At 71.8% G+C, this 55,243-nt stretch carries 57 protein-coding genes and 4 tRNA genes (1 of these 61 only partly in view); 32 read left to right on the top strand and 29 right to left on the bottom strand.

What is annotated here, in order from left to right:
• The first annotated feature begins 173 nt into the window (after positions 1-173).
• Positions 174-647 (top strand): cupin domain-containing protein, encoded by a 474-nt coding sequence (locus tag ACFWTC_RS17270; protein ID WP_383925571.1) that lies wholly within the window; start codon positions 174-176, stop codon positions 645-647.
• Here ACFWTC_RS17270 and opcA read toward each other — a convergent pair.
• Both opcA and ACFWTC_RS17280 read right to left on the bottom strand, forming a co-directional pair.
• Entirely contained in the window at positions 596-1,528 is a 933-nt protein-coding gene (opcA, locus tag ACFWTC_RS17275) for a glucose-6-phosphate dehydrogenase assembly protein OpcA (RefSeq protein WP_383925574.1), read from the bottom strand. The genes ACFWTC_RS17270 and opcA overlap by 52 nt on opposite strands.
• An 86-nt stretch (positions 1,529-1,614) precedes the next feature.
• The gene (locus tag ACFWTC_RS17280) at positions 1,615-3,231 is read right to left on the bottom strand and encodes a helicase HerA-like domain-containing protein (RefSeq protein ID WP_384027696.1); all 1,617 of its coding nucleotides are present in this window, start codon (positions 3,229-3,231) and stop codon (positions 1,615-1,617) included.
• 88 nt (positions 3,232-3,319) lie between these two features.
• Between ACFWTC_RS17280 and ACFWTC_RS17285 the strand changes: the two genes are divergently transcribed.
• On the top strand, positions 3,320-3,616 hold the full coding sequence (locus tag ACFWTC_RS17285; RefSeq protein ID WP_017240525.1) for a type II toxin-antitoxin system VapB family antitoxin: 297 nt from the start codon (positions 3,320-3,322) through the stop codon (positions 3,614-3,616).
• Positions 3,617-3,778: 162 nt separating this feature from the next.
• Positions 3,779-4,447 carry a LytR C-terminal domain-containing protein gene (locus tag ACFWTC_RS17290; protein ID WP_383925581.1) on the top strand — a complete coding sequence of 223 codons (669 nt, stop codon included), beginning with the start codon at positions 3,779-3,781 and terminating at the stop codon, positions 4,445-4,447.
• A gap of 94 nt (positions 4,448-4,541) precedes the next feature.
• On the opposite strand, the gene upp is transcribed toward ACFWTC_RS17290, so the two are convergent.
• A complete protein-coding gene (gene upp / locus ACFWTC_RS17295; protein WP_383925584.1) occupies positions 4,542-5,177 on the bottom strand; it encodes a uracil phosphoribosyltransferase in 636 nt (211 codons plus the stop codon).
• A gap of 179 nt (positions 5,178-5,356) precedes the next feature.
• Between upp and ACFWTC_RS17300 the strand changes: the two genes are divergently transcribed.
• The 10 genes from ACFWTC_RS17300 to ACFWTC_RS17345 all read left to right on the top strand — a co-directional run bounded on the left by ACFWTC_RS17300 (position 5,357) and on the right by ACFWTC_RS17345 (position 12,368).
• On the top strand, positions 5,357-6,313 hold the full coding sequence (locus ACFWTC_RS17300) for a universal stress protein (protein ID WP_384027698.1): 957 nt from the start codon (positions 5,357-5,359) through the stop codon (positions 6,311-6,313).
• Between the two features lie 106 nt (positions 6,314-6,419).
• Positions 6,420-6,614, top strand: a complete 195-nt coding sequence (locus ACFWTC_RS17305; protein ID WP_383925589.1) for a hypothetical protein — start codon at positions 6,420-6,422, stop codon at positions 6,612-6,614.
• A gap of 400 nt (positions 6,615-7,014) precedes the next feature.
• Entirely contained in the window at positions 7,015-7,566 is a 552-nt protein-coding gene (locus ACFWTC_RS17310) for a hypothetical protein (protein ID WP_383925592.1), read from the top strand.
• A gap of 62 nt (positions 7,567-7,628) precedes the next feature.
• Complete coding sequence (tadA, locus tag ACFWTC_RS17315) at positions 7,629-8,057, top strand: tRNA adenosine(34) deaminase TadA (protein WP_383925685.1); 429 nt, start codon at positions 7,629-7,631, stop codon at positions 8,055-8,057.
• Positions 8,058-8,105: 48 nt separating this feature from the next.
• Positions 8,106-8,192: transfer RNA gene (locus ACFWTC_RS17320), tRNA-Ser, on the top strand.
• A 172-nt stretch (positions 8,193-8,364) separates the two neighbouring features.
• A complete protein-coding gene (locus tag ACFWTC_RS17325; protein WP_383925595.1) occupies positions 8,365-8,652 on the top strand; it encodes a hypothetical protein in 288 nt (95 codons plus the stop codon).
• Between the two features lie 375 nt (positions 8,653-9,027).
• Complete coding sequence (locus tag ACFWTC_RS17330) at positions 9,028-9,189, top strand: hypothetical protein (protein ID WP_167347253.1); 162 nt, start codon at positions 9,028-9,030, stop codon at positions 9,187-9,189.
• A gap of 230 nt (positions 9,190-9,419) precedes the next feature.
• Positions 9,420-10,439 carry an RNA polymerase sigma factor SigF gene (locus tag ACFWTC_RS17335; protein ID WP_384027700.1) on the top strand — a complete coding sequence of 340 codons (1,020 nt, stop codon included), beginning with the start codon at positions 9,420-9,422 and terminating at the stop codon, positions 10,437-10,439.
• 230 nt (positions 10,440-10,669) lie between these two features.
• A complete protein-coding gene (locus tag ACFWTC_RS17340) occupies positions 10,670-11,509 on the top strand; it encodes an RNA polymerase sigma factor SigF (protein ID WP_383925601.1) in 840 nt (279 codons plus the stop codon).
• Between the two features lie 49 nt (positions 11,510-11,558).
• Positions 11,559-12,368, top strand: a complete 810-nt coding sequence (locus ACFWTC_RS17345; RefSeq protein ID WP_383925603.1) for a hypothetical protein — start codon at positions 11,559-11,561, stop codon at positions 12,366-12,368.
• Positions 12,369-12,574: 206 nt separating this feature from the next.
• On the opposite strand, the gene ACFWTC_RS17350 is transcribed toward ACFWTC_RS17345, so the two are convergent.
• Positions 12,575-12,811, bottom strand: a complete 237-nt coding sequence (locus ACFWTC_RS17350; protein ID WP_383925606.1) for a hypothetical protein — start codon at positions 12,809-12,811, stop codon at positions 12,575-12,577.
• Positions 12,812-12,914: 103 nt separating this feature from the next.
• On the opposite strand from ACFWTC_RS17350, the gene ACFWTC_RS17355 reads away from it, so the two are divergent.
• Complete coding sequence (locus tag ACFWTC_RS17355; protein WP_383925687.1) at positions 12,915-13,367, top strand: MarR family winged helix-turn-helix transcriptional regulator; 453 nt, start codon at positions 12,915-12,917, stop codon at positions 13,365-13,367.
• 15 nt (positions 13,368-13,382) lie between these two features.
• Positions 13,383-15,032 carry an MDR family MFS transporter gene (locus ACFWTC_RS17360; protein ID WP_384027702.1) on the top strand — a complete coding sequence of 550 codons (1,650 nt, stop codon included), beginning with the start codon at positions 13,383-13,385 and terminating at the stop codon, positions 15,030-15,032.
• 345 nt (positions 15,033-15,377) lie between these two features.
• Here ACFWTC_RS17360 and ACFWTC_RS17365 read toward each other — a convergent pair whose 3' ends face one another.
• The 8 genes from ACFWTC_RS17365 to ACFWTC_RS17400 form a co-directional block, all read right to left on the bottom strand.
• Entirely contained in the window at positions 15,378-17,591 is a 2,214-nt protein-coding gene (locus ACFWTC_RS17365; protein ID WP_384027704.1) for an ArnT family glycosyltransferase, read from the bottom strand.
• Positions 17,588-18,862: a glycosyltransferase gene (locus ACFWTC_RS17370; protein WP_384027706.1), complete on the bottom strand. Its 1,275-nt coding sequence runs from the start codon at positions 18,860-18,862 to the stop codon at positions 17,588-17,590. The genes ACFWTC_RS17365 and ACFWTC_RS17370 overlap by 4 nt, the downstream gene beginning before the upstream one ends.
• Positions 18,863-18,887: 25 nt before the next feature.
• Complete coding sequence (locus tag ACFWTC_RS17375; protein ID WP_383925617.1) at positions 18,888-20,357, bottom strand: sensor histidine kinase; 1,470 nt, start codon at positions 20,355-20,357, stop codon at positions 18,888-18,890.
• A 158-nt stretch (positions 20,358-20,515) separates the two neighbouring features.
• Positions 20,516-21,283, bottom strand: coding sequence for a response regulator transcription factor (locus ACFWTC_RS17380; protein WP_383925620.1), 768 nt, complete (start codon positions 21,281-21,283; stop codon positions 20,516-20,518).
• 139 nt (positions 21,284-21,422) lie between these two features.
• The gene (locus tag ACFWTC_RS17385) at positions 21,423-22,304 is read right to left on the bottom strand and encodes an amidohydrolase family protein (RefSeq protein WP_383925623.1); all 882 of its coding nucleotides are present in this window, start codon (positions 22,302-22,304) and stop codon (positions 21,423-21,425) included.
• Complete coding sequence (locus ACFWTC_RS17390) at positions 22,288-22,635, bottom strand: antibiotic biosynthesis monooxygenase family protein (RefSeq protein ID WP_383925626.1); 348 nt, start codon at positions 22,633-22,635, stop codon at positions 22,288-22,290. Before ACFWTC_RS17390 ends, ACFWTC_RS17385 begins: the two co-directional genes overlap by 17 nt.
• A gap of 125 nt (positions 22,636-22,760) precedes the next feature.
• Entirely contained in the window at positions 22,761-23,645 is an 885-nt protein-coding gene (locus ACFWTC_RS17395) for a DUF2797 domain-containing protein (RefSeq protein ID WP_383925629.1), read from the bottom strand.
• The gene (locus tag ACFWTC_RS17400) at positions 23,642-24,076 is read right to left on the bottom strand and encodes an Lrp/AsnC family transcriptional regulator (protein WP_383925632.1); all 435 of its coding nucleotides are present in this window, start codon (positions 24,074-24,076) and stop codon (positions 23,642-23,644) included. Before ACFWTC_RS17400 ends, ACFWTC_RS17395 begins: the two co-directional genes overlap by 4 nt.
• A gap of 107 nt (positions 24,077-24,183) precedes the next feature.
• Between ACFWTC_RS17400 and ACFWTC_RS17405 the strand changes: the two genes are divergently transcribed.
• Complete coding sequence (locus ACFWTC_RS17405) at positions 24,184-25,095, top strand: SMP-30/gluconolactonase/LRE family protein (RefSeq protein WP_383925633.1); 912 nt, start codon at positions 24,184-24,186, stop codon at positions 25,093-25,095.
• A gap of 28 nt (positions 25,096-25,123) precedes the next feature.
• On the opposite strand, the gene ACFWTC_RS17410 is transcribed toward ACFWTC_RS17405, so the two are convergent.
• The 3 genes from ACFWTC_RS17410 to ACFWTC_RS17420 all read right to left on the bottom strand — a co-directional run bounded on the left by ACFWTC_RS17410 (position 25,124) and on the right by ACFWTC_RS17420 (position 26,094).
• A complete protein-coding gene (locus ACFWTC_RS17410) occupies positions 25,124-25,489 on the bottom strand; it encodes a PH domain-containing protein (protein WP_267721587.1) in 366 nt (121 codons plus the stop codon).
• 215 nt (positions 25,490-25,704) lie between these two features.
• A tRNA-Arg gene (locus tag ACFWTC_RS17415) sits at positions 25,705-25,777 on the bottom strand.
• Positions 25,778-26,003: 226 nt separating this feature from the next.
• Positions 26,004-26,094, bottom strand: a tRNA-Ser gene (locus tag ACFWTC_RS17420).
• Positions 26,095-26,280: 186 nt separating this feature from the next.
• On the opposite strand from ACFWTC_RS17420, the gene ACFWTC_RS17425 reads away from it, so the two are divergent.
• From ACFWTC_RS17425 to ACFWTC_RS17435, 3 genes are all read left to right on the top strand, one after another.
• A complete protein-coding gene (locus ACFWTC_RS17425) occupies positions 26,281-26,709 on the top strand; it encodes an SSI family serine proteinase inhibitor (protein WP_384027708.1) in 429 nt (142 codons plus the stop codon).
• A 119-nt stretch (positions 26,710-26,828) separates the two neighbouring features.
• Positions 26,829-30,194: a PAS domain-containing protein gene (locus ACFWTC_RS17430; RefSeq protein ID WP_384027709.1), complete on the top strand. Its 3,366-nt coding sequence runs from the start codon at positions 26,829-26,831 to the stop codon at positions 30,192-30,194.
• Between the two features lie 13 nt (positions 30,195-30,207).
• Positions 30,208-30,783, top strand: coding sequence for an antibiotic biosynthesis monooxygenase (locus tag ACFWTC_RS17435; RefSeq protein WP_383925641.1), 576 nt, complete (start codon positions 30,208-30,210; stop codon positions 30,781-30,783).
• A 46-nt stretch (positions 30,784-30,829) separates the two neighbouring features.
• On the opposite strand, the gene ACFWTC_RS17440 is transcribed toward ACFWTC_RS17435, so the two are convergent.
• The 10 genes from ACFWTC_RS17440 to ACFWTC_RS17485 all read right to left on the bottom strand — a co-directional run bounded on the left by ACFWTC_RS17440 (position 30,830) and on the right by ACFWTC_RS17485 (position 40,980).
• Positions 30,830-32,479 (bottom strand): long-chain fatty acid--CoA ligase, encoded by a 1,650-nt coding sequence (locus ACFWTC_RS17440; protein ID WP_383925644.1) that lies wholly within the window; start codon positions 32,477-32,479, stop codon positions 30,830-30,832.
• Positions 32,480-32,699: 220 nt separating this feature from the next.
• On the bottom strand, positions 32,700-33,233 hold the full coding sequence (locus tag ACFWTC_RS17445; RefSeq protein ID WP_383925647.1) for a SigE family RNA polymerase sigma factor: 534 nt from the start codon (positions 33,231-33,233) through the stop codon (positions 32,700-32,702).
• Between the two features lie 134 nt (positions 33,234-33,367).
• Positions 33,368-34,534, bottom strand: coding sequence for a lipid-transfer protein (locus tag ACFWTC_RS17450; protein ID WP_384027711.1), 1,167 nt, complete (start codon positions 34,532-34,534; stop codon positions 33,368-33,370).
• On the bottom strand, positions 34,531-34,941 hold the full coding sequence (locus ACFWTC_RS17455; RefSeq protein ID WP_383925653.1) for a MaoC family dehydratase: 411 nt from the start codon (positions 34,939-34,941) through the stop codon (positions 34,531-34,533). Before ACFWTC_RS17455 ends, ACFWTC_RS17450 begins: the two co-directional genes overlap by 4 nt.
• Before the next feature lie 3 nt (positions 34,942-34,944).
• Entirely contained in the window at positions 34,945-35,970 is a 1,026-nt protein-coding gene (locus ACFWTC_RS17460) for an acyl-CoA dehydrogenase family protein (RefSeq protein WP_383925655.1), read from the bottom strand.
• On the bottom strand, positions 35,970-36,920 hold the full coding sequence (locus ACFWTC_RS17465; protein ID WP_384027713.1) for a bifunctional MaoC family dehydratase N-terminal/OB-fold nucleic acid binding domain-containing protein: 951 nt from the start codon (positions 36,918-36,920) through the stop codon (positions 35,970-35,972). Before ACFWTC_RS17465 ends, ACFWTC_RS17460 begins: the two co-directional genes overlap by 1 nt.
• 143 nt (positions 36,921-37,063) lie before the next feature.
• Complete coding sequence (locus tag ACFWTC_RS17470; protein WP_383925660.1) at positions 37,064-38,248, bottom strand: acyl-CoA dehydrogenase family protein; 1,185 nt, start codon at positions 38,246-38,248, stop codon at positions 37,064-37,066.
• Between the two features lie 197 nt (positions 38,249-38,445).
• Complete coding sequence (locus ACFWTC_RS17475; RefSeq protein ID WP_384027715.1) at positions 38,446-38,757, bottom strand: hypothetical protein; 312 nt, start codon at positions 38,755-38,757, stop codon at positions 38,446-38,448.
• Between the two features lie 722 nt (positions 38,758-39,479).
• On the bottom strand, positions 39,480-39,896 hold the full coding sequence (locus ACFWTC_RS17480; protein ID WP_383925666.1) for a DUF6344 domain-containing protein: 417 nt from the start codon (positions 39,894-39,896) through the stop codon (positions 39,480-39,482).
• A gap of 628 nt (positions 39,897-40,524) precedes the next feature.
• Positions 40,525-40,980 carry an NUDIX hydrolase gene (locus tag ACFWTC_RS17485; RefSeq protein WP_384027717.1) on the bottom strand — a complete coding sequence of 152 codons (456 nt, stop codon included), beginning with the start codon at positions 40,978-40,980 and terminating at the stop codon, positions 40,525-40,527.
• 29 nt (positions 40,981-41,009) lie between these two features.
• On the opposite strand from ACFWTC_RS17485, the gene ACFWTC_RS17490 reads away from it, so the two are divergent.
• The 13 genes from ACFWTC_RS17490 (at position 41,010) to ACFWTC_RS17550 (ending at position 51,847) form a co-directional block, all read left to right on the top strand.
• Positions 41,010-41,789 carry a GntR family transcriptional regulator gene (locus ACFWTC_RS17490; RefSeq protein ID WP_384027719.1) on the top strand — a complete coding sequence of 260 codons (780 nt, stop codon included), beginning with the start codon at positions 41,010-41,012 and terminating at the stop codon, positions 41,787-41,789.
• A 657-nt stretch (positions 41,790-42,446) separates the two neighbouring features.
• Entirely contained in the window at positions 42,447-42,713 is a 267-nt protein-coding gene (locus ACFWTC_RS17495; protein ID WP_384027721.1) for a DUF6284 family protein, read from the top strand.
• Positions 42,710-43,036 (top strand): DUF6303 family protein, encoded by a 327-nt coding sequence (locus ACFWTC_RS17500; protein WP_384027723.1) that lies wholly within the window; start codon positions 42,710-42,712, stop codon positions 43,034-43,036. The genes ACFWTC_RS17495 and ACFWTC_RS17500 overlap by 4 nt, the downstream gene beginning before the upstream one ends.
• Complete coding sequence (locus tag ACFWTC_RS17505; protein WP_384027725.1) at positions 43,033-43,866, top strand: DUF2637 domain-containing protein; 834 nt, start codon at positions 43,033-43,035, stop codon at positions 43,864-43,866. The genes ACFWTC_RS17500 and ACFWTC_RS17505 overlap by 4 nt, the downstream gene beginning before the upstream one ends.
• Complete coding sequence (locus ACFWTC_RS17510) at positions 43,863-44,234, top strand: RRQRL motif-containing zinc-binding protein (RefSeq protein WP_384027727.1); 372 nt, start codon at positions 43,863-43,865, stop codon at positions 44,232-44,234. The genes ACFWTC_RS17505 and ACFWTC_RS17510 overlap by 4 nt, the downstream gene beginning before the upstream one ends.
• A 2-nt stretch (positions 44,235-44,236) precedes the next feature.
• Positions 44,237-44,620, top strand: coding sequence for a DUF6251 family protein (locus tag ACFWTC_RS17515; RefSeq protein WP_384027728.1), 384 nt, complete (start codon positions 44,237-44,239; stop codon positions 44,618-44,620).
• Positions 44,621-44,699: 79 nt separating this feature from the next.
• Entirely contained in the window at positions 44,700-44,933 is a 234-nt protein-coding gene (locus tag ACFWTC_RS17520; protein ID WP_371593073.1) for a DUF6257 family protein, read from the top strand.
• Between the two features lie 92 nt (positions 44,934-45,025).
• Positions 45,026-47,152, top strand: a complete 2,127-nt coding sequence (locus ACFWTC_RS17525; protein WP_384027730.1) for an ATP-binding protein — start codon at positions 45,026-45,028, stop codon at positions 47,150-47,152.
• 295 nt (positions 47,153-47,447) lie between these two features.
• A complete protein-coding gene (locus ACFWTC_RS17530; protein WP_384027732.1) occupies positions 47,448-48,386 on the top strand; it encodes a bifunctional DNA primase/polymerase in 939 nt (312 codons plus the stop codon).
• Positions 48,383-48,700: a hypothetical protein gene (locus ACFWTC_RS17535; protein ID WP_384027734.1), complete on the top strand. Its 318-nt coding sequence runs from the start codon at positions 48,383-48,385 to the stop codon at positions 48,698-48,700. The genes ACFWTC_RS17530 and ACFWTC_RS17535 overlap by 4 nt, the downstream gene beginning before the upstream one ends.
• Positions 48,697-50,139 (top strand): phage/plasmid primase, P4 family, encoded by a 1,443-nt coding sequence (locus ACFWTC_RS17540; RefSeq protein ID WP_384027736.1) that lies wholly within the window; start codon positions 48,697-48,699, stop codon positions 50,137-50,139. The genes ACFWTC_RS17535 and ACFWTC_RS17540 overlap by 4 nt, the downstream gene beginning before the upstream one ends.
• Before the next feature lie 77 nt (positions 50,140-50,216).
• Positions 50,217-50,405, top strand: a complete 189-nt coding sequence (locus tag ACFWTC_RS17545) for a helix-turn-helix transcriptional regulator (RefSeq protein WP_384027738.1) — start codon at positions 50,217-50,219, stop codon at positions 50,403-50,405.
• Positions 50,406-50,461: 56 nt separating this feature from the next.
• Positions 50,462-51,847, top strand: coding sequence for a tyrosine-type recombinase/integrase (locus ACFWTC_RS17550; RefSeq protein ID WP_384027740.1), 1,386 nt, complete (start codon positions 50,462-50,464; stop codon positions 51,845-51,847).
• An 88-nt stretch (positions 51,848-51,935) separates the two neighbouring features.
• Here ACFWTC_RS17550 and ACFWTC_RS17555 read toward each other — a convergent pair whose 3' ends face one another.
• The 4 genes from ACFWTC_RS17555 to ACFWTC_RS17570 form a co-directional block, all read right to left on the bottom strand.
• Complete coding sequence (locus ACFWTC_RS17555) at positions 51,936-52,532, bottom strand: RICIN domain-containing protein (protein WP_384074239.1); 597 nt, start codon at positions 52,530-52,532, stop codon at positions 51,936-51,938.
• Positions 52,533-52,940: 408 nt separating this feature from the next.
• A tRNA-Ser gene (locus ACFWTC_RS17560) sits at positions 52,941-53,030 on the bottom strand.
• Positions 53,031-53,080: 50 nt separating this feature from the next.
• Entirely contained in the window at positions 53,081-54,055 is a 975-nt protein-coding gene (locus tag ACFWTC_RS17565; protein WP_383925669.1) for a peptidase, read from the bottom strand.
• A 185-nt stretch (positions 54,056-54,240) separates the two neighbouring features.
• Positions 54,241-55,243, bottom strand: the 3' portion of a protein-coding gene (locus tag ACFWTC_RS17570) for a YeiH family protein (protein ID WP_384027743.1). Its footprint extends 47 nt past the window's final position; 1,003 of the gene's 1,050 nt are visible here — the last part of the coding sequence; its start codon lies beyond the right edge, outside the window; the stop codon is at positions 54,241-54,243.

Genomic DNA, 55,243 nt, shown 5'->3' on the forward strand with positions numbered 1-55,243 from the left:
ACTCCGGGACTCCGGGACTCCGGGACTCCGGGACTCCGGGACTCCGGGACTCCGGGACTCCGGGACTCCGGGACTCCGGGACTCCGGGACTCCGGGACCCACGGAATTGACCGGTCTCACCGCCGCCCGATTGACCCCTGTGGCCGGTCTATCCGATCCGTAGATTGGGGGACATGACAGAGACCGCGGTCCGCGCCGCCACCGCCGAAGCCATCCAGGACGCCCCGGGCAGCCTCATCACGCTGCTGACGGACACCGCCGAGCTCACCTGCAACACGGCCGCCTTCGAGGAGGGCGCGACCGGCGCCCCGGTGCACTTCCACACCAGGGCGACCGAGTTCTTCCACGTCACCGCCGGACGGCTCGACGTGCTCGTCGGCGACGAGGTCCACACCCTCGGCGCCGGCGACTTCATCGCGGTCCCGCCCGGCGTCAAGCACGCCTTCGCGCCCGCCGCCGGCCACACGGCCTCCGTCTTCGTCGGCTTCACGCCCGGCATGGGCCGCTTCGACTACTACCGGCTCCTCGGCCGGGTCCACGCGGGCGAGGCCACCGTGCAGGACATCAAGGACAGTTCACCGACGTACGACAACCACTACGCGGAGAGCCCCGTCTGGAGCGGCCGCCGCCGCAGCGCGGCCCCGTAGACCTCGTCCGCGTCCAGGCGGCGCAGCTCCTCCGCCATCAGCTCGGCGCCCCCGCGGATCTTCAGGGCCACCTTGCGGTCAGGGCTCCCCGGCAGGGCCAGGGTCGCCAGCACGCCCCCGGGCCGGTCCACGCTGATCTCCCCCGCCCCGGTCTCCAGCACCACCCGGGTGATCACCGGGCCCTCGCTCGCCACGCGGACGGCGGGCACCCCGAGCCGGTCCTCCAGCCACCGCGCCAGCAACTCGGAGCTGGGGTTGTCGGGCTCGCTCTCCACCCGTGCGCCGGTCACCGGCAGCGGCTTCTGGTCCAGCGCGGCGGCCAGCAGGGCCCGCCACGGCGTCAGCCGGGTCCAGGCCAGGTCGGTGTCCCCGGGCTGGTACGCCGCGGCGCGCACGTCCAGTTCGGCGACCGGGTCGGCCGCGGCCTGGGCGTCGGTGATCCGGCGCTGCGCGAGGACCCCGAGGGAGTCCCGGGCCGGGTCGGCGGGGGCGTCGGCCGGCCACCACGCCACCACGGGCGCGTCCGGCAGGAGCAGGGGGAGCACCACCGAACCGGCCTGACCGGTCAGCTCGCCGTGCAGGCGCAGCATCACGATCTCGCCCGTTCCGGCGTCCGCCCCGACCTTCAGCTCGGCGTCCAGCCGGGTCGCCCGGAGCTTGTGCGGCCCCCGGGAGGTCCGTTTGATCACCGCGATGATGCGGCACGGGTGCTCGTGCGAGGCCTCCGAGGCCGCCCGTACGGCGTCGTAGGCGTTCTCCTCGTCGGTGACGACGACGAGCGTCAGCACCAGCCCCATGGTGGGGCTGCCTATCGCCCTGCGGGCTTCGAGCAGCGCCCGGTTGACCTTGCTGGACGTGGTGTCGGTGAGTTCGGTCCGCATGGGCGGAGTCTGTCAGCGACCGGTCCGGTCCCGGCACCAGGTTCGCTCGAATCCGCCCGGAGCGGGGCGCGGGCCCGCGGCCGGCGTCACCGGCGCTTGCGCGCCGTACCGAAGATCGACCGCGAGATCTCCCGGCCCAGCTGCGTCCCGACCGACCGGGCCAGTGAGCGGAACAGCCCGCTGCCCACCACCTGTTCGGCGAGCGAGGGGTCGGGCTTGGGGGCGCTGCGCGCCGCCTTCTCGGCCTCTTTGGCCTCCGCCTTCGCCTGCTTCTCGGCCTGCTCGGCGCTGATCTTCTCGTACGCGGACTCGCGGTCGACCGGCTCCGCGTAGCGCGAGTACAGCAGCGAGCCCTTCACCGCCGCGTCCAGGGCCGCCGCGGCGATCGGCCCCATGAGCGACTGCGGGGCGCGCAGCCGGGTCGCCGCGACGGGGGTGGGGGCGCCGTTCTCGCTGAGCACGGTGACGACCGCCTCGCCGGTGCCGAGTCCGGTGAGCAGCTCCTCCAGGTCGTACGCGGAGTGCGGGAAGGTCTTCACCGTCGCCTTGAGCGCCTTCGCGTCGTCGGGGGTGAAGGCGCGCAGCGCGTGCTGCACGCGGTTGCCGAGCTGCGCGAGCACGTCCGCCGGCACGTCCTTGGGGGTCTGCGTCACGAAGAAGACGCCGACGCCCTTGGAGCGGATCAGGCGCACGGTCTGGGTGATGGAGTCGAGGAAGGCCTTCGAGGCCCCGTTGAACAGCAGGTGGGCCTCGTCGAAGAAGAAGACGAGCTTGGGCTGCTCCAGGTCGCCGACCTCCGGCAGGTCGTTGAACAGGTCGGCCAGCAGCCACATCAGGAAGGTGGAGAAGAGCTGCGGCTTGTCCTGGACGGCCGGGAGCTCCAGTACGGAGACCACTCCGCGGCCGTCGGCGGCCGTGCGGAGGAACTCGCCGGTGTCGAACTCGGGCTCGCCGAAGAACTCGGAGGCGCCCTGCTGCTCGAAGGCGGTCAGCGCCCTCAGGATCACCCCGGCCGTCACCGTGGACAGTCCGCCGATGCCCTTGAGCTCAGGCTTCCCCTGGTCGGAGACGAGGAAGGCGGCGACCGCGCGCAGGTCCTTGAGGTCGACGAGCTCCAGGCCCTTGGAGTCGGCGTAGTGGAAGACCAGGCCGAGGGACTGCTCCTGCGTCCGGTTGAGCTGGAGCACCTTGGACATCAGTACCGGGCCGAAGCTGGTCACGGTGGAGCGGACCGGGATCCCGGGGCCGATGCCGCCGAGCGAGTAGAACTCGACGGGGAAGCCGGTGGCGTGCCACTCCTGGGCGACGTCCGCGGCGCGTTGCACGACCTTCTCGTGGGAGGTGCCGGGCGCCGAGATCCCGGAGACGTCGCCCTTGACGTCCGCGAGGAAGACGGGGACGCCGTGGGCGGAGAGCTGTTCCGCGATGAGCTGGAGGGTCTTGGTCTTGCCGGTGCCGGTGGCGCCCGCGACCAGCCCATGGCGGTTCAGCATCGACAGGGGGATGCGGATCTGGCGGTCCGGCAGGCAGGCGCCGTCCCAGAGCAGGGCCCCCAGGTCGAGGGCGGGGCCGGTGAAGGCGTAGCCGGCGGCGATCCGCGCGGCCGGTCCCGCCTCGTCGGCCTCCGCGCTCGCGGCCGGTCCCGCACCGTCCGCCGGGGCGCTCGCGGCCGTCGTGGCGTCTGAGTCGGTGCTCTCGCTCATGCATCACTCCCGAGTTGGTGCCGTTTGCCACTTTTGCACCAACCGCGCAAGGCTGCGCCCGCAGGCACCGGCCCGGTAGGCTTTCCGTGTGATCTTCAAGCGCATCGGTAACGGAAAGCCGTACCCCGACCACGGCCGGGAAAGCACCCGGCAGTGGGCGGACGTCGCGCCGCGCCCGGTCCGGCTCGACCAGCTGGTGACGACCAAGGGACAGCTCGACCTCGAAACGCTGCTCGCCGAGGACTCCACCTTCTACGGCGACCTCTTCGCGCACGTCGTCAAGTGGCGGGGCGACCTCTATCTGGAGGACGGACTGCACCGCGCCGTGCGCGCCGCCCTGCAGCAGCGCCAGGTCCTGCACGCCCGCGTCCTCGAAATGGACTGACGACCCGCCGGCGGCCCGCCCGGGGGCCCGTCGGCGGCCCCATGGCCGGGGCCCGGTGCGGAGCGTCGGCGCTTCGTACCGGATTGCGCCTTTCGGGTCGCCCTTTGCTTATCAGCACATCATCGAGTGGGCATCGCCGACGGGCGGCACTACGCTGCGCTCATGAGCATGCTCACTCCCCCCGGCATGGGCGGAAAGTACCGCGTCACGGGAGCGGCTTACCCCCGCATGAGCCGTAAGCGGAGCCTCCGCCGGATCGTCCTCACCGCACTCGGCGCGGTCCTCGCCCTCGCAGTGATCAGCTACGGGGCACTGCAGCTCATCGACGTGTTCCGGGGCGACAGCCCCAAACGGAACACGGCGGCCGGCGCCGGGGACTGTCCGACCGCGAAACCCGCGGCCGCCGTCAAGGGCGCCCCCGCGGCCGCTCCTTCGACCCCCGCCAAACCGGCCGTCGCGCTGCCCCAGCCCGGTCAGATCACGGTCAACGTCTTCAACGCTACCCCGCGCGCCGGACTGGCCAAGGCCGTCGGCGACGAGCTGAAGAAACGCGGCTTCGTCATCGGCAGCGTCGGCAACGCCCCGGCCGGCTTCGACAAGAAGGTTCCCGGCACCGGGATAATGCTGGGCTCCCCGGCCACCGACAAGGCGGCCTTCGCCGTGCTCGGCACCCAGCTGGCCGGCACCACGCAGCAGACCGACAGCCGCAAGGGCGCCGACATCGACCTGATCCTCGGCGACGCCTTCAAGGAGCTGAGCACGAAGGAGGACGCGGACAAGGCGCTGGCCCTGCTGGCCAACCCCGTGCCCGCGCCCGCCAAGAACTGCTGACGGCGAAGAGCCCCGGAGCCTGCGGGCTCCGGGGCTCTCCTCTGTGTCCGCCGTTCCGGCTCCCGCGGGTCGCGGCTGCTGCGACGGCAGCGTGCTACTCCGCGGAGCCGTACATCCGGTCGCCCGCGTCGCCCAGCCCCGGCACGATGTAGCCGTTCTCGTTGAGCCGCTCGTCCACCGCGGCGGTGACCACGGTCACCGGCGTGCCCGCGAGGTCGCGCTCCATGACCTCCACGCCCTCCGGGGCGGCCAGCAGCACCACGGCGGTGACGTCGTCGGCGCCGCGCTTGATGAGCTCGCGGATCGCCGCGACCAGCGTGCCGCCCGTGGCGAGCATCGGGTCGACGACGTAGACCTGACGGCCGGAGAGGTCCTCGGGCATGCGCGTCGCATACGTGGAGGCCTCCAGGGTCTCCTCGTTGCGGACCATGCCCAGGAAGCCCACCTCGGCGGTCGGCAGCAGCCGCACCATGCCGTCGAGCATGCCGAGACCGGCGCGCAGGATCGGCACGACCAGCGGGCGCGGGTGCGACAGCTTCACACCGGTGGTGGGCCCGACCGGGGTCTCGATGTCGGCCTGCTCGGTGCGCACGTCCCGGGTGGCCTCGTACGCGAGCAGGGTGACCAGCTCGTCGGCGAGGCGGCGGAAGGTGGCGGAGTCGGTGCGCCTGTCGCGCAGGGTGGTGAGTTTGTGCGCCACCAAGGGGTGATCGACGACCAGCAAACGCACAACATCCTCCAAGACTCGGAAACCCAGGGTTCTCGACCTGCGACCTGCAAAAACGGCCGCACGACGCGACCCGCACCCGAAAGGCTACGCGCTGCCGGGGGCGCTTCGCGTCTCAAGGCGCGGACGCACCGCCGCCGTCTGGAGATGCGGCCCGGGCGCACGCCCAGCACGCTGGACGGATGAGCAGCGCACCGGTGATCGCGGCCGTCGACGGATCCGACCACAGCCTCGGAGCCCTGGAGTGGGCACGGGCCGCCGCCCTGCGGCACCGTACCGGACTGCTCATCGCGCATGTGCTCCCCGACCACGCCCAGTTGTACGCCGGCCGGCGGGCCGCGCTCCACGACGCCTCGCAGCCCGACGAGTTCGCCGACCCGGTCCGCGACCGCATCCGGGCCCTCCTCGACAGCGGCCCGGAGCTGCCCGGCGAGGTGCGCTACGAGGCGCTGGAGGGCTCCGCGCCCGAGGCGCTGCGGGTCATCGGGGCGCAGGCCCTGATGCTGGTGATGGGCTCCCGGGGCCGCGGCGGCTTCGCCACCCTGCTCCTGGGCTCGAACAGCCGCGCCGTCTCCACCACGGCGCCGTGCCCGGTGGTGGTGGTCCCGCACGAGGAGCGCCGCGCCGGCGCCGCCCCGGAGGCGTCCGCCGGGCGGGTGGTCCTGGGGCTGCACGCCGCCGAGACGCCCGAGGACGTGCTGGACTTCGCGTTCGCGGAGGCGGCCGCACGGGGGACCACCGTCCAGGTGGTCTCCGCGTACCTGATCCCGCCCTCGCCGACCATGGTGGTGGACAGCCCCTTCGCGGTGATCCCGCCGGAGGGGCTCGCCGACGGCGGGGACGCCGTGCCGGCCGAGCGGGAGATGCTGCGTTCCCAGACGGCGCGGCTGGCGCCCTTGCGGGCCCGCTACCCGGACGTCCCCGTCGAGCAGGCCGCCGTCCCCGGGGATCCGGCGGGCCGCCTGGTCGACACCTCCCGCTCGGCGGCCCTGGTCGTGGTGGGCCGCCACCACCCGCGCCGCGGCGCGATGTCGCTCCTCATGGGCTCGGTCGCCAACGCGGTCCTCCAGCACGCGCACGGCCCGGTGGCCGTCGTACCGACCCTCACGGACGACCAGAACCGCCCGCGACCGGTCTGACCTGCGCCGGGGTGGCATCAATCGGGCCGACCGGGGGAAGGTGGTTGCGGGGGGTCTGCTTCGCGCCGGCGGAGGAGGACGACCGGACCAGCCGGGGTGGTGGCCGATGCCCGACACGCAGTCGAGCGACGAAACCGACGACTACGGAACGCCGGAGACGGCGGCGCAGCGCCGTGCGCGGCGCGCGCAGTTCCTGCGCGACCTGAACGAGGCGCGCGAGCTGCGCGAACGCGTCCAGCCCCGGCGCGCCCGCGCGGCGCGGATGCGCCAGCAGATGCGCATGCGCACGTTCCGCTGGTAGCCGGGCGCGCGCTTCGCCGGCAGCCCGGCGTGCGCGCCTCCGGCCCGGCCCGAGGCGTGCGCGCCTCCGGCCCGGAGCGGCCACCGGCGCCCCGGACCCCCGCCCCAGAGCGCGCCGCGCCCGCCGACACGGCCGGGCCGCGCCGGGCCGCGGGACCGCCGGAGCGGGCCCCGCCGAAGCCTCCGGACCCGTACGGCACCACCGTCCCAGGGCCCCCGTACGCGCCGCGCGGCGCACGGCACGGCGCGACGCAAGCGCGGAAGACCTCTCGCAAAGCCGCCGTTTCTGCCACGATGCCGATTGGGCGGGGCACGGGCGGCGAGCAGAACGGCCGTTCCACCCCATCCTCCGGCCGGGGGGACCTCCAACCGGCACGCCTAAGACCAGTGGGAGAGTCACGGTGTACTTCGCCGCACTGCTCGCGCGCACCGAAGACGGGTGGGAAGCGAGCGACATGGAACTCGACAACGTCGAGTCCCTCAGTGATCTGATCGATCTCGCCCGTTCCGCCGCTGTCGACGACGACACGGTGGTCGCCCTCATCGAGCAGGAGGACGCCTGGTTCGGCGTCGTCCGCGTGGACGGCGAGGAGGACCCGCGGTACTTCGTATCGAACGCCGCCGGGGCCGCCCGCAGCTCCTACGGCTCGATGCTGACCAAAGAGCTGCTGGGCAGCGATGAGGAGGACGACGACGAACTCGACGAGCTGGACCTGGACGGCACCGAGGACGGCGAGGAGGAACCCGTCGCCTCGTTCGCGGACGGGGACGACGACGCCGACGAACCGGGCGGGAGCGGCGCGGAGCCGGTACCGGCCGGACCGCTCGGCGACCCCGCGCTCCTGGACGACCTCGGCGTGACCAACAAGCAGCTGATGAACCTGGACGGGGACGCCCTCTCGGAGATCGCCGACTCGCTCGGCGCCACCGAGGTCCTGGAGGCCGTCCGCTAGTGACCGGCACGCACGACGCACACCCCGGTCCCGATCCCGTACGGGACCCCTGGCGGGACTCCATGCGCCTGGCGCTCGTGGAGGCCGCCCGGGCGGTGCCGGCCGGCGACGTGCCGGTCGGCGCCGTCGTGCTCGGCCCGGACGGCGGGCTCCTCGCCACCGGGCACAACGAGCGCGAGGCGACCGGCGACCCCACCGCGCACGCCGAGGTGGTGGCGCTGCGCCGGGCGGCCGCCGCGGTCGGGGAGTGGCGGCTCCCGGGGTGCACCCTGGTGGTGACCCTGGAGCCGTGCGTGATGTGCGCGGGCGCGCTCGTCCAGTCACGGGTGGCCCGGATCGTCTACGGCGCCGCGGACGAGAAGGCCGGCGCGGCCGGGTCGCTGTGGGACCTCGTACGGGACCGCAGGCTCAACCACCGGCCCGAAGTGGTCGGCGGGGTCCTGGCCGGGGAGTGCGCCCGGCAGCTCACGGACTTCTTCCGGAACCTGTGACGGATACGGATTTCAGAGCACGGCGCACCGTGGGCTAAGCTCTCTCTCGGTAGCGTGTCCGAGCGGCCGAAGGAGCACGCCTCGAAAGCGTGTGATGGTGCAAGCTATCCGTGGGTTCAAATCCCACCGCTACCGCTGTGACCGAGAGCCCCGACCCGCAAGGGTCGGGGCTCTCGGCGTTCCACGGGGTGCACGGGGGCCCCGCGGGCCCGCACCCGCCGGCGGGCGTGCGCGGCCAGTTCGCGGCCGTTCGCGCCCTCCGGAGGGCCTCCGCGTGACCGCCCGCCGCCTCGGCCGTTGTCACGGCATGACCAAGACCCAGCGCATCCTCGCCGCCTTCGCCCTCGCGGGGGCCGCCGCGGGCCTCGCCGCACCCGCCGCCTCGGCCGCCCCGATCGCCCCCCTGACCCTGCCGGACCTCCCGACGGCGGCTCCGGGCATGCCGGCCGGAGCCACGCCCGGCTCCGTCCAGGAGATCGGCGCGAAGCTCAACCAGCTGAACGAGCTCAACCAGCTGATGGAGGTCCCCAACCACCTGGCGCCCGTGATCGCCCCCGTGGAGCCCGTCGTGGGCCTCCTGGGCGGCGTCCAGTAGGCAGCCCGGACCCTCCCCCGGAAACGCGAAGAAGGCCCCGGCCTGAACCGGGACCTTCGACGCTTGGGACGGGGGAAGTGGCATCGGGGGGACAAGCCACTCCCCCCGACGAGGACGGAACCTGCCAGTCCGGGCCGCAGTCAGGGGGGAAGCTTGCGGCTCGGACCCCGCAGTGAGGTCCTGTCCCTCACCCACCGATTTCCTGCCAGAACCGGTGGGTTCACATCAATCCTGCGCCCGCGGCGCACGCCGACCCGACGGCAAAGGACCCGGACCGCCGGGTCATTGGTCCTTAAAGGGCTGGTGAGTGTCCAAACCCGACCGGTTAGACTCACCCGACTTTGGCAGGACCGGTTGGGGAGGCCGTCACCGCACATGGACACCAAGAAGCTCATCACGGGCGTCCTTACCGTGTTCGTCCTCTTCGTGATCATCACCCAGCCCAAACGGGCCGCCGAGATGGTCGGAATAGGCTTCCAGGGCATATCGGATGCCGCGTCCGGCATCGGCGAGTTCATGACCGAACTGGTGCGCTGAACCCGTACGCTGATGCGGTTTCCGGATTTCCCGGCCCCCCACTCCGACGGGTGGGGGTTTTTTGCGTACCCAAGACTGGGCATATTGCCACTATTTGCCCAACTTGCCCTCAACACGGCGTTATGCGGTGCTTGCACACAGTGCATATCTCTTGTGATGCTATGACCGCTTTTAACGGATGAGTTGACTGAAGGGGTGGCGTGACCGTGCCGGCCAGTACTGCGCCTCAGGTGCCACCCCAGCAGGACCCCCAGCAGGACCTCCCGCAGGTGTCGGCGCAGGCGCCCCCACAGGCATCGCCCCAGCCCGGCCGGCAGGCTCCGCCGCAGGCGTCCCCGTACGAGCCCCACCACGAATCCCAGGTGCCTCCCCAGCAAGAGCCCCGCCAGGAACCCCGGGAGGGAGCGCCGGAGGCGCAGCAGGAGGGTGGGCAGGGCGAGGCCGGGGCCGCCGCGCCGCCGGCCCCGGTCCCCCCGAGGCCGCCGAGCCGGGGGGCGGACACCCGGGCGCTCACCCAGGTGCTCTTCGGGCAGCTGAAGGACCTGGAGCCGGGCACCGACGAGCACACCAGGGTCCGCGGAGCCCTGATCGAGGCCAACCTCCCGCTCGTCCGGTACGCGGCCGCCCGCTTCCGCAGCCGCAACGAGCCGATGGAGGACGTGGTCCAGGTCGGCACCATCGGGCTGATCAACGCCATCGACCGGTTCGACCCGGAGCGCGGCGTACAGTTCCCGACCTTCGCGATGCCGACGGTCGTGGGCGAGATCAAGCGGTACTTCCGCGACAACGTCCGCACCGTCCACGTGCCGCGCCGCCTCCACGAGCTGTGGGTGCAGGTCAACGCCGCCACCGAGGACCTCACCACCCTCCACGGGCGCACCCCGACCACCCCCGAGATCGCCGAGCGGCTGCGCATCACCGAGGACGAGGTGCTGTCCTGCATCGAGGCCGGCCGCAGCTACCACGCGACCTCGCTGGAAGCCGCCCAGGAGGGCGACGGCATGCCCGGGCTGCTGGACCGCCTGGGGTACGAGGACCCGGAGCTGGCCGGGGTCGAGCACCGCGACCTCGTCCGCCACCTGCTCGTACAGCTGCCCGAACGCGAGCAGCGCATCCTGCTCCTGCGGTACTACAACAACCTGACGCAGTCCCAGATCAGCGCCGAGCTCGGCGTCTCCCAGATGCACGTCTCCCGGCTGCTCGCACGGAGCTTCGCCCGGCTCAGATCCGCAAACAGGATCGAGGCGTAATCAGAACGAGTGGAGATGATTCCCTCGATTCCCGGCGCAACGGCCTTATCCCCTTCTGACCTGGTCTGTCGCTGGAGATATATGTCGACTTGGCGCTACAGCGTGTTGCCGACATGTGACATTCTGCTGGAACCGCGTTTGCCGCAGCCCCGCCTCCGGTATTCAGGTGGAGGCTGCGTTCCTCTGACGGGCGCGCCGCACGCGACCGTCCGCGACCTCAAGGGGGTGGCATGTCCGTAGACCAGGGCAGCTCCAAGGTGCTCACGCTCGTCAAGAGCCCGACACCGGCAGTGTCCGACCGCTCGGAAGCCATCGACACCCGCACCCTCTCCCGCTCCCTCTTCCTGCGACTCGCCTCCCTGGACGCGGACAGCCCCGACCGGGCGTACGTACGCGACACCCTGATCGAGCTGAACCTGCCCCTGGTGCGGTACGCCGCAGCCCGGTTCCGCAGCCGCAACGAGCCGATGGAGGACATCGTCCAGGTCGGTACGATCGGCCTGATCAAGGCGATCGACCGGTTCGACTGCGAACGCGGCGTCGAGTTCCCGACGTTCGCGATGCCGACCGTCGTGGGCGAGATCAAACGATTCTTTAGGGACACCTCCTGGTCCGTCCGCGTCCCGCGGCGGCTCCAGGAGCTGCGCCTGGCGCTGACGAAGGCCAGCGACGAGCTCGCCCAGAAACTGGACCGCTCGCCGACCGTGCCCGAGCTCGCCGCCGTGCTGGGGGTGTCGGAGGAGGACGTCGTCGACGGCCTCGCCGTGGGCAACGCCTACACCGCGTCCTCGCTCGACTCGCCCTCCCCCGAGGACGAGGGCGGCGAGGGCTCGCTCGCGGACCGCCTCGGCTACGAGGACACCGCGCTGGAAGGCGTCGAGTACCGCGAGTCGCTCAAGCCGCTGCTCGCCAAACTCCCGCCCAGGGAACGGCAGATCATCATGCTGCGGTTCTTCGCGAACATGACCCAGTCGCAGATCGGCGAGGAGGTCGGCATCTCCCAGATGCACGTCTCCCGGCTGCTCACCCGCACCCTCGCGCAGCTGCGCGTCGGGCTGATCGGCGAGTAGCCCGTACCGTACGGTTCCCAATTGACGAAGCGTCAGTAAAACTGGCGCGATGCGAAAGGGATCTCGCGCGGCCGCTCTGCTCGCCCTGTGGTGCACGGCCGCCGCCGGCCTCACCGGCTGCGGCGGCCCGCCGCCGGACGGCTACGTCGCGGTGGGCGCCGCGGCCCCGGGCCCCGAACGGGGTGCGGGGGAGAACGTGGCGCCGCAGGGTGCGGTGGAGTTCCAGCAGCTCGGCGGCCCGTCCGCGGCGGGCGGCTCCGCCGAGTCCTCCGGTACGCCCACCGGCACCGCGGAGGGCCATCCCCAGGGCGGCTCCGCCCTGAGCAGAGCCCCGTCAGGCGCACCCGGCGGCCCGGCATCCGGCCCGGGCGCACCACCGGGCTCCGGACGCACGACCACCCCCGGCACCTCCGCCCCGCGGGACACCCCGGGCGGCTCCGGCACGTCCGGGGGCGGCACGTCCGGGGGCGCGGGCGGCCCCGGGACCCCGCCCACCGCGCCGACGACCCCGCCGGGTACCAGGCCCGGCACGACACCGCCGCCCCCGGCCACCCCGGCGCGGCTGGCGGTGTCGGCCCCGACCAGGGCGGCCGCGGCCGACCGCTGGTGCGAGCGGGTCACCGTCACGTTCACCAACAGCGGCACGACCGCGGCCCGTTCCGGCACGGTCAGCTTCGCGACGCACATCATCGGCGCCCTCGGCGTCGACTGGGCCACGATCACGACCACCCAGGCGCTGCCGGCGCCGATCGCGGGCGGCGCCGCGAAGACGCAGACCTACACCGTGTGCGTGGAGTCCTGGCGGGTCCCGCTGGGCATGCGCGTGGAGACCAGGAAGGTCACGGCGGCCTGGAGCTGAGTTGCGGCGCGCCCGCGGGGGCGGGCGGCGGGCCCGCGGGAGGACGTACCGGCTCCCGTCGGCGCCGGGCGTGCCGACTCCCGTCAGGGCAGGCGACACCGGCTCCACCAGGGCGAGCGACACCGGCCCCGTCGGCGCAGGCTCGCCGGCTCCCGTCCGCGCAGGACGGTCCGCGCGACGGCTCAGTGCAGGACGACCCGCACGGATCAGTGCAGGACGACCCACACGGCGGCGCCGATGACGAGCGCCAGCCCGAGGGCCACGCCGAGCCACTTGACCGTCTTCGAGCCGGCCTGCTGCTGCTCCGCGCGGCGCTGCTGACGGGCCCCGGGGCCCGCCTGCCGGGCCGGAGCGGCTTCGTCGACGAACGCCCGGAACATCTGAGTGCTGCCCGCGGGGTCGTAGTTGCCCTCGGGGCCCTGTGAGTTGTGGTTCGCAGCCATGGATCAGGACCCTAGCCGGTTTTCCGATTCCTTTACCGCCCGACCCTTCTGATTCATTTGCCTGTAGCAACCATCCGCTTATATGGTTGCTCTAAGCAACAAGATGAGGAGCTGCCCGGTGACCACTCCTACCGTTCCGAGCACATCCACCCGGTACCAGGAGCTGGCCCGCCAGCTGACGGGGATCGGCGCGGTCAAGCGCGACCTCGCCCGCATCCTGCCCCCGGACTGTCCGGCCGGGGCCGCCGCCGTCCTCGCCGTGCTCGACCGGCACGGCGAGATGCGGCTGAGCCGGCTCGCCGCGTTCATGGCGATCGACGTCTCGGTGACCAGCCGGCACGTGGCCCACGTGGCCGACCGCGGCTGGATCGCACGGGAGATCGACCCGGGGGACGGCCGCTGCCGGATCCTGCGGCTCACCCCGGCCGGGCGGGCGCTGCTCACCGAGCTCGGCGCCCGGTACACGGACGCGCTGGAGAGAGCCCTGGCCGACTGGTCCCCCCGGGACATCGACGAACTCAACACCCTGCTGGCCCGACTCCGATCGAGCTTCTAGTACGTAAGGAAACACATGGCTACGACCACACCCTCCGGTGTGCGGGGAGGCGGCGGCCAGTCGGGGACCACGTCCGACGGCACGTCCATGACCCACCCCCAGATCATGAAGGCGCTGTCCGGGCTCATGCTCGGCATGTTCGTGGCGATCCTCTCCTCCACGATCGTCTCCAACGCCCTGCCCGAGATCATCGGCGACCTCGGCGGCACCCAGTCCTCCTACACCTGGGTCGTCACCGCGGCCCTGCTCTCCATGACGGCGGCGACCCCGCTGTGGGGCAAGCTGTCCGACCTGTTCAGCAAGAAGCTGCTGGTCCAGATATCCCTGGTGATCTACGTCCTCGGGTCCGTGGTCGCGGGCCTGTCGCAGAACACCGAGATGCTCATCGCCTGCCGCGTGGTCCAGGGCATCGGCGTCGGCGGCCTGTCCGCCCTCGCCCAGATCGTCATGGCCGCGATGATCTCGCCGCGCGAGCGCGGCCGGTACAGCGGCTACCTCGGCGCGGTCTTCGCCGTCGCCACCGTCGGCGGCCCGCTGCTGGGCGGCGTCATCACCGACACCTCGTGGCTCGGCTGGCGCTGGTGCTTCTACGTCGGCGTCCCCTTCGCGATCATCGCGCTGGTCGTGCTCCAGAAGACCCTGAAGCTTCCGGTGGTCCGCCGCGACGTGAAGGTCGACTGGCTCGGCGCCCTGCTGATCAGCGGCTCCGTCTCGCTGCTGCTGATCTGGGTCACCCAGGCCGGCACCTCGTACGACTGGATCTCCTGGCAGACCTGGGCGATGACCGGCGGCGCCGTCGTGCTCGGCCTGCTCTTCGTCCTCGTCGAGTCCCGCGCGAGCGACCCGATCATCCCGTTGCGGCTGTTCCGCAACAAGACCATCACCATCGCCTCGGCCGCCTCGCTGTTCGTGGGCATCGCGGTGTTCTCGGGGACCGTGTTCTTCAGCCAGTTCTTCCAGCTGGCCCGCGGCGAGTCCCCCACGATGTCCGGAGTCCTCACGATTCCGATGATCGCCGGCCTCTTCGTCTCCTCCACCGTTTCCGGTCAGGTGATCACCAAGACCGGCCGGTGGAAGGCCTGGCTCGTCGGCGGCGGCGTGCTCCTGACGGCCGGACTCGGCCTGCTGGGCACCCTGCGGTACGACACCCCGTACTGGCACATCGCGATCTACATGGCGCTGACCGGCCTCGGCCTCGGCATGATGATGCAGAACCTGGTCCTCGCCACCCAGAACCAGGTGGCCCCCGAGGACCTGGGCGCGGCCAGCTCCGTCGTCACCTTCTTCCGCTCGCTCGGCGGCGCCATGGGCGTCTCCGCGCTGGGCGCGGTCATGGCCAACCGGGTCACCCACTACGTCCAGGACGGTCTCACCGCGCTCGGCCCCGAAGCCGCGGCCATGGGCCACGGCGGCACCGCCGGGGGCGGGATCCCGGACCTCGACAAGCTGCCGGCGCCGTTCCGCGAGGTCGTCGAGGCCGCGTACGGCCACGGCGTCGGCGACGTCTTCCTGTACGCCGCCCCGTTCGCGCTCCTCGGACTGGTCCTGGTGCTGTTCATCAAGGAGGTCGCGCTGAGCTCGAAGCCGGCCGCCCACGCCCCGGCCACCGGCTCCGGGACCGCGGCGGGCGCCGAGGCCCCGGCCACCGCGCAGGCCACGGTCTGAACTCCCCGCAGCACCCTGCGACGAGACGCCGCGCCATCCCGCGAGACCTGCGGCGGCTGTGGCACCCGCGGCGCCTGAAAGAAGGCCACCGCCCGAAGCCGGGACATCCGGGTTCGGGCGGTGGCCTCTGCTGTGGGGGCGGCGGGTCGGCGGCGAGCCGACACCGGGCGGTACGCCCCCACCCGGACAGCGGGACGGGCTCCGCCGGGGGCGGGTTCCCGCCGGGGACGGGCTCCGCCGGCCCGAGCGTGGCACGGACGGGCTCGGGGCAGGGCGGGCAACGCCCGAGCGGGCTCCGCGCCGTGTCGCCGCGCGGGGCCCGCCGGGGGTGGAACGGGGTGTGGGTCAGGGCGTGGTGGCCGGGGCCGTCAGGTCGTAGAACGTGGCCCCGCCGACGGTGGACGACGTGAACGTGGCCTTGACCCAGGTCTCGATGGCCGTGCCGGTGGCGCCGGACGGGCCACCGCCGCCACCGCGGGTGCGGCCCGCCGCACCGTCCTCGGCGCCGTCCCCGGCAGCGCTCTGGCCGATGAACCAGTGGATCTTCCCGGCCTTCACGTACTCCTGGAACCGCTCCAGGGTCGGCGACGGGTCGCTGCCGTTGAACCCGCCGATCGCCATCACCGGCTCGCCGGAGGCCAGCTGGTAGCTCGCCGCGTTCTGCGAGCCGATGGCGGCCGCCGCCCAGGTGTACTCGCCGGCGTCCGCGCGCAGGGCGGCCGTTGCCTGCGCCGCGACCCTGGTCCCGCCCAGCAGCCCGCCAGGACCACCCTGGCCGCCGCCACCGGCGCCGCCCCCGGGCCGCCCGAAGCCGCCGCCGGACCCGCCCTGGCCGCCCGGTACGCCTTGGCCGCCTTGGCCGCCCGGGCCGCCCGGGCCGTTCGGCGCCTGCCCGCCCGGACCGGCCTGCGGCGCGCCGCCGGGCGCGACACCGGCGGTCCCACCAGCGCGACCGGTACCACCGGCCACACCGGCACCGCCGGGACCCTGCTCCCCGCCGGGTGCGAACCGCATCCCGCCGCCCGGCCCGCCGCGGCCTCCCGCCACCGCCGGTCCGGCGGTCACGATGGAGCCCGTGTGCCCGGTCGTCACGGTGGTCAGGCAGTACGCGAGGGGCCCGGCCAGCGCCGCCGCCAGCCCCAGCGCCGCCACCGCCGGAAGGGCCCGGCGCCCCACCCGCGCGGCGAACGGCAGCGCGACCGCGGCGAGCAGCCCCGCCACCAGCACCGTCCAGCGCAGCCAAGGCAGGTACCCGGTGGCCCGGCCGAGCAGCACGTACGACCAGACCGCCGTCAGGGCGAGGACCCCCGAGAGCGTGAGCACGGCGACCGGGCTGCCGCGCTCCTCCCACAGCACGGCGACGCCCATGCCGACGAGCGCGGCCACGAACGGCGCCAGCGCCACCGTGTAGTACTCGTGGAAGATGCCCTGCATGTAGCTGAAGACGAGCACGGTGATCAGCAGCGAACCGCCCCAGGCCAGAAAGGCCGCCCGGGCCGTGCTCTCCAGCGAGTCGGTGGCCCGGCGGGCCCGCCAGGTCATCACCAGGCCGGCCACGAGCAGGGCCAGGGCGGCCGGCAGGAGCCAGGAGATCTGTCCGCCGATGTTGCCCGCGAACAGGCGGTCGACGCCGGTCTCGCCCCAGCCGCCGCCCCCACCCCCGCCGGGCCGCTCGCCGCCGCCCACGCTGCCGGTCTCGTTGCCGTTGATCCGGCCCAGCCCGTTGTAGCCGAGGGTCAGTTCCAGGAAGGAGTTGGTCTGCGAGCCGCCGATGTACGGGCGCGAGCCCGCCGGCCACAGCTCGACGGCCGCCACCCACCAACCGCCCGCCACGACCACGGCGGCTCCGGCGAGCAGCAGCTGGCCCAGGCGCCTGCGCAGCCGGGTGGGCGCGCAGGCGGCGTACAGGAGGGCGAGCGGCGGCAGGATGACGAAGGCCTGCAGGGTCTTGGTGAGGAAGGCGAAGCCGACCGCGACGCCGGCCCAGACCAGCCACCGGGTGCGCGCCCCGTCGAGGGCCCGCAGCACGCAGTACACGGTGACCGTCAGCAGCAGGGTCAGCAGCGCGTCGGGGTTGTTGAAGCGGAACATCAGCGCCGCGACGGGGGTCAGCGCGAAGGCCGCGCCGCTCAGCAGCGCCGCCCCCGGTCCGAACGAACGGCGGACGGCCGCGTACAGGACCGCCGTCGTCCCGACGCCCATCAGGGCCTGCGGGACGAGGATCTGCCACGCGCCGAGCCCGAACAGCCGGACCGACAGCATCATCGGCCACAGGGCGGCCGGGGGCTTGTCGACGGTGATGGAGTTCCCGGCGTCGGAGGAGCCGAAGAAGAAGGCCTTCCAGTTCTCGCTGCCCGCCTGGACGGCGGCGGAGTAGAAGGAGTTGGCGTACCCGGAGGAACCCAGGTCCCACAGCAGCAGGACGGCGGTCGCGATCAGCAGCCCGGCGAACGCGGGGCGCTCCCAGCGGGGCCGGTCGGTTCGGGCCCGTATCGCGGCGGGCGCGGCGGGCTCACCGGGCGCGTCGGGTGGGAGGAGTGGAAATGCGGCCGTGGTCATCGGCTGTCCTTGGGCGTAGGGATCGCGGAGCCGCGCCGCTCGGGGAAGACCCAGGCGCGGAAGAGCAGGAACCGCAGCACGGTGGCGGCGAGGTTGGCGGTGATCAGGACGGCCAGCTCCGTGCCGTGCGCCGGCCGGTCGGTGGCCGCCGCCAGGGCGGCGAGGGAGCCGCTGGTCAGGGCCAGCCCGATCGCGAACACCACCAGCCCCTGGGCCTGGTGGCGCACGGCCCGGTCCCGGCCGCGGATCCCGAAGGTGAGCCGGCGGTTCGCGGCGGTGTTGGCGACGGCGGAGAGCAGCAGGGCGGCGCCGTTGGCGGTCTGCGGGCCGGTGCCGGTGCGGATGGCGGAGTAGAGGACCAGGTAGAGCAGAGTGGACAGCGCGCCGACGGCGCAGAAGCCGAGGAGCTGGCGGGCCAGCCCACCGTCCACGCCGGGCAGGGCGCCCCGGTCGCGCGGATCGTCCCCGAAGGGGCGGGCGAGGCGGTCCAGCGGCGGGGCCCCGACGGCGAGCGCGCGGCCCACCCGCCAGACGCCCTTGAGGTCCTCGGCGGCGGTCCGGGCGATGTGGACGGTGGAGTCGGGGTCGTCGACCCAGTCCACCGGCACCTCGTGGATGCGCAGTCCGGCCCGTTCGGCGAGCACGAGCAGTTCGGTGTCGAAGAACCAGCCCGAGTCCTCCACCAGCGGCAGCAGCCGCTCGGCGACGTCGCGGCGGATGGCCTTGAACCCGCACTGGGCGTCACTGAACCCGGCGGCGAGGGAGGAGCGCAGGAGGAGGTTGTAGGCGCGGGAGACGAACTCCCGCTTCGCCCCGCGCACCACCCGCGAGGAGCGGGCGAGGCGGGTGCCGATGGCGAGGTCGGAGTGGCCGGAGATCAGCGGGGCCACCAGCGGCAGCAGGGCGTTCAGGTCGGTGGAGAGGTCCACGTCCATGTACGCGAGGATCGGCGCGTCCGAGCCGGTCCAGACCGTGCGCAGGGCCCTGCCCCGGCCCTTCTCCTCCAGCCGGGTGCTGCGCACGCCGTCCAGGGCGGTGACGAGCCCGGCCGCGACCTCGGGGGTCCGGTCGGTGCTGGCGTTGTCGGCGACCGTGATCCGGAACGGGTACGGGAAGGTGCGGGTGAGGTGGTCGTGCAGTCGGCGCACGCACCGGTCGAGGTCCTTCTCCTCGTTGAAGACCGGTATCACCACGTCGAGGACGGGCTCGCCGGGCAGGGGCGCGAGGTGGGCCCGTGCCGGAAGGGCCCCGGGAGAGGCGTCGGTTGACATGCGACGAGCCTCGTGGAGCGCCCTGTCACCGCTGTGTGGTGAGCCTGTGCCCCGTCTGTGAGTCCCCGGCCGTACCCGTCGGAGCCGGGGGCAGCAGGACCTCGAAACAGGTCCGTCCGGGCTCGCTCCGCACGTCGACCTGTCCGCCGTGGGCCGTCACCACGGCTTGGACGATGGCGAGGCCGAGCCCGGTGGATCCCGCACCCCGGGAGCGGGAGGCGTCGCCCCGGGCGAAGCGCTCGAAGACGTGGGGGAGCAGGTCGGGTGCGATCCCGGGCCCGTCGTCCTCGATCCGGAGCCGGACGGCGGATGTTTCACGTGAAACACGCGCCGTGACGGTGGTGCCGGGCGGGGTGTGGGTGCGGGCGTTGGCCAGCAGGTTGACCAAGACCTGCTGGATCCGGGCAGGGTCGGCGAGGATCGTCGCGGGCTCCTCCGGCAGGTGCAGGCGCCAGTGGTGTCCGGGCCCGGCGGCCCGCGCGTCGCTGACCGCGTCGATGACGAGGGGGGCCATGTCCGTCTCGGTGTCGCCGGTGGCGAGCGGGCGGCCGGCGTCGAGCCGGGCCAGCAGCAGCAGGTCCTCGACCAGGCCGGTCATCCGGGTGGCCTCGGACTCGATGCGGCCGAGGGCGTGCCGGGTGTCGGGGCCGGGCTCCTCCCGTCCCCGTCGGGTCAGCTCCGCGTAACCGCGGATCGACGCGAGCGGGGTGCGCAGCTCGTGGCTGGCGTCGGCGACGAACTGGCGGACCCGGGTCTCGCTCTGCTGGCGGGCGGTGAGGGCGGAGGAGACGTGGCCCAGCATCCGGTTGAGGGCCGCACCGACCTGGCCGACCTCCGTACGGGGGTCGGCCTCGGCGTCCGGCACCCGTTCGTCGAGCGCGGGTTCGCCGCTGTGGAGCGGCAGTTCGGAGACCCGGGTGGCGGTGGCGGCGACCCGTCGCAGCGGGCGCAGGGCGACCCCGACCAGGGCCTGACCGGCGAGGGAGGCGGCGATCAGCCCGGCCAGGGTGACGCAGACCTCGACCCCGATCAGGGTCTCCACGGTGGAGTCGAGCTCGTGCAGGGGGAAGCCCAGGACCAGGCTCCCGTCGGGGGCGGACAGCACGCGGTACGCACCGAGCCCCGGCAGGTGCAGGTCCACCGGCTCGGCGCGGCCCGGTTCGGCGGTGAGGGCGACCGCCTGGAGGGCGGCGGTCTGGGCGGGGGTGAGGAGCTCGCGGTTTCCGAGCTCGGGGTCCTCGACGCGGACGCTGCGCGCCGTTCCGGCCACCGTGCCGTCGGAGTCGAGCCGGACCCCGGTGGCGCCCAGGGGGGTGCCGGGGCCGAGGACGGAGCCCAGGCCCCCTTCCCGGGCGGCCTTTCCGCTGCCGGGGCCGCGGGTGCCCATGTCGACGGAGATCCGCAGCTGCTTGTCGAGCTGGTCGACCAGGTAGGAGCGCAGGGCGAGGGTGGTGACGGTGCCGATGGAGGCGCCGACCACGGCGATCAGCAGCACCGCCGAGACGACGAGCCGGGTCCTCAGCGACCAGGGCCGCCTGCGCGACCGGGCCGGACTGCGCCACCACGGCGCACGCTTCGACCGCGGGGGCCGCCCGGGCTCCGGCGGCCGGCCGGGACGCGGCGGACGTCCCGGCCGGGACGCGCGCAGGGCCACTACTCGGCCGGCTTGATCAGGTAGCCGGCGCCGCGCCGGGTGTGGATCATCGGCGCCAGCCCGGGGCCGCTCTCCAGCTTCCGGCGGAGGTAGGAGATGTACAGCTCGACCACGTTGGCCTGGCCGCCGAAGTCGTACGACCACACCCGGTCCAGGATCTGCGCCTTGCTCAGCACCCGGCGCGGGTTGCGCATCAGGTAGCGCAGCAGCTCGAACTCGGTCGCGGTCAGGTGGATCTCCAGGCCGCCGCGGACCACCTCGTGGCTGTCCTCGTCGAGGGTCAGGTCGCCGACGGCCAGGACGGACCCGCCGCGGGCGGCCTGCGCCGCACCCGAACGCCGGACCAGGCCGCGCAGCCGCGCCACGACCTCCTCCAGGCTGAACGGCTTGGTGACGTAGTCGTCCCCGCCCGCGGTGAGGCCCGCGATCCGGTCCTCGACGGAGTCCTTCGCCGTCAGGAACAGCACCGGGACCTGCGGGATCTCGCGACGCAGCCGTCCGAGGACGGCGAGCCCGTCCATGTCGGGGAGCATGACGTCGAGGACCACCACGTCCGGCCGGAACTCCCGCGCCGCACGCACCGCCGCCGCCCCGTCCCCGGCGCTGCGGACCTCGCAGCCCTCGTAGCGCAGCGCCATGGACAGCAGCTCGGAGAGCGAGGCCTCGTCGTCGACGACGAGCACCCGGCAGGGCCCGCCGTCGGGCCGCACCAGGGCCGTGGGATTGCTGGTGGACGGGGACGCGTGTGAGGTGGTCGTCGCAGTCATGCGACCACGCTGTACGGCGCCTCTGAGAGCGTTCTTGCGCGTACCTGTGAATTTCCTGAGAAACGACCGCACCTGCCGGAAGCGCGGACGGACGGGCCCGGATCCGCCCCGGGAGGCGCGGGAACGGACGGTCGACGGGTCAGCCGGGAAGACGGAACAGCCGGGCCCCGTTGTCGTGGCAGACCGCGCGCAGCCACGCGTCCCCCAGCCCGAGTCGTTCGAGGGCGAGGAGCTGTCCGTCGTACGGGTACGGGATGTTCGGGAAGTCGGTGCCGAGCAGGATGCGGTCGCCGAGGTCGGCGAGCCGCCCCAGCTCCGCGCGCGGGAAGGCGCTGAACTGCTCGGAGAAGTCGGTGAAGGCCATCGTGGTGTCCAGGCGGACCTCGGGGTGGCGGTCGGCGAGGTCGAGGAATTCGGCGTACTCGGGCATGCCCATGTGGGCGATGACCAGGGGCAGTCGCGGGTGGCGGGCCAGCAGCCGGGCGACCGGCTCGGGCCCGGTGTGCTTCCCGGGGACGGGCCCGGAGCCGCAGTGGATCACGATCGGCGTGCCGGCCTCGGCGAGGAGGCCCCAGACGGGGTCGAGCCGGTCGTCGTTCGGGTCGTAGCCGCCGACCTGGAGGTGTGCCTTAAAGACGCGCGCCCCCGCTTCAAGGGCCCGGCGGACGTACCCGGCGGCGCCGTCCTCCGGGAAGAAGGTCGCGGTGTGCAGGCAGTCGGGCGTCCGGGCGGCGAAGTCGGCGGACCAGGCGTTGAGCCAGGCGGCCATCTCCGGCTTGTGCGGGTAGAGCATAGCGGTGAAGGCCCGTACGCCGAACTCCCGCAGCAGCGCGACCCGCTGCTCCTCTTCGTACCGGTAGGTGATGGGCCACTCGACGCCGGTCAGCGGGCCGACCGCGTCGAAGTAGTCCCACACCTTCTCCAGCACCCGCTCGGGCATGAAGTGCGTGTGGACGTCGACCAGCCCGGGCAGCCCGAGCCGGGTGCGGAAGGCCCGGACCGCCTCAGCCGTGGTGGACAAAGCCGTGGCTCCGCTCGACGGTCGCGACGTGCAGGGTGTAGCTCTCGTACCAGTGGGCGCGCCCCTGCTCCATGGCCGCCTGGTGTTCCGCGTCCTGCCGCCACCGTGCGAGGGACGCGTGGTCGCGGAAGTAGGCGACGGTGATGCCGAGCCCGCCGGGGGTGCCCGCGGACTCCTGCCCGAGGAAGCCCGGGTTCGCGGCGACGATCTCGTTCATCCGGTCGAGGGTCTCGGCGTAACCGCTCTCGTCGGCGCCGCGGACGCTGCTGAACACCGCCATCAGGTAAGGCGGTTCGAAGGCCGGAAGGGGCCGAAGGGGCTGAAGAGTCATGGGCACCACCCTCGGCGGCGCCCTCCCGCATGTCCACCGGAATCAGCCCCTGAAGGCCAAAGGGATCCAAGTTTTGACCATGGCCGCCGACGTCGCCACCCCGGGCCGGGACCCGCGCGGCGTCCTCAGAACAGCCCGTCCTGCTCGGCCGGGGGACGGACGGCGACGGAGACCTCCGCCGAGGGCGCCGCCGTCCACGCCTCGCCTTCGGGGACGGCCAGCTCCCAGCCGGCCAGCAGCCGGCCGTCCACGACGAGCCCGTCCGCGAGGTGTAGATCGGGTCCGGCCGCGGCCGCCAGCACCCCCGTCACGGCCCCGCCGGCCACCATCTCGGTGACGACCCGGGTGGGGGCGGGCAGCCCCGCCAAGCCGAACGCCACGGCGTGGTCGACGACTTCGCACTCCACCCGCTCCAGCGAGTCCGGCCATCCCGGCAGGGCTGCGGCGCGCGCGTGCAGCTCGGCGACCTCCAGGGCCCGTTCGGGCACGGGCGGCAGCCCTGCCCGTACGGCGCGTTTACGGGCGTACGCGATCCGGTCCGGCACCCCGAGCGCGGCCCGCAGCAGCTCCTCGGTACGCCGGGCCGCCATCAGCGGCCCGCGCCCCAGCCAGGCCCAGGCCACCGCGCCCTGCTCCAGCAGCCGGACGGAACCGCGCTCCTCGGCGGTGATGCCGACCTTGACCAGACCGGGCCCGAACCAGGCCAGGTAGACCCGGTAGGTCCGCGGATCGGCGGCGTTGGTGTCGGCCGCCACCGAGAAGGACCGGTCCAGGCGCGCACACTCGGGGCACTGGGCGTTCCCCGTCCGGCCGGGCACGGCGGCGCCCGTGGGGCAGGGCGTCCGCTTCCCGGCCCGCCACACGCCCGGGCAGCGCCGCTCCCCGCGCGCGACGAAGGCCAGCCGCTGCCCGTACGCGAGCACGCTCTCCCGCGTCCCGCGCCCCTGCGCGTACCAGCCGACGGCGGGCAGGCCGCCGCTCCACCGGACGCCGGAACACCGCCAGGTCACAGCGGAAGGGGCCGCTCGAAGAAGGTGTCCAGCACGACGGTGGCGTGCGTCCCGATGACACCGTCGATGGCGTAGAGGCGGCGCAGCACGTCCTGCAACTGCCCGGTCGTGGCGGTGCGCACCTTGACCATGACCGAGGCGCTGCCCGCAATGATGTGCGCCTCCTGGATCTCGGGGATCGCGGCGAAGGCATCGCCGGACTCGCCCATCCACGCGTTGGAGTCGACCATCACGTAGGCCAGCACCCCGCTGCCCACGGCGGTCGGGTCGACGTCGACGGTGGTGCGGCGGATCACCCCGCGCTCGCGCAGTTTCCGTACGCGCTCGTGGGTGGCCCCGGCCGACAGCCCGACGGCCGTGCCGAGGGCGGCGTACGACTGGCCCGCGTCCTGCTGGAGGCGCTGGACGAGCGCCCGGTCGATGTCGTCCACGCGATCTTCCTCCCATGGGCCCGTCGGCCCTTGCGAAGACAGTACCTGATCCTGCAATCTCACCCTCAGGCCGAATTTCATTCGGCATTCTGACCTCAGGGGGAACTGTGTCTGCCATAGCCGACCTCGCCTTGTACGAGATTCTGGACGATCGCTTCCGGACCGGCCGCTGTGCCAACGGCGACCTGCGCCTGGAACGGCTCCACGACGACTGCCGCTGGGCGGAAGGCCCGCTCTATCTGCCCGCCTGGCGCCAGTTGGTGTGGAGCGACATCCCCAACGACCGGATCCTGCGGTGGGACGAGGCGACCGGCGCGGTCTCCGTCTTCCGCTCCCCGGCCGGCCACGCCAACGGCAACACCCTGGACCGCGAGGGCCGCCTGATCACCTGCGAACAGGGCAACCGCCGCGTCACCCGCACCGAACCGGACGGCAGCCTCACCGTCATCGCCGACCGCTTCGACGGCAAGCGGCTCAACAGCCCGAACGACGCGGTGGTCCGCTCGGACGGCTCCGTCTGGTTCTCGGACCCGGACTTCGGCATCACCAGCGACTACGAGGGCCGGCGCGCCCCCGGCGAGATCGGCGCCTGCAACCTCTACCGCGCCGATCCGGCCACCGGCGCGGTCCGCGTGGTCGCGGACGGCTTCCTGGGTCCGAACGGACTGGTCTTCTCCCCCGACGAGGCCGAGCTGTACGCCGCGGACACCCGGGCGGGCCACATCCGCGCCTTCAAGGTCACCGACGGCGGCGCCCTCACCGGCGACCGCGTGTTCACCGACTGCCCCTCGGCCGACAACATCCGCTTCGACGACGAGGGCAGGTTGTGGGCGGCCGCGATGGAGTCCGGCGTCCACTGCTACGCCCCGGACGGCACCCTGATCGGCCGCGTCCGCGTCCCCGAGCCCGTCTCGAACATCGCCTTCGGCGGCCCCCGGAACAACCGTCTCTTCATCACCGCCACCACCTCCCTCTACTCCCTGGTGATGTCCGTGACGGGGCTCCCCCGCGTCCTGTGACGCGAGGCATCCCCAAGGGCGGACACGGCTACCGGGCGACGAACTGCGTCAGGATCGCCTGCACCTCGTAGATGTCGACCCCCTTGGTGAAGGTCTTCTCGATCGGCGCCGGGGTCCCGGATATCCAGATCTTGAGCTCGGCGTCGAGATCGAAGTGGCCGGCGGTCTCCACAGAGAAGTGGGTGATGCTCCGGTAGGGGACGGAGTGGTACTCCACCTTCTTCCCCGTGAGCCCCTGCTTGTCGATGAGCACCAGCCGCCGGTCGGTGAACAGGATCGTGTCCCGGATCAGCAGGTACGCCGCGTGGACCTGTTCCCCCTGTCCCAGCAGCCGCGCGTAGTCCCGCTGCGCGGACACGGGGTCGACGGTGTGCGCGTTCCCGAACAGTCCCATGGGGTGCCCCCTTGTTCCGATTTCGAACGATCTTCTTCGAAGGATCTTCAAAACCGTACCGAGGCCGCGGGGTAACCCGCATCCCCCGCCAGAGCCATCCCGCCCCCCACTCCCTCCGGGGTGCCCCCTCCCCATCAAGGAGGAGACGGACCCGACGAGCCCCCGCCCGGGCAACGCAAGAGGCCCCCCGGCGAACCGGGGGGCCTCTCAGGCTGTGCACTCGGCAGGATTCGAACCTGCAACCTTCTGATCCGTAGTCAGATGCTCTATCCGTTAAGCTACGAGTGCTTGGCTTGCTGGGGTTTTGCGCCCCGTTGGCCTTGCGAGAACAACAATACATGGACCTCGCCGGGACGCGAAATCCATTAGGCAAACCATGCTTGATCTGCGGAAACACCCCTGAAGAAGATCATCCGGAGGAGTGCGGACGGGTCGCACACAGATCGGATCGGGCGGCGGCCGCGCCGGGAAACACCGAAGCCCCGGTCCACAGGGACCGGGGCTTCGTCAGGTGCGGAGGCGGAGGGATTTGAACCCTCGATGGGGGGTAAGCCCCAAACCGCATTAGCAGTGCGGCGCCATAGACCGGACTAGGCGACGCCTCCAGCACACCCCCGCGTACGAAGGTGCGTGCAGATGATGACACAGGCGCAGGGCCGGTCACCAATCCGCTCCCACGGTACTAGGACGCACGGCCGGAGGGCAAAGCCTTAAAGCCCTGCCGCACGCAACGTCCGCGCGCCCCCGTCGTTGGTCAGCCGTACGACGTACGGACGACCTGGAGTGCCCCCATGATGCGTCTCGCCGCCTTCGCCGTCACCTCCGCCCTGGCCACCGCCGTGGCCGGGCCACTACCGCCGCTGCCCCTGGGCGGGCTGCTGATGAAGGCCCCCGACCGCCTCTCCATCACCATGGCCGACACCGGAAACCGCCAGTTGGACCGCGAGTACCGACTCGAATGCGATCCCGCCGGCGGCGACCACCCCCAGAGGGAACAGGCATGCGCGCGACTGGACCAGCTCGCCGCGGAGGGCAGGGACCCGTTCGCCCCCGTCTCCAAGCGGCAGATCTGCACCATGCAGCACGGGGGCCCGGCCACCGCCCGCATCACCGGTACCTGGCGGGGGCAGAAGGTCGACGCGACCTTCCGCCGGACCGACGGATGCGAAATCAGCCGGTGGGACGAGTTGGAACCTCTGCTTCCGAGTGGGCGTTCCTGACCTGGGAGGATGCGCGGAATGGGCGCTATACACCGCACTTCGGCCACCCCGCCGCGGGGCTGTGGCCTTAGACTCCTCCCGTGACTTGCCGGTAGTTGTGGTCAGGGAGGAAGCTCGTCGTGAGCAGCAGGCCATCCCGAGGCGCTGCTCGCCTCGCAGCAATACTCGACGCTCTTCCGGACGCGCTGTTGCTCGTCAACGCCAACGGCACGGTCGTCAACGCCAATTCGATCGCCCTCGAGGTGATGGAGAGTCCGGGTACCGGGCTGGTCGGCCGCGGCCTGCTCGACCTGCTGCCCGAATTCGACTCCAAGCTGATCCCCGGCTCCATGCGCCGGCCCGGCGAGGACGAGGGCGGGCGCACCAAGCCCACCCGGATGACCGCGCGCCGTACCGACGGCAGCGAGTTCCCCGTCGAGGTCACCAGCGCCCACCTCGACGGCCGGGACGCCTACCGCGAGCCGCAACCCTCGTACACCGGCGACGAGCTGCTGATGCTCGTCGTACGGGACCTCTCTCAGACGGTGGACACCGAGGCCGAGCTGGCCCGCTCCCAGCGGCAGACCGAGATGATCCTGCGGGCCGCCGCCGAGGGCGTCGTGGGCACGGACACCGACGGCCGGGTGGTGCTGGTCAACCCCGCCGCCGCGCAGATCCTCGGCTACCGCGCCACCGACCTGGGCAACCGCGAACTGCACGGCCTGGTCCAGCACTCGCGCGCCGACGGCTCGCCGTTCCCCTTCGAGGAGTCCCCCCTCGCCGACACCCTGCGCAGCGGACGCAAGCACCGGGTGCGCGGGCAGGTGCTGTGGAACAAGGCCGGGCAGCCCGTCGCCGTGGACCTGACCACCTCTCCCGTACGGGACGGGGAGCAGCTCGTCGGCGCCGTCATGACCTTCACCGACCGCCGGCCCTACGACGCCCTGGCCGCGCGCCACGCCCAGCTGCTGGCCGTACTCGGCGAGTCGCTGCGCGGCCCGTTGGACGAGCTGCGCGGGGAGCTGGCGACGCTGGCCGCCGACGACGCGGGACAGCTGTGGCCCGAGGCCAACCAGCTGCTGCACCATCTGGCCGCCGGGTACTCGCGGATGACCACGCTCGTGGACAACGTGCTCGGCTTCCAGCGCCTGGACTCCGGCGGCGACCGGCTCCAGAAGAAGAAGGTCCTGATCAACGGCGTGGTCACGGCCGGGGTCGACGGCGCGGTCGAGCTGATCGGGCCGGGGCGCGCCCAGTTCGCCGTCCACGCGCCGACCATCGAGGCCGAGGTGGACGGCGACCGCATCGCGACCGCCCTCGCCCACCTGGTCGCGGATGTCGCCGGGGTGGACGCCACCGGCAAGACCGCCCAGGGCAGCGGGTACGGCGACTCGACGATCGTGGTGGCCGCCGCGCAGCGCGGAGACGTCGTACGGATCGAGGTGCGCGGGCCGTACGAGGGCGGGAGCCCGGTGCACGAGCCGATCGTGCGGGGCATCGTGGCCGCGCACGGCGGTGTGCTGCAGACGGTGGAGGTGCCGGGCGCGCCCGGCGGGGCCTACGTGCTGGAGCTGCCGCTCGGCGCGGGAGCCGGGACGGTGACCCTCCCGGAGCCGGAGGAGGAGCCCCCGGCCAAGGAGAGCGCGCCGACCGGGCCCACCGCGACCGCCACCGGTCCCGGCGGACGGCGGGCCCGGCGCGGAGTCGACGCGTTCCTCGACGACCCGGCCGGCGCCCCCGGTGCCTCGAAGCCCGCCGAGGGCGGCGGCGCCCTGGCGCTCGCCTCAGGGAGGCGCCGGGCGGACGAGACCGACGGCGGCGGTCCGGAGCTCGCGCAGTCCCCGGTGAACCCGGCGGGGCTCGGCACCGGGCGGCGCCGCGGGCGCGACGGCGACGGCAGTGGCGAAGGCGGGCAGGGCGGCCCCGGCCGGCCCGTCCCCCCGCAGGGCAACGCCATGCCCGCGCTGCCCCCCGCGCCCGCGATGGCGCCCGTGCCGCCGGTACCCGTGTTGCCGTCGGCGCCCCAGGTTCCCCCCGTTCCGGTGACCGAGCACCCCGCGGGGCGGCGCCGTGCGCTGGGCGCGGCCGGTCCGGCGCAGAACGGCGGCCCCGTGCCGGCGACCGGGCTCCGTCCGGCTCCCGCTCCGGGGCAGGCCCCCGTACGGCCGATCGCCCCCGAGGGCGGCTTCGCGCTGCCCGCGGGGCCGACCCCGGCTCCCCCCGCTCCGCAGAACCCGGCCGCGGCCGGACCCGGTTCCCCACCGGCCGCTTCGGCCGCCGCCGAGGCGGCCTCCGACGGCCCGGGCGCGCGGCGCGGGCGCCGGGTGCTCGGCGCCCCCGTGGCCGAGTCCGAAGCTCCCGTCCCGCAGGCCGCCGAGGGCGCGGAGGAACCCGTACAGCCGACCGGGCGGCGGCGTGCGCTCCAGACCGCCTCGTCCTGGCCGGTGCCGGCGGCGCGGACGGCTCCCGAGGACGGCGGGGCCTCCGGCCAGGCCGCGGTCCCCGGGGCCCGGCAGTCGCAGGACGCCCCCGCCGAGGGCCAGGCCGCGCAGCCGATCAGCGTGCGCGCCCTCGGCACGCTGGGCCAGGGGATCTCCGTGGACCCGAACGGAACGGGCTCCGGGCGGCGGCGGCGCCTTGCCGAGCCGGCGCCCCAGGGCCGGGCGTTCGCCATAGGAGCCCCCGAGGCGGGTTCCGACGAGGGCCCCGAGCCGCTGGACGGCCCGGGCGGCGCGGTGGAGGTGGTCAACCGGCCCGTGCCGCGGCCCGTGGACGACGAGCTTCCGCCGGAGCCGCTGGACAACCCCCGCCGCCTCCTGGTGTGGCCCGCACCCGACGTGCAGACCCAGCAGGCCCTCAGCGACCGCGGCTACCGCCCGGTGATCGTGCACTCCCGCGAGGAGGTGGACGCGCAGATCGCCGCGTTCCCCGCCGCCCTGTTCGTGGACCCGCTGACCGGGCCGATCACCCGGACCGCCCTCCAGTCGCTGCGCCAGGCCGCGGTGGCCGCCGAGGTGCCCGTCCTGGTCACGGCCGGTCTGGGGCACGCCACGCGGGAGGCCGCATACGGCGCCGACCCTGCGGTGCTGCTCAAGGCGCTCGCCCCGCGCGACAGCGAGCAGCACCCCTCGCGGGTGCTGCTGATCGAGGAGCACGACGAGATCGCGGCCGCCCTGACCACGGCCCTGGAACGGCGCGGCCTGCAGGTCGCCCGGGCGGGCGCCGACACGGACGCCGTGGAGCTGGCCACGCGGATGCGGCCCAACCTGGTGGTGATGGACCTGATGCAGGTGCGCCGCAGGCGGGCCGGCATCGTGGACTGGCTGCGCGCCAACGGGCAGCTGAACCGCACCCCGCTGGTCGTCTACACGGCCACCGGCATCGACGCGTCCGAACTGCCGCGGCTGGCCTCGGGGGAGAGCGTGCTCTTCCTGGCCGAGCGGGCGACGACCGACGATGTGCAGGGCCGCATCGTGGACCTGCTGGCCAAGATCGGAACCAACTAGTCATCCTGGCCCGATGGCCATCATCAACACGAGCGAGCAGACCGTCCCCGCCGACAGCGGGGAGGTGAACCTGCTGATCGCGCGACAGGTGGATCCGGGGCACGAGGAGACGTTCGAGGCCTGGGCCCACGGCATCCTGGAGACGGCCGCCGGCTTCCCCGACCATCTCGGATACGGGCTGTTCCGCCCCGCCGCGGAGGGCGGGCCGTGGTTCCTGGTCCACCGCTTCCGCAACCAGGCGGCGTTCCAGCGCTGGCAGGACTCCGCCGAACGGGCCGAGTGGTTCTCGAACTGTCTGGGCCACCACCACACGGAGATAGCCCGGCGCGAACTGCACGGCATGGAGACCTGGTTCGCCAAGCCGGGTACGACCCGGCCCGCGCCGCCGCGGTGGAAGATGGCGGTCAGCTCGGGGCTGGCCATCTTCCCGATCTCGCTGGTCGGCAACGCGGTGCTCGGGCCGTACCTGGTGGACCTGCACTTCGTCCTGCGGACGGCCGCGTTCGCCGTCGTCTTCAGCACCCTGATGACCTACGCCGCCATGCCTGCCGTCAGCAGGCTGCTGCGGCCGTGGCTCACCAGGGGCTGAGTAGGCCCGGCCCGGGTCCCGGGATCCCGGACGGGGCCGTCGGCCCTCAGTCCAGCTTGGTCACGTCCAGCTCGCCGTCGGCGTACTGCTTGCGGATCACCTTCTTGTCGAACTTGCCGACGCTGGTCTTCGGCACGGCCGCGATGACCGTCCAGCGCTCCGGCAGCTGCCACTTGGCGATCGTCTGGGCGAGGAACGCGCGCAGGTCCGCGTAGTCCGCGGTCGCGCCCTCCTTGAGGACGACGGTGGCCAGCGGACGCTCGCCCCACTTGTCGTCGGGGACGGCGACGACGGCCGCCTCGGCGACTTCGGGGTGGGCCATCAGCGCGTTCTCCAGCTCCACACTGGAGATCCACTCGCCGCCGGACTTGATGACGTCCTTGGCCCGGTCGGTGAGGGTGAGGAAGCCGTCCGGGCTGATCACGCCGACGTCGCCGGTCTTGAGCCAACCGTCGGCGCTGAACTTGTCCTCGGGGCGGACCGGTTCCCCGGTGGCGCCGCCGTAGTATGCGCCCGCGATCCAGGCACCGCGCACCTCCAGCTCGCCCGCGGCCTCGCCGTCCCAGGGCAGCCGGTCGCCGCCGGGGCCGACCAGACGGGCCTCGACGCCTGCCGGGAAACGGCCCTGGGTGATCCGGTAGGGCCACTCCTCCTCGGCGCTCAGGCCGGCCGGCGGGTGGGCCATGGTGCCCAGCGGGGACGTCTCGGTCATGCCCCAGGCGTGGCAGAGGCGGACCCCGAGCTTGTCGTAGGCCTCCATCAGGGAGGGCGGACACGCCGCGCCGCCGATCGTGACCTGCTTCATCGAGGTCAGGTCGCGCGGGTTGGCCGTGACCTCGGCCAGTAGTCCCTGCCAGATGGTGGGGACGGCCGCGGCGTGCGTGGGCTTCTCCCGCTCGATCATCTCGGCCAGGGGCGCGGGCTGCAGGAAGCGGTCCGGCATCAGCATGTTGATGCCGGTCATGAAGGTGGCGTGCGGCAGCCCCCAGGCGTTCACGTGGAACTGCGGGACGACGACCAGGGTGGTGTCCTTGTCGTTCAGCCCCATCGACTCGGCCATGTTGACCTGCATGGAGTGCAGGTAGATCGAGCGGTGCGAGTAGATGACGCCCTTGGGGTCCCCGGTGGTGCCGGAGGTGTAGCACATGGCGGCTGCCTGGCGCTCGTCCAGTTCGGGCCAGTCGTAGGTGTCCGGGCGGCCCGCGAGGAGGTCCTCGTACTCGTGGACGCGCACGTCCAGGCCGTCGAGTGCGGAGCGGTCGCCGATGCCGGACACCACGACGTGCTCGATGGTCGGCAGGTGCGGCAGCAGCGGGACGAGGAGGGGCAGCAGCGTGCCGTTGACCAGCACCACCCGGTCGGCGGCGTGGTTGACGATGAACACGAGCTGCTCGGGAGGGAGCCGGAGGTTCAGCGTGTGCAGGACCGCGCCCATGGAGGGGATCGCGAAATAGGCCTCGACGTGCTCGGAGTTGTTCCACATCAAGGTTGCGACCCGGTCGTCCTGGCGGACTCCGAGTTCGTCGCGCAGGGCATTGGCGAGGCGGGTGGCGCGGGCACCGATCTCGGCGAAGCTGCGGCGGTGCGGCTCGGCCTCCCCGGTCCAGGTCGTGACCTGGGACTTCCCGTGGATCGTCATCCCGTGCTGGAGTATGCGGGTGACGAGGAGCGGTACGTCCTGCATGGTGCTCAGCAAAGCGTCCTCCCAGTGAGCGCTGCGGCGCTGCGGCGGCTACGGATGCTGCCGATTCTGCGCACGTACCGGTCGGCATGTCACTACCCGAGAGTAGAAATCGACCCCGATGTTTCACGTGAAACGTCCGTGAGGGTCACGCCGCCGTGTCGTCCGGTCTCCCGTGTTTCACGTGAAACATCGAGGGAGGGGTCAGCACCACCGGCCCGTCCGAGCCCCTGCGTCAGCGCACCGGGGTGAGCTCGGGGTCGTCGCGGAGCTTGACGAGCGCACGCGATACGGCGCTCTTGACCGTGCCGACCGAAACCCCCAGCAGCTCGGCCGTCTGCGCCTCGCTCAGGTCCTCGTAGTAGCGCAGGACGACCATGGCCCGCTGCCGGTCGGGCAGCCGGGTCACCGCGCGCCACATGGCGTCGCGCAGTGCCTGCGCCTCCGCGGGGTCGGCGGTCGGCGCGACCTCGGTCTCGGGCAGCTCGTCGCACGCGAATTCATCGACCTTGCGCTTGCGCCACTGGGAGGTCCGGGTGTTGACCAGGGCCCGCCGGACGTAGCCGTCCAGTGCGCGGTGGTCCTCGATCCTGTCCCAGGCCACGTAGGTCTTCGTGAGGGCCGTCTGGAGCAGGTCCTCGGCGTCGCACGGGTTCGCGGTGAGGGAGCGCGCAGTGCGCATCAGGACCGTACCGCGGGTCCGGACGTACGCCGAGAACGACGGGTACGGCGTCGGATTCGAGGCGAGCGTGCACACTGGCGTGGTCATGTCTCCACGCTAGGAGCGCGCGCGCCCCCTGCAATCGGCCGCAGGTGCCGAAGGGGGGTCCACCTCAGGTTGTAGGGGCGGAGCGGCCCCCACCTCCTGAAGGTGGAGGCCACGGGGCCCCTGGGACCGGGATGTCACCCGTCGGCGCCGAGGATCAGCCCGGAGGTCGGCACCCCCGTACCGGCCGTGACCAGCACGTGCTCCGCCCCCTCGACCTGGTTGACCGAAGTGCCCCGCAGTTGGCGGACGGCCTCGGCGATGCCGTTCATGCCGTGGAGGTACGCCTCTCCCAGCTGACCGCCGTGGGTGTTGAGCGGCAGCGCGTCGGCGGCGACGAAATCGGCGGCCTCACCCGGCTTGCAGAAGCCGAACTCCTCCAGCTGCATGAGCACGAAGGGGGTGAAGTGGTCGTAGAGGATCCCGACGTCGATGTCCGCCGGGCGCAGCCCGCTGGTGCGCCACAGCTGGCGCGCCACGACGTCCATCTCCGGGAGCCCGGTGAGGTCATCGCGGTAGAACGAGGTCATGGCCTCCTGGCGACGCCCGGCACCCTGCGCGGCCGCGGTGATCACGGCGGGCGCCTGCTGCAGGTCCCGGGCCCGTTCGGCAGTGGTGACGACGAGGGCCTGGCCCCCGTCCGTCTCCTGACAGCAGTCGAGCAGCCGCAGCGGTTCCACGATCCAGCGCGAGGCCGCGTGGTCGGCGAGGGTGATGGGCTTGTTGTGGAAGTACGCGGCTGGGTTGTTCGCGGCGTGCCGGCGGTCGGTGACCGCGACGTGCCCGAAGGCCTCCGGGGTGAGGTTGTAGGCGTGCAGGTAGCGCTGGGCGGTCATGGCCACCCAGGAGGCGGGGGTCAGCAGCCCCCACGGCAGCGCCCAGCCGAGGGCGGCGCCCTCCGCCGAGGGCTCGCGCTGCTGCACGCCGGAGCCGAAGCGGCGGCCGGAGCGCTCGTTGAAGGCGCGGTAGCAGACCACGACCTCCGCGACCCCCGTGGCGACCGCGAGGGCAGCCTGCTGGACGGTGCCGCAGGCCGCGCCGCCGCCGTAGTGGATGCGGGAGAAGAAGGACAGGTCCCCGATGCCGGCCGCCTGGGCGACGGTGATCTCGGGGCTGGTGTCCATGGTGAAGGTGACCATGCCGTCGACGTCGGCGGGGGAGAGCCCGGCGTCGGCGAGGGCCGCGTGCACGGCCTCGACCGCGAGGGTGAGCTCGCTGCGGCCGGAGTCCTTGGAGAACTCCGTCGCCCCGATGCCGGCGATGGCGGCGCGGCCGCCGAGCCCGTCCCGGTTTCGGACGCTCATGCCGCACCCCCTCCGGTCAGGGTCACGGTGACCGTGCCGGTGACGTGGTGGCCGATGCCGTTGGCACCGAGGACGCGGATTTCGGCGGTGTCCCCGTCGAGGGCCGTGACGGTGCCGGTGAGGGTCATGGTGTCGCCCGGGTAGTTGGGGGCGCCGAGCCGGATGGCCACCTTGCGCAGGACGGCCCGCGGGCCGAGGTGGTCGGTGATGTAGCGGCCGACCAGTCCGTTCGTGGTGAGGATGTTCATGAAGATGTCCGGGGAGCCCTTCTCCCGCGCCAGTTCCGCGTCGTGGTGCACGTCCTGGTAGTCGCGGGAGGCGATCGCACCCGAGACGATCAGGGTCCGCGTGACGGGAACCACCAGGGGCGGCAGTTCTGCGCCGACCTGTATCGCGCCGACTCTCATGTCTCAGCCCTCCTGCGCCAGTACGGCGCCCAGTTCGGCCAGCAGTTCGCTGCCACAGCCCAGGTACGCGTCCAGCTGGCGCCCCCACAGGAAGTGCCGGTGGACGGGGTGCTCCAGGTCGGCGCCCATCCCGCCGTGCAGGTGCTGGCCGGCGTGCACGACCCGCTTGCCCGCCTCCGAGGCCCACCAGGCGGCCGTCAGGACGTGTTCGCGCGACGGCAGGCCCTGGTCGATGCGCCACGCCGCCTCGTAGGCGGTGACCCTGATCGCCTCGGTGTCCATGTACGCGTCGGCGGCGCGCAGCATGACCGCCTGGTTGGTGGAGAGCGGCCTGCCGAACTGCTCGCGGATCCCGGTGTACTCCACGGCGCGGGCGAGCGAGCCCGCGCAGACGCCCGCCTGGAGTCCGGCGAAGGCGGTGCGGGCGGCCGCGAGCACCTCCTCGTAGGCGCCCGCCGTGCCGATGCGCTCGGCCTCGGCTCCGGCCAGCGTCAGCCGGCCCGCCGACCAGGGGGCGGTGGTCTCCACCGGGGAGCTCCGTACGCCCGGTGCGTCGGTCCGTACGAGCCACAGGTCCCGGTCCGCGTCCGGGACCAGTACGTGCGTGGCCTCGCGTAGCCAGGGCACGGCGGGTGCGGTGCCGCAGAGGCGACCGCCGTCGGCGGTGATCCGGCCGCGGGCCGGTAAGGCGCCGGTGGCGACGGCCTCGCCGGTGGCCAGGGCGGGCAGCAGGCGGGCCCGCTGTCCGGCGGTGCCGTGCGCGGCGACCGGGAGCACGCCGTACGCGCACGTGGCGGCGTACGGAACCTGCGCGGTGGTGCGGCCCTGCTCCTCCAGCAGCAGGACCAGGCCGAGGAGGCCGACGTCCTCGACTGCCCCGATCAGGCCGGCCGCGGTGAGGGCCTTCCACAGCTCGGCGTCGCTGCCGCTGCCGGCGGCCGCGAGACGTTCGTGGGTGGCGAGGTCGCCGAAGATCCGGGCGGCGAGCCCGGCCGCCGCGGCCTGCTCCTCGGTGGGGTGGAAGTCCATCAGCCCTCGCTCCCGCGGAAGACGGGGAGTTCCAACTCGTCGTCGACGCGCAGGAACTCCAGCCGGACCGGCAGACCTATGCGGACCTTGTCGTAGGGGACGCCGGTGATGTTGGTGATCATGCGGACACCCTCGGCGAGCTCGACGAGGGCGACCGCGTACGGTCCGCCCGCGGCCGCGGGATCCTCGTGTGCGGTGAAGGCCGGGAAGGGCGGGTGGTGCATGACCACGTGGCTGAAGACGGTGCCCGCGCCGGAGGCCGCGACGGTGTCCCAGTCGAGCGAGGCGCAGGAGTTGCAGCCGGGGAGCCAAGGGAAGCGCAGGGTGGCGCAGGCGGTGCAGCGCTGGATCAGCAGCCGGTGCTCCCGTACCCCGTCCCAGAAGCCCTGGTTGTCGCGGTTGACCACCGGGCGGGGGCGCCGCGGGGCGGGCTTCACCGGCTCGGCGGGCCGCACGGCCGCGGGTGCCGGTGCGGGTGCCCGGGTGGCCGCCCGGGCGGGCGCGTACTTCAGGATGCGGAAGCGGTGCGTCCCGGCGAGCTCGCCGTCCGCCCGGACGTCCGTGCGCGTGGTCACGAAGTGCCCGGTTCCCAGCTTGGTCGTCTTGCGGGGCGATACGGACTCGATGACGGCATCGAAGGTGACCTCCTGTCCCGGCCGGAGGGGGCGCAGGTACTCCTGCTCGCAGTCGGTGGCCACCACGGAGGTGAAACCGCTTCCTTCCAGCAGTGCGAAGAGCTCGTCGTAGGCGGAGGGACGGTCGGGGTGCCCGGAGAGCCCGCCCATCGTCCAGGCCTGGAGCATGGTCGGCGGGGCGATGGCGTCCGGCCCGCGGTACGCCGGATGGGCGTCCCCCATCGCCTCGCACCAGTGGCGGATCATCGGTGCGTTGACGGTGTCCTTGCCGCAGCCCGCGGTGGCCGCCGGCTGCCCTTCGAAGGCGGCCAGCAATTGGTGGAACCGCTCTGTCGCCCCGGTCTCTGCACCGGCACCCGTACCGGCGGCACCGGGCGCCGCAGCGTCCTCCGTCCTTCCGGATCCGGGCTCCGCCGCTCCGGCCCTCCCGGCCACAGCCCGACCGGCCGCGTCTGCCGTCATCGCTTCCTCCCCTTCATGCCGAGCCGCATCATGGCGACGATCTCCCGCTGGACCTCGCTGACCCCGCCGCCGAAGGTGTTGATCTGCGCGGCCCTGTTCATCCGCTCCAGCTCGCCGCCCTGGAACGACTCGCTCCCCGGCCCCCGGATCAGCCCCTTCTCGCCCACCACCTCCTGGCACATCCGGTACACCTCGACGGTGGACTCGGTACCGAGGAACTTCACGCCGCTCGCGTCTCCGGGCGCCAGGTCGCCGCCGCCGACGTCCTGGACCAGCCGCCAGTTGAGAAGGCGCACGGCGGCCAGCCGCGCGTGCGCCTCGGCGAGCCGGGACCGCACCCACGGCAGATCGGCGGGCCGCTCCCCGGTGACGGGGTCGGGGAGGCGGGCGTGGGCGAGGGCGGACGCGTAGAAGTCCTCCGCCTGCATGCCGATGGCGGCGAGGGCCACGCGCTCGTGGTTGAGCTGGTTGGTGATCAGCCCCCATCCACCGTGCTCGGGCCCGACGAGGTTGCCGCCGGGCACGCGGACGGAGTCGTAGTACGTGGCCGTGGTGGTGAGCCCGCCGACCGTCTCGATGGGGGTCCAGGCGAAGCCGGGGGCCTGCGTGGGCACCAGGATGATCGATATGCCCTTGTGCTTGGGGGCCTGCGGCTCGGTGCGGCAGGCCAGCCAGATCCAGTCCGCGTTCTGGGCGTTCGAGGTGAAGATCTTCTGCCCGTCGACCACCCAGTCCGCGACCCCGTCAGGCCTGCCGTCGGGACGTTCGTCGCGGACGGCACGCGTACGGAGGGAGGCGAGGTCGGTGCCCGCCTCCGGCTCCGAGTAGCCGATGGCGAAGACGATCTCCCCCGCGAGGATGCGGGGCAGGAAGTAGTCCTTCTGCTCCGGCGTCCCGTACTTCATCAGGGTCGGCCCGACGGTGTTGAGCGTGACCATGGAGACGGGGGCGCCGGCCCGGTAGGCCTCGTCGAAGAAGACGAACTGCTCTTCGGGGCCCCGCCCTTGTCCGCCGCACTCGACGGGCCAGCCGAGGCCCAGCAGCCCGTCGGAGCCGATGCGGCGCAGCAGTTCGCGCTGAAGCCCGGGGTCTTCGGGCACCCCGTCGGGCAACAGGTCCTTGAAGTACTTCCGCAGTTCGGCACGGAGCCGCAACTGGCCTTCGGTCGGGGCGAGGTGCACGGCGCTGGCCTCCCGGCATCACATCATCGAGTAAACCTGACTGTCCGTCAGATTTACCCGTGGTGTCAAGGTCGGAAGGGCGGCGAGGAGTCGGAAGCAGGGGGCGGGCGGCCACGCGCGAGGGCGCCCGCACTACCGGACCCCAGCCGGTCCGGTCGCACGGGCGCCCTCAACAGTCGGAGCGGCTCAGGCCGCGGTCACCACCAGGGATGGAAGTTGACCGCTACGTTCGAGTTGCTCTGATGGATCGCGGTGAAGGCCGAGCCGTCGACCTGCGCGGTGTTGTTCTGGTTGGACGCGCCGGAACCGGTGGCCACCTGCTGCGAGGTGGAGGAGTTGCCGTGGTTGTTGCCGCCCACGCCGCTGCCGATGATGCTTGCGACGCTCGCATTCGATCCGTCGTTCGCGAAAGAGCCGTTGTCGGCCGAGGCCACTCCGCCGAAGAGGGCGACGGCGAGGGGCAGAGCAGCGGCAGTGGCGATGACGCGGGCGGTACGGATGCTTGCCATGTCTGAATCCTCCAGAAAACCGAAGTGGGACTTGCCCCAAAGCAGTTGGCCTGCTGCCCCGGTCGTTCGTGTGGGACGACGTCGTGGGACCAGAGTTGCCCACCGAATCCCCGGCGAACCACCCCGGAGTCCCCGATTCCCCCGCAAGTATGACCAACATCGGATAAACCTCATTCACGCCCTCGATGCCCCAGGCCAACGTCCTGGAACCCGGTGAAACCCTTGCCGCACAGGGGATGAAGCGTTCCGCCAGATCGGAGTGTCCCGGACATGCCGAAAAGGGCCGCGCCGTCCGGGAACCCACCGTCTCCCGGGCATGCGGCCCTGCGATACCAAGCTTCGCGCCCCCTGCACGCCCCCGGCGCCCGCCGGGGTGATCCATCCGTGCCCCAGTCCTGGGGCACCTCGGCGCGATCCACGGCCACGAATGACCGGGCTCCAGCGCCTGTTGCCAGACCCGCTACCTGCTTCTGCTGGTCCTGTCGGTGCTGCTGCTCCTGCTCACGTACGTCCTCGCGCGCCGGATTCGGCGCGTACTCCTGCTGTCTGCCTGCCGGCCTGCTACCTGCTACCTGCTACCTGCTACCTGCTACCTGCTGATACTCGGTCCTTCTCAGGCTCGCACTCGTACGGTCGCTCGCGCTCCTGCTCGGTGGCGGCGCGTACGCCCGAGCCACCGGATTCACGGCCGGCCAATGTCGGCCAGTGTCGGCCACGGGGAACTACGCGGCGAGCGCGAGCGCTTCCCGGGCGGCGCCGGTGCGGGATCCGGCTGCGGCCGGAACTCCGGCAAGGGACCCGGCCGGGTTCTGGACTGCGGCGGACGTTCCCGATCCGGCACCCATGGCATCGGCGGTGGTGGAGCGGCGGACGGACGGGGTCTTGCCGTGCGCCTCGGCGCGGATCCGCTGCTTGATGGTGGGCGGGAGCGAACCGCCCCGCATCATCGCCCGCCAGGTCCGCCGGGCCGTGACGGCCGTCCGGCGGGCGGCGGCGGCCGTGGGGGCCGGCACGGCCGGGGCGGAGACGTCGGCGACCGCCGGGGCCGCCTTCCCGCCGAAGCCGAGGGAGGCGAGGAGTGCCACGAGTGCGGCGAGGACGGCGGTCCAGATCGAGGTGACGGTGCTGCGGTGAGCCATGACGGGTGCCTCATTTCGCGATGTTCTGACGGGCGGATCTGAATACATTCGTCATGATGTGGCCGCAACCGCACGGCCCCCACGACGCGCGCCGATCTTCCGACAAACACCACCCAAAAGGCCCAAAGGGACTCTCAAGGCCCTCCGGCCAGGGCGCCCGTCGGCCCGTCCGCCGACTCGCGGGCGCGGTGGAGCCGGGGTCTACTCCGACCCGACGGGCGATCCCGGGGACTCCGGTCGGGAGCGTCCGGAGCCGTTCGGCCTGCGTCTTCCCGGTCAGCAGCCAGCCGTCCGCCAGCGCCAGCAACCAGGGACGTAGGAACCGCCCACCCCGCCGGGCGACCGACGGACCATCCCGAGGCCACCCGAACGTCAAAGGGCGTGACCCCGATCGGGATCACGCCCTCTGACCTGTACTTCACTCACCTGGCGGTGGGTGTGGGATTTGAACCCACGGTGACATCGCTGCCACGACGGTTTTCAAGAGCGCTCCGCTTGCAGCATCCGCTAGGGCTCTGACCTGCACACGAGACCCAACGGGACACCCTCAGCGCTCCCGCTGGCCCACGCATGGCCCACAGAGGGCGCTGCGACCGGGGGGGTGCGACTCGTGGACACCGCTCTCGATCTACGCCGATTCGAGCAGGTGACGCCCGTCGTGGGCGCGCACGAACGGCGTCGTCGCGTCGAGCGCGTCCATCACGCGAACGGCATAGACCTCAGCCATCGACTGCTCCACCTCAGCCGGGGTGAGCCACTTCACCGCAGTGGTCTCCATCGATGTGCGCTCCTCCCCGCCGACCGGACGGCACCGGAACACCAGGGCAACAACGCCACGGCTCATGTTCTTGTACACGCCTGTCAGCCGCTCGACCGAGACCGTGATGCCGGTCTCTTCGAGCACTTCGCGCACCGCCCCGTCCTCCGGGCGTTCATCCAGTTCCAGGACCCCGCCGGGAGGTTCCCACGTGCCGTTGTCGGCGCGGCGAATCGCCAGCACGCGACCGTCCTCGCGCACCACAACGCCAGCGACCGAAACCGAGTGAAGCGGCATTGACGCGCCCTCCGGGTAGCGTTTGCTCATATACAGGAGTCTAGGAGGAACAGAAGGACATGGCCCCTACGTCTTCGAGGGATTCCGGGAAGCCACGGTACCTACAGATCGCTGACGACCTCGCGCAGCAGATCCGCGCCAAGGTGCTTCCCGCTGGAGAGAAGGTCCCGAGCGAATCTGAGCTCATGGACCGGTACTCCGTGTCGCAGGGCACGGTCCGAAAGGCCATGACTGAGCTGCGCACCACAGGTCTGATCGATACGCACCACGGCAAGGGCTCCTTCGTGAAGAGCCGCCCACCGGTCCAACGCAAGTCGTCTGACAGGTTCCGGCGATCGCATCGTACGGCCGGCAAGGCGGCTTACCTCGCCGAGGCTGAGCAGTCGGGCAGTACGCCGAGCGTGCGCGTCCTCTACGTAGGACCGGTGGAAGCCCCCGCCGAGATCGCTGAACGGCTTTCGGTGCCGGTGGGGGAGAAGGTGCTGGCGCGTCGTCGGCTGTACTTCAGCGACGGGATCCCCACGGAGGAAGCGACCTCCTACCTCCCGTGGGACATCGCGAAGGACATCCCAGAGCTCTTCGAGGAGAACCCGGGTGGTGGAGGGATCTACGCACGCCTGGAGGAGCGTGGTCACACGCTGAAGGAGTTCGGCGAGACAGTCCGCGTCCGCCTGGCGAAGAAGCAGGAGATCGTGGCACTGAGCCTCAGCCCGGGCTCACCGATCATCCACCTGACCCGCAACGCGTTCTCTGAAGCTGGGCGCGTGGTTGAGGTCTGCGACACCTTGATGGCCGCTGACCAGTTCGTTCTCGATTACCGGATCCCCGCCCGGGACTGATCCGTTCGCCCGGTTGAGCAACCCGTCGCAGCAATTCGAAGCGGCGGGTTGACTCATGTGCATGAGTTGGGCATTCTCTTACTCGTAACTCCTGCACATGAGTGCAGGAGTGCATGAGTGAGATGTACCGCTATGCCCACAACTGCACAGCGTGATCCACCGCAGCTCAACGGCCGTGACCGCACCGGCCGAGGCGAGTGGAGACCAGCCGACCGAGAACGGGCCCGCGTCACAACCGGGCCCCACACCCCGTAGGGGGACACGCCCTCGGCTTTAAAGATCCGCACGGCCAACCTTTGGCCGCCATGACCTCCAGGGACTCGGACCGCCCCTGGATCGAGCGGTGTCGTGCGAAGCCCAGTCCGACCCTCACCACCGTCCGCCCCACTGCGGAGGTTGTCGTGTACCGACGAAGACCTAGGCGCCGTCGTGCTGGACCGGCACGAGCGGCGTCGCCGACCGCGTCATCTCGCCCTCGCAGCTCTGATGCTGCGCGGCCGGTTGCCTCCTCCGCCCGCCCGGCGCCTTGGCGTCGTACGGGCGGAGCCGAGGGAAGCCGGAGTTCTCCCGCTTCACCCCAACGCAGTGCAGCCCCCGGCGCTCGAACGCCGGGGGCTGCTGTTCAGGCCCCGTTCCTCTCCCGAAGGAGCAAGACCCATGAAGTCCATCGCTGCACTTCACAAGGTTGTTACCCCGTGGACCGATGGCCTGGAGCCGTCGGACGCGGAGCTGGACGCTATCGAGTTCGAGTTGCCGCTGATCCTGGCGGAGGTCGACCTGCTCGACGCGGAGATCGCCGTACTGGACCGGGCGCCGGCCGAGCTGGACGAGCGCCGGATCCGCCGGGCCCGCCGCAGGGTGCTCGCCGCCCGCCGCGCGCTGACCAACCAGGCCGTCGCCTCCCTGCCGGGCGGTGCGGCATGAGTAAGCAGATCTTCCGGGCGCAGATGTCGTTGCGCTGCTGCGGCACCACCGCATCGGCGCGGACGACAAGCCCGTGCTGGCAGCTCTACGTGGCCATGACCGGCCTGGTCAGTGAGTGGCCCACCTTCACCTGGCCGACGTCCACCGCGATCCCGAACACGTTCCAGCGCCAGGCGGCGCTGGCGGAGCTCGGGTTCACGCTCGCCGAGAACGCCGAGTGGGAGTGGATCGAGCACATCGGCCCGGACTACCACCCGCACCCGGCGCGGGTCTTCCTTCTGGGCGCGGCCAAGGTCCGGCCGCTCCCGGAGGGGGCGGCATGAACCGCAAGGCGAAGGCCGCACTCGTCCTCGCGCTGGTCGTCGTGGTCGCCATGGCCTTTCGCGTCTCCTGGAACGCCCTGCGGGATGTGGCCCGGGCGATCGGTGCGGACGACGCGGCAGCCACCCTCTACCCGTTCGTGGTCGACGGCCTGATGGCCCTCGCCCTCGTCGCGGCCCTCGTCCTGACCGACGAGGCCCGCCGGTTCGCCCTGCGGGTCCTGGCCGCGTACACGCTCGCTTCGCTGGTCCTGAACTACGTCCACGGACTGGTGCCCGCCCTCCACAGCAAGGCGGTCGACTGGGGTCGACTGGCCGACTGGGATCCGGCGAACTGGGCTCTCGTCCTGCTGGCGACGTCCCTTCCGGTCGGGTCGATCTACTTCGGATCCGACCTCGTCGCCAAAGTCCTTCACCACAAGCCCCCGATCGAACCGACCGCTCAGGAATCTGCACAGATCACCGTAAATCGGTCCACCCCTGAGCAGGGCGAACCGCTGGTCGAGCTGCCGGAGCCGAAGCGGGAGGTGGACTCTTCCCCCACCGTCCCGATCGGGGCGATAGAGGCTCCCGCCCTGCTCGTCGCGGCGGCTGAGTCGACGCGTCCTCGTCGGGCGACCGGTCGAGTCCCGGCGGCCGCCCGATCGACCCGCCCAACTCGTACCGATGCAGAGCTGCTCGGCGAGGCGCGGAGTCTGACGGAGTCGTGGCCGATCGAGAAACTGACCGGTGAAGGGATCCGCAAGGCCCTGCGCACCTCCCCGGCCAAGGCCAGGATCGTGCGGGAGGCCTTGAAGGCTGAGCGTGAGCGGGACGCGGCGGTGTCCGGATGAGCGTGTCGTTCGCCGACTGCCACGATCCGACGGGAAGAGTCCACGGCCTCCCCACCTTCCCGTGGCGTCTGGCCCCCGACGGTCTCGCCACCCGCCGCCAGTTACGGGCCCTGGGACTGCGCCCCGGCGGTCAGGACATCGCCGGGCAAGTCCTGCGGCCGCGCTTCCGCCGCAGCCCGTTGACCGCGTTACTTTACCGGGTCGACCGGGCCAAGCCCGTCCGGCCGATGACCCCGGCCAAGACCGCCGCGCTGGCGAAGGCCAATACCGCCCGCCGCACCTGCCCGCAGTGCCGCCACGATGCCGGGTACGTCATACCGGCCTCGCTCGGCATGTGCGTTCCCTGCGCCTACCCCGAAGGGGGCTGACCGTGAACCACCTGCCCGAACTCCCCGCGCACGCCAGCGTCGTCCGGCTCCCGGACGGCACCCACGTCTACGCCGACCCCGCGTCCTTGCCCGCCGCGTACGCCGGGCCGCAGGTCGTCCACCAGCACATCCACCAGGCCCCGCCCGACCGGACCGTCCAGCGCATCGCGCTCGGCTCCGGAGTCGGCGCCGGAGCGGTAGCGGCCGGCGTGTACTTCGGCCCGCTCCTGATCGCCGCCCTGACCGCCATCGCCGCGAACATCGCGTTCCTGGCCATCCTCGCGCTGGTGCTCGGCTGGTGCGTCCACACCGTCGTGAAGGCGGTCGGTAGCCCAAGCGGGACGCAGGCCGTGAAGAACGTGCGCAAGGCCCGCCGCCGACGCTGACGGCTGCCCGATCCACCCGCCCCGGCGGCGGGTGGTGAGGGGAGCCGGACAGCCCGGTCTCCGGAGATGGAGTCCCGTGATGGCGAAAGACCCGAAGTTCACCGCCGGTGAGACCGCCCGGATGGGCTGGTACGTCGCCCGGATGGCCAAGCGCGGCATCGCCGGGGAGAGCGTCTACCTCGGCGACTTGGAGCGCAAGGTCGACCGGATCATCGACGGCGCCCGCGACCGCGAAGAGCGCGAAGCGAAAGACGCGGCAGCGGCCGAGAAGGCCGCACGCAAGGCCCGCGCCAAGAACGGCAAGACCAAGTAGCTGTGCCCCGGGGCGGCCGTCCTCTCGCCAAAGAACGTCGGCCGCCCCGGGCTCCATCATCCCGCCTCTCAGCAGGACCAGGAGTCCCCAGCATGACCGACAACGTCGTCCCCCTGTTCAAAGACCCCTCGACCTCGACCGACCCGGTTACCGCGGCTTCCCCCATCCCCACCCCGGCCCCGGCCGCCGCCGGCACGGTCCGGCCGGTGCGGGTGTGGAAGCGCACCGCCTCCGGTGTCCGTACGGCCGTCACCAGCGAGCGCACCAAGACCGCCGCGCGGCTGGTGGCCCGGCACGGCATGTACGTCATCGGCGGCACCCGGATCACGGCTAAGCGGACGTGGGACGGGCGGACCGCCTCCCGGTACGAGCGGATGATCCGGGCCGCCGAAGCGGCCGGGAACTGGGAGGAGGCCAAGGAGTGGGAGGACCGGCTGCAGCGCTTCCGCTCCGGCCGCCACCACCGCCGCATGGACCTGCTCCGCTCCGCCCCCGACCTCGCCAAAAGCGCGGCCGTCGGCACCGGCCTCACCGTCGGTGGCCTCCTCCTGCTCGGCATCGTGCTGGCCATAGCCAACAAGGACATCTCGTGGCTGTTCGCCCCGATCAGCGCCGTGATCGAGACGATCCGCACGATCGTGGTCGTGGCCACCGTGGTGTGGGGGCCCGCGCTCACGGTCGGCCCGTGGATGGCTTTACTGGCCCTGTGGGGCGTCGGCCGCCGCCAGCAGACCGCACCGCAGTGGACGCTCCCCGCCCAGCACCGCGACGACGCCGGAGCACCCATCACCCCGTCCATCGTCGTCACCGCCCTGCGCGACCTCGGTATCGCCCCGCTGAGGGGTGCCATCAAGGACATGGGGGATGCCGGCGCCGCGATGCTCGGCCCGATCCGCATCGCCGGATGCGGCGTGGAAGTCGACGTCACCCTCCCCTCCGGCGTCTCCACCGCCGAAGTCCAGGGCCGCCGTCGCAAGCTCGCCGAGAACCTCGCCCGGCACGAGCACGAGGTGTTCATCACCCTGCCGGCCGCCGCCCGCACGGTCCGGCTGTGGATCGCCGACTCCGGCGCCCTTGACCAGCCGATCGGACCGTCTCCGCTGGTCACCGACGAGACGATGACCGCGAACTACAAGACCGGCAAGGCCCCGTGGGGTCAGGACCTGCGCGGCGACGCTGCGGCCATGAGCCTGTACCAGCGCATGGTGCTGGCCACGGGTCTGTCCAACCAGGGCAAGACCGCAGCCCTTCGCGCCCTGGCACTCTGGCTCGCGCTGGACCGCACGGTGGAGTTCCGGATCGCTGACCTCAAGGGCGTGGGCGACTGGGGCATGTTCGATGGCCTGGCCACCACCCTGATCCAGGGCCCGACAGACGAGCACGTCATCGAAGCGACAGAGATGCTCGAAGGGCTCGTGGCGGAGATGGAGCGCCGGATCCAGGCCCCGCCCGGAACCGTCTTCACGCCGCTCGTCGGCATCGTGGACGAAGCGCAGGTCGCGTTCATGTGCCCGGCCATCGGCACCGACAAGCGCCCGTACGGCGGGTCGAAGGCCACCTCCCGTTACTTCATGGCCGTCCGGAAGATCCACAACCAGGGCCGCGCCGTCGACGTCACCCTGTGGGAAGGCACGCAGGACCCCACCGACCAGAACCTCCCCAAGCTCGTCCGCGAAGGTGCCCACACCCGCATCTCCCTCGTCCTCGGCACCGAGTCGCAGGCCCGCATGGCCCTGGGAGACAAGGCCATCGACGGCGGGGCCGCCCCGCACCTGCTCCGTCAAGGTCTCGACAAGGGCACCGTGGTTGTCGCTTCGGATGGCATCGCGATCCCGGCCGGGCAGGCGTCCATCACGGTCCGCACGCACTACATCGACACCGAACAGGCCGCCCTGATCGCCGACCGGGCGAAGGCTCTGCGCGACGGGGTCACCACCGCCCGCAGCATCGACCACGGGCCGGCCGTCGACCCGCTCGCGGACATCCTGTCCGTGCTCGGCACCGAGCCGCGCGTCCTCACGCAGGACGTCCTCAAGCGCCTCGCCACGCTGAACGAGAAGGCCTACGGCGGCTGGTCGTTCCTCGACCTCAAGCGCGTCCTCGACGGCACCCCCGCCGCTCCCTACAAGTCCGACGGCCGGATGGTCATCGGCCGCGAACGCGTCGCCCGCCTCCTCGCCAACCGGCCCGAGACGGGTTCCGCTTCCGCCGCCGAGTAGAGGGAGCCGACCCCCGCACGGGTCAGGGAGGCAGGGAGAACTCCCTAACCGCCTCCCTGACCCCCATCCCTGGACTTGACCTGCGGAAATGATCTGCCAGGGAGGCAGGGAGGCACCGCAGGTCAGACCGCCGAAACCCCCTCCACAAGCCTCCCGGCAGGGGGTGCCTACGCCTCCCTGCCCGCCCGGCAGCAGGGATTCCGTTTCACCCGTCCGAACATGCCGAGAGCGGCCCCCACTCACGCCAATGACCGGGGCCGCTCTCGTCCAGAACGCAAGAACTGGAGAGACCAGCATGACCCACCCGACCGACTTCCCGCGAGACCCCAACCGGCTGGCCTTACCCGCCCACCTGCGTACCGCGCTCTGGCTCGCCGGGATCGGCCTGCCCGTCCTGCCCCTGCGCGCGAGCAAGCTCCCCGTGGGCAACTGCCCGGCCTGCACGAGCAGCAAGGCCGCCGGTCCCTGCCTGTGCGGCGACCGGCCGCACATGAAGTACGCCGGGCCCTGCCAGTGCCCGGCCCCCTGCCACGGCTGGGCCGCCGCCACCACCGACCCGGACGGCCTCACCTCCCCGGCGTGGGCCCGCGCCTGGCACCAGGCCGGAGGCGTCGCCTACCACCCCGGCGGCGCCGACCTCACCGTCGTGGACCTCGACAACGCCGACGCCATCGCGTGGGCCCGCCAGGCCCTCCCCGCGACCAAGGTCGTCCCGACCACCCGGGGCGAGCACTGGATCTACCGGGGCGCCATGCAGTCCGCCAACAAGGTCCGCCCCGGCATCGACATCAAGTCCCTCATGGCCTACACCGTGTGGCGCGGCCCCGGCATCGGCCCCATTACGGCTCTGCCGGACCTCGTCCGGGCGCTGGTCGTGAGGGAAGAGTCCACCCGGCCGCCTCGGGGGGAGGTGGACTCTTCCTCTCCCGGCCGCGCCACCTGGGACCGGTCGGTGGCCACCGGGTGCCGCCACACCGACACCTTCGTACAGACCGGCCTGGCCCGGGGGCTCGCCAGGATCGCCGCCTGCCGCGAGCAGGGCGCAGGTAGCACCGCCTACGGCGTTGCCCGCTTTCTCGCCAACCAGCACACCGCCTGCCCGGGGCCGTGCGGGCTGGAGACGCTCGGGCTCCAGGTCATCGGCGCGGCCGTCGACGTCGGCGTCCCGGAGGCGTACGCCGAACGCGCGGTCACGCGCGGCGGCCTTCCCGTCATGGCGGTGAGGGCATCGTGACCACCGGCCCTCGCTCCGCCGAACCGACCCGCGCCACGGACGGCGGTGGTGCGCCGAAGGTCGTCGCCGAAGGCGTCCCTTCTGTCCTTCGCTCTGACCTCGGCTGGGACGACGGGCGCCGCCCCGTCGCCTGGCTCCACATCACCGCCCCCGGACGCGGCGTGACCCCGTCGGTCCGGTCCTGGTGCGCGTGCGGGCGGGACCTGTTCGCCGCCGGCCAACGCCGGGCGCTCGCCCTGATCGCCGACCACGGGCAGCACCGCACCACCTGCGCCCACATCACGCCCGCCCAGGAAGGGAGGAAGGCCGCATGAGCCTCGCCAAGGACTTGCCCGCTCCGTCCAACCCCATGGCCGTCGCACGCCGGATCCTGCCCGACTGGCAGGACGAGCAGGGGCGCCTGCTGTGCCGGCGGTGGCGGGGCGCGTGGATGCGCTGGACGGGCACCTGCTGGCGCGAGTTCGAAGACCTCCGGATGCGCAAGCGGCTGTACGAGCAGCTGGAGCACGCGACCTACGTCGCCGGATGCGACAAGGACGGCGTGCCCGAGGTCAAGGAGTGGGCGCCCACCCGCACCAAGCTCAGCAACCTCCTGGACACCCTGTCCGCCATCACCCTGCTGCCCTCCGAGGTGGACGCCCCGTCCTGGACCGAGCAGGAGGAAGCTGCTGGGGACCGAAGCCCGATCGTCGCCTGCGAAAACGGACTCCTGCGGATCCGGGACCGGGCGCTGCTGCCTCACACGCCGGGGTTCTTCAACCTGGTGTCGGTGCCGTTCGCCTACGACAAGGACGCCACGGCCCCGGCCTGGCGGAAGTTCCTGAACCAGCTCTGGCCCGAGGACCCCAGCGCCATCCAGGCCTTGCAGGAATGGTTCGGCTACGTCCTGTCCGGCCGCACCGACCAGCAGAAGATCCTGCTGATGAAGGGGCCCACCCGGTCCGGGAAGGGCACCATCACCCGCGTCCTGACCGAGTTCGTCGGCAAGAAGAACATCGCCGGACCCACCCTGGCCAGTCTCGGCACCAACTTCGGACTGTCCTCCCTCGTAGACAAGCCCCTGGCCGTCATCTCCGACGCACGCCTGACCGGCAACGAGGGCGGTCAGGTCGTGGAACGGCTCCTCACCATCTCCGGTGAGGACACCATCGACATCGACCGCAAGTACCGCGACCTGTGGACCGGGAAGCTCCCCACCCGGCTGATGATCCTCACCAACGAACTCCCCAGCTTCGGAGACTCCTCCGGCGTGATCGCCCGACGGTTCATCGTCCTCAACATGACCGTCTCCTGGCTCGGCAAAGAAGACACCACCCTCGACGAATCCCTCAAGCGCGAGATGCCCGGCATCCTCAACTGGGCCCTCGACGGACTCGCCCGACTCCAGCAGACCGGCCGAATCACCCAACCCGCATCCTCCCAAGACGCGGTCATGATCATGCAGGACACCGCATCCCCCACCAGCGCATTCGTCCGCGAACGCTGCAACGCCGGCCCCGCCTGCGAAGTACCCGTCGACGCCCTGTGGGCCGTCTGGCGCGAGTGGGCCGAAGACAACGGCGTACGCGCCGGAACCAAACAGGTCTTCGGCCGCAACCTCCAATCCGTCGTCCCCCAGCTCCGCCGAACCCGCCCACGCGACCAGTACGGCCGGCAGGTCCCCGCGTACAGCGGGATCACGCTCAAGCAGTCCGAGCCACATTCCCCTGAGTCGCGACTCAACGCGACTCAACCCCTCGCAGACCACCTCTGAGACGCGTTGAGTCGCGACTCAACGCAATGTGAATCCAACACGCCCAGGACAGCCCAGACGGCAAGGAGTGGACGACGATGGCCCGCCCCCAGATGCTCAAGCTTCCCGAGGTACTGACTGAACTCGGCATGAGTCGCGCCGCCTTCTACCGCATGCGCGCCCGTGGGCAGGGCCCGCGACTCATCAAGCTCCCCAACGGCCAGCTTCGCGTCCGTCGTGCTGACTTGGACGCCTGGCTCTGCGGGTGCGAGGAAGCCGCTGCCTGATCCACCCGACACTGAGGGGCCCGCCTTTCGGTGGGCCCCTCTCCCTTTGGAGAGACATGCTGACGTACGACGTTGATATCTGGTCCATTCGGGAGCGGAAGGGCCGCCCCAAGCCGTTCGAGCTGCGGTGGCGAGTGGGAGTACGGGCGCACTCCCGAAGCTTCAAGCTCAATGTGCAGGCCGACGGCCGACGTTCTGAGCTGCTCACCGCGCTGCGCAACCGGGAGCAGTTCGACGAGCAGACCGGACTGCCGGCCTCAGAGTTCGAAGCGCTGAGCACGCCTACCTGGTACGAGCACGCCACGGCCTACGTACTGATGAAGTGGCCGAAGGCCGCAGCCAAGCACCGCGCGAGCATCGCGGAAACGTTCGCCACCGTGACGCCAGCGTTCGTATCCAGCTCACGCGGCGCTCCCGACTCCACCGTCTTGCGGAAGGCGCTGTACGGGTGGGCATTCCGCGCGGTACAGGCAGACGGCGGCCCCCTTCGCCTGCGACACGAGGTCGAGAAGCCGCCCGAGGACATCGCGGCAGCCCTCACCTGGGTCGCGTCGAACACGGTCAAGATGACCGAGGTCGCACGGTCGGAGTGCCTGCGTGGGGCCCTTGATGCCCTATCCAAGAAGCTCAATGGGAAGCCGGCTGCGGACAACACTGTGAACCGGAAGCGCATGGTCATGAGCAACGCCCTGCGATACGCCGTGGAGCGCGGCACCCTCCCCGCCAACCCCCTCGGCCGTCTCGACTGGACCGCTCCCTACAAGGACGACGAGGTCGACTTCCGGTACGTACCCAACCCCGATCAGGCCGCAGCTCTGATCGACGCCGTGAAGCAGTCTGGCGGACGAGGGGAGCACATGGCTGCATTCTTCGGCTGCCTGTACTACGCGGCCATGCGCCCTTCGGAGATCGCCGCCCTTCGCGCTGCGGACTGCACCTTGCCCTCAGCCGGGTGGGGAGAGCTTGTCCTCGCGGGAAGTCGCCCCGAGGTCGGCTCGGGGTGGACCGACGACGGGCAGTCGTTCGAGCAGCGAGGACTGAAGCGCCGTGCTCGCACTGCGACCCGATCAGTGCCCATCCCGCCCGTCCTGACCACGATGCTCCGGGGGCACAAGGAGAAGTACGGGGTGGCCGATGACGGTCGGCTGTTCCGTGCAGCGCAGGGTGGGCGCGTCCGGTCAACGGAGTACTGCGACCTCTGGGACGCCGCCCGGGTCAAGGCGCTGGGGACAGAGGAAGCAGCAACGCCTCTAGCAGACGTGCCCTACTCGCTGCGGCACGCCGGGGTGTCGCTGTGGATCAACTCGGGGGTGGACCCGGTGGAGGTAGCACGCCGAGCCGGGCACAGCCTCACGGTGCTCTTCCGCTTCTACGCCAAGATCCTTCGAGGCCAGCAGGACCGGGCCAACGAACTCATCGAGAAGGGACTGAGAGGCGGGTGACTCCGGGATCCTGGCGCCTGGCCCACACAGAGGGCGGGCACCCGATTCGGGTACCCGCCCTCTGACCTGCTGCTTATCTGACCTGTATTTAGGCTACCTTGAGGAACTGCCATTGCTGGTTCCAGCCACCCCACCACTGCGCTTGAACCACGTTGGCGGCGTGGGCTTTGCTCTGGTGAGCAACATCCAGGACGCCTCCAGAGTGGCGGGCGATGATCCTCAACCACGCTCCCTCCTTCGGCATGGAAGTCCCATCGGGGAGCGTTTCAAAGTCTGCCGAGGACGTGCCTCTTACGTTCCATTGCTGATTTTCACCCTGCCAACATCTGCCCTGGATCACGTTGGCGGCATGGGCCTTGCTTTGGTGAGCGACGTCCAGGCACATGTCCGAGTGGCGCGCCCGGATCTCAAGGAATCCGCTGCTGAGTCGGACAACTCGCCACTGCTGGTTCCACCCACCCCAGCATCTGCCCTGGATCACATCGGCAGCATGGGCCTTGCTTTGGTGAGCGACGTCCAGGCACATGTCCGAGTGGCGCGCCCGGATCTCATAGAACGACGAGAAATTGACAGGTTCAGGGGGCGCGCCGGCGGCTGTACCCGTCAATGCCAGAGATCCCGCTACGAGAACGGCGCTTGCACTGGCAATCGCTCGCCTAGGTGCACGGATGTACATATTAGCCATCAGGACCACCTTGTGCGTGTGCGCCCCCACCTGGTGCTGAGCCGGGGCCGTGTCCCAAGCCACCGACGGTGAGACGTCCGCGTGTCCGTGTTCGGACACTCATGGGCGTCTACCACAGATCTTCTCAAGCGTATGCCTGCGCCTTAGTTCACGCGACCTGCGGACACGCCAGGCGCGCAGCCTCACGGTGCTGTTCCGCCTTTGCGTCAAGATCCTGCGGGGCAGCCTCGAACCAACCAGCTGATCTAGAAAGGGCTGAGCAGCGGTAACACTCGGATCTTGGCCCACAGATGGCCCAGACACGCTGATCAACAGTGAGATACCGGGGACCCAAAGTGAGACAGGGCAAGCGCAGAGGGCACGCCCCCGGTTCGAAGACATGCCCTCTGACCTGCTACTTCTCTCACCTGGCGGTGGGTGTGGGATTTGAACCCACGGTGACATCGCTGCCACGACGGTTTTCAAGACCGTTCCCTTAGGCCGCTCGGGCAACCCACCTGGCCGGTACAGAGTACCGGGCTGTGGAGGGCGCCGGGGCGGGTGCGGAATCAGGCGGTCTGGGCCTTGTCGTAGGCCGCTTTGGCTTCGTTGCCGAAGTACGGGCCGTACATGCGGTTCGGCAGGAAGGTGTAGCCGAAGCTGTTCACCGAGACCTGGGTGCCCAGGCCGGTGGCCTCGTTGAAGTCCTGGAACCAGGGGCCACCGCTGGAGCCGCCCGTCATGTTGCAGGCCAAGCTGTGGTCCTTCGTCAGGAGGAAGTCCTTGCCGCTGTTGCCGCTGCAGTAGACGAGCTTCGTGCCGTCGTACGGGGCTGCGGCCGGGAAGCCGAAGGCGTACATCCTCTTGCTGTAGCCGCCATTGAAGAGGATGCCCTGCGCTCCCACGGCCTGGGCCAAGGTCTGCCCGTTCAGCGGGGCGACGACGGCCAGGCCGACGTCCATGTTCATGTCCTCGCTCGCGGCCCACTGGTCGGTGGCGAACGTCTTGGTCGCCGACCACTGGCCGTAGGGGGCGGTGCCGTTGTTGTAGGCGGGGACGAAGACCCAGTTCGTGTGCCAGGCACCCTGGTACTTCACGCAGTGGCCGGCCGTGATGACCGTGCTGCCGTTGGCACTGGTGATCGAGTCGCCGGAGCAGGAGGCGGTCCGGCTCCCCATCGTGAAGAAGACGCGGCCCGAGGTCTTCACGACCGCGCCGCCGCCCGTCCAGGCACCTCCCGCCTGCGGGAAGGCCGTGGGGGAGACCGTGCGGGACACGGGGGACGGGGCCGTCGGTGCGATGGCCGTAGGGCGCGTCGGGGCCGAGGCGACGGGGACGCGGGACGGGCCGGGGACCGCCGTGATGTCGAGCGCGGTCGCCCCGCGCATGCGCTCCACGGTCCAGAAACCCGGGGCGTGCTGCTGCCGGAAGGACGCGGAGACGGGGGTGTCTGCGGCGGTCACGGGGGCCGCGGCCGTCAGGGCGCCCGCGATCAGGGCCCCTGCCGATAAGACGACGGACAAGATGGTGCGATGACGATTCACGCAGGACTCCTTCTGCCGTGCCCGGACCGGGGCAGGGTGGGGGTGAAGAACGGTCGGTGCGGATCGGCTCTGCGCGGTGCGGCTTGCCGGGGCAGAGTGGCACGGCCGCGCGTCGATGTCAGGAGGCAGTCGGAACGTTCGGTCGGTTCTGGCCACCAATTGGCCAACTCCTTGCCGTGCAAGGGTCATACGGTGAGCAGTACGCCCACGTACGAGGCCCCGGCCACCACCACCCAGGCGCCGAGCCCCAGGGCCGCCGCACGCCCCCCGGTACGGGCCAGCGTCGGCAGGTGCACCGCGCTCCCCAGCCCGAACAGGGCCGCCGCCAGCAGTGCCTCCTGCGCGGTGTGCGCCCACTCCAGGGCCGCGTCGGGCAGCGCTCCCGTGGCCCGCAGCGCGGCCGCCGCCAGGAACCCGGTCACGAACAGCGGTACCGGAGCCGGCCGACGCCCCGCGGCGGTGCGGATCCCGCGCCGCCGGGCTCGTACGGAGAAGGCCACGGCGGCCACCAGCGGGGCGAGCAGCGCCACCCGCATCAGCTTGACCAAGACCGCCTCGCCGAGCGCTCCGGGGCCGGCGGTCTGCGCGGTCGCCACCACTTGGCCGACGTCGTGGACGCTTGCCCCCACCCACCGCCCGAAGGCGGGATCGGAGAGCCCGAGCGGGCTCTGGAGCAGCGGCAGGACCGCGATGGCCATGGTGCCGCACAGGGTCACCAGCGCCACCGAGGCGGCCACGTCCTCCTCGTCGCTGCCCGACACCTCGCTGACCGCACCGATCGCCGAGGCTCCGCAGATCGAGTATCCGGTGGCGATCAACAGCGGTTGATCTCCCGGGAGCCCGAGCCGGCGGCCCAGCCAGAGCGTGCCGAAGAAGGTGGCCGCGACCACCCCGGCGACCATGGCCACCGTGGCCCAGCCCAGCCGCAGCACCTGGTCCAGGCCCAGTCCGAGGCCGAGCATGACGATGCCGATCCGCATGAGCCTCCGGCCGGCCAGCGAGAGCCCCGGGCGGGCGGATCCCCGTACGAAGCCCCGCAGGCCGGGCAGGTGCGCCGCAGCGATGCCCAGCACCACGGCGGCGGTGAGCATCGGCACCGCGGGCAACGCCCGGTGGATGACCCAGGCCGCCAGCGCACCACCGGCGGCCGTCGCCAGGCCGGTCCAGGGACCCGATGTTTCACGTGAA

This window comes from Streptomyces sp. NPDC058619, assembly GCF_042717785.1.
GTDB lineage: Bacteria > Actinomycetota > Actinomycetes > Streptomycetales > Streptomycetaceae > Streptomyces.

Bases quoted from the DNA above. Each gene is read 5' to 3' on its own strand.
- ACFWTC_RS17270 (WP_383925571.1), top strand. From the start codon at position 174: ATGACAGAGACCGCGGTCCGCGCCGCCACCGCCGAAGCCATCCAGGAC.
- opcA (WP_383925574.1), bottom strand. From the start codon at position 1,528: ATGCGGACCGAACTCACCGACACCACGTCCAGCAAGGTCAACCGGGCG.
- ACFWTC_RS17280 (WP_384027696.1), bottom strand. From the start codon at position 3,231: ATGAGCGAGAGCACCGACTCAGACGCCACGACGGCCGCGAGCGCCCCG.
- ACFWTC_RS17290 (WP_383925581.1), top strand. From the start codon at position 3,779: ATGAGCATGCTCACTCCCCCCGGCATGGGCGGAAAGTACCGCGTCACG.
- ACFWTC_RS17300 (WP_384027698.1), top strand. From the start codon at position 5,357: ATGAGCAGCGCACCGGTGATCGCGGCCGTCGACGGATCCGACCACAGC.
- ACFWTC_RS17305 (WP_383925589.1), top strand. From the start codon at position 6,420: ATGCCCGACACGCAGTCGAGCGACGAAACCGACGACTACGGAACGCCG.
- tadA (WP_383925685.1), top strand. From the start codon at position 7,629: ATGCGCCTGGCGCTCGTGGAGGCCGCCCGGGCGGTGCCGGCCGGCGAC.
- ACFWTC_RS17325 (WP_383925595.1), top strand. From the start codon at position 8,365: ATGACCAAGACCCAGCGCATCCTCGCCGCCTTCGCCCTCGCGGGGGCC.
- ACFWTC_RS17330 (WP_167347253.1), top strand. From the start codon at position 9,028: ATGGACACCAAGAAGCTCATCACGGGCGTCCTTACCGTGTTCGTCCTC.
- ACFWTC_RS17340 (WP_383925601.1), top strand. From the start codon at position 10,670: ATGTCCGTAGACCAGGGCAGCTCCAAGGTGCTCACGCTCGTCAAGAGC.
- ACFWTC_RS17345 (WP_383925603.1), top strand. From the start codon at position 11,559: ATGCGAAAGGGATCTCGCGCGGCCGCTCTGCTCGCCCTGTGGTGCACG.
- ACFWTC_RS17350 (WP_383925606.1), bottom strand. From the start codon at position 12,811: ATGGCTGCGAACCACAACTCACAGGGCCCCGAGGGCAACTACGACCCC.
- ACFWTC_RS17355 (WP_383925687.1), top strand. From the start codon at position 12,915: ATGAGGAGCTGCCCGGTGACCACTCCTACCGTTCCGAGCACATCCACC.
- ACFWTC_RS17360 (WP_384027702.1), top strand. From the start codon at position 13,383: ATGGCTACGACCACACCCTCCGGTGTGCGGGGAGGCGGCGGCCAGTCG.
- ACFWTC_RS17365 (WP_384027704.1), bottom strand. From the start codon at position 17,591: ATGACCACGGCCGCATTTCCACTCCTCCCACCCGACGCGCCCGGTGAG.
- ACFWTC_RS17370 (WP_384027706.1), bottom strand. From the start codon at position 18,862: ATGTCAACCGACGCCTCTCCCGGGGCCCTTCCGGCACGGGCCCACCTC.
- ACFWTC_RS17380 (WP_383925620.1), bottom strand. From the start codon at position 21,283: ATGACTGCGACGACCACCTCACACGCGTCCCCGTCCACCAGCAATCCC.
- ACFWTC_RS17390 (WP_383925626.1), bottom strand. From the start codon at position 22,635: ATGACTCTTCAGCCCCTTCGGCCCCTTCCGGCCTTCGAACCGCCTTAC.
- ACFWTC_RS17410 (WP_267721587.1), bottom strand. From the start codon at position 25,489: ATGGGACTGTTCGGGAACGCGCACACCGTCGACCCCGTGTCCGCGCAG.
- ACFWTC_RS17425 (WP_384027708.1), top strand. From the start codon at position 26,281: ATGATGCGTCTCGCCGCCTTCGCCGTCACCTCCGCCCTGGCCACCGCC.
- ACFWTC_RS17435 (WP_383925641.1), top strand. From the start codon at position 30,208: ATGGCCATCATCAACACGAGCGAGCAGACCGTCCCCGCCGACAGCGGG.
- ACFWTC_RS17445 (WP_383925647.1), bottom strand. From the start codon at position 33,233: ATGACCACGCCAGTGTGCACGCTCGCCTCGAATCCGACGCCGTACCCG.
- ACFWTC_RS17450 (WP_384027711.1), bottom strand. From the start codon at position 34,534: ATGAGCGTCCGAAACCGGGACGGGCTCGGCGGCCGCGCCGCCATCGCC.
- ACFWTC_RS17455 (WP_383925653.1), bottom strand. From the start codon at position 34,941: ATGAGAGTCGGCGCGATACAGGTCGGCGCAGAACTGCCGCCCCTGGTG.
- ACFWTC_RS17460 (WP_383925655.1), bottom strand. From the start codon at position 35,970: ATGGACTTCCACCCCACCGAGGAGCAGGCCGCGGCGGCCGGGCTCGCC.
- ACFWTC_RS17475 (WP_384027715.1), bottom strand. From the start codon at position 38,757: ATGGCAAGCATCCGTACCGCCCGCGTCATCGCCACTGCCGCTGCTCTG.
- ACFWTC_RS17480 (WP_383925666.1), bottom strand. From the start codon at position 39,896: ATGGCTCACCGCAGCACCGTCACCTCGATCTGGACCGCCGTCCTCGCC.
- ACFWTC_RS17485 (WP_384027717.1), bottom strand. From the start codon at position 40,980: ATGAGCAAACGCTACCCGGAGGGCGCGTCAATGCCGCTTCACTCGGTT.
- ACFWTC_RS17490 (WP_384027719.1), top strand. From the start codon at position 41,010: ATGGCCCCTACGTCTTCGAGGGATTCCGGGAAGCCACGGTACCTACAG.
- ACFWTC_RS17495 (WP_384027721.1), top strand. From the start codon at position 42,447: ATGAAGTCCATCGCTGCACTTCACAAGGTTGTTACCCCGTGGACCGAT.
- ACFWTC_RS17500 (WP_384027723.1), top strand. From the start codon at position 42,710: ATGAGTAAGCAGATCTTCCGGGCGCAGATGTCGTTGCGCTGCTGCGGC.
- ACFWTC_RS17505 (WP_384027725.1), top strand. From the start codon at position 43,033: ATGAACCGCAAGGCGAAGGCCGCACTCGTCCTCGCGCTGGTCGTCGTG.
- ACFWTC_RS17510 (WP_384027727.1), top strand. From the start codon at position 43,863: ATGAGCGTGTCGTTCGCCGACTGCCACGATCCGACGGGAAGAGTCCAC.
- ACFWTC_RS17520 (WP_371593073.1), top strand. From the start codon at position 44,700: ATGGCGAAAGACCCGAAGTTCACCGCCGGTGAGACCGCCCGGATGGGC.
- ACFWTC_RS17525 (WP_384027730.1), top strand. From the start codon at position 45,026: ATGACCGACAACGTCGTCCCCCTGTTCAAAGACCCCTCGACCTCGACC.
- ACFWTC_RS17530 (WP_384027732.1), top strand. From the start codon at position 47,448: ATGACCCACCCGACCGACTTCCCGCGAGACCCCAACCGGCTGGCCTTA.
- ACFWTC_RS17540 (WP_384027736.1), top strand. From the start codon at position 48,697: ATGAGCCTCGCCAAGGACTTGCCCGCTCCGTCCAACCCCATGGCCGTC.
- ACFWTC_RS17545 (WP_384027738.1), top strand. From the start codon at position 50,217: ATGGCCCGCCCCCAGATGCTCAAGCTTCCCGAGGTACTGACTGAACTC.
- ACFWTC_RS17550 (WP_384027740.1), top strand. From the start codon at position 50,462: ATGCTGACGTACGACGTTGATATCTGGTCCATTCGGGAGCGGAAGGGC.
- ACFWTC_RS17555 (WP_384074239.1), bottom strand. From the start codon at position 52,532: ATGGCTAATATGTACATCCGTGCACCTAGGCGAGCGATTGCCAGTGCA.